51 protein-coding genes and 1 pseudogene (1 of these 52 only partly in view) are annotated in these 56,564 nt (G+C 58.9%); 26 read left to right on the top strand and 26 right to left on the bottom strand.

Translation table 11 applies throughout. The annotated features are described in order from the left end of the window. On the bottom strand, positions 1–992 hold the 5' end (the start) of the coding sequence (gene betT, locus ACOTXI_RS04010; protein ID WP_058653604.1) for a choline BCCT transporter BetT. 1,042 nt of this gene lie to the left of the window's left edge; only the first 992 of its 2,034 coding nucleotides appear in the window; it begins with the start codon at positions 990–992; its stop codon lies off the left edge, out of view. 128 nt (positions 993–1,120) lie between these two features. Between betT and betI the strand changes: the two genes are divergently transcribed. From betI to ACOTXI_RS04050, 8 genes are all read left to right on the top strand, one after another. Further along, positions 1,121–1,708, top strand: coding sequence for a transcriptional regulator BetI (gene betI, locus ACOTXI_RS04015; RefSeq protein WP_008500977.1), 588 nt, complete (start codon positions 1,121–1,123; stop codon positions 1,706–1,708). Positions 1,709–1,721: 13 nt separating this feature from the next. Next, the gene (gene betB, locus ACOTXI_RS04020) at positions 1,722–3,194 is read left to right on the top strand and encodes a betaine-aldehyde dehydrogenase (protein WP_008500976.1); all 1,473 of its coding nucleotides are present in this window, start codon (positions 1,722–1,724) and stop codon (positions 3,192–3,194) included. 13 nt (positions 3,195–3,207) lie between these two features. Then, positions 3,208–4,872: a choline dehydrogenase gene (gene betA / locus ACOTXI_RS04025; protein WP_008500974.1), complete on the top strand. Its 1,665-nt coding sequence runs from the start codon at positions 3,208–3,210 to the stop codon at positions 4,870–4,872. Positions 4,873–5,015: 143 nt separating this feature from the next. Next, positions 5,016–5,579, top strand: coding sequence for a fasciclin domain-containing protein (locus ACOTXI_RS04030; protein WP_023326865.1), 564 nt, complete (start codon positions 5,016–5,018; stop codon positions 5,577–5,579). A gap of 43 nt (positions 5,580–5,622) precedes the next feature. After that, positions 5,623–6,177, top strand: a complete 555-nt coding sequence (locus tag ACOTXI_RS04035) for an RNA polymerase sigma factor (protein WP_063618280.1) — start codon at positions 5,623–5,625, stop codon at positions 6,175–6,177. Next, positions 6,174–6,821: an anti-sigma factor gene (locus tag ACOTXI_RS04040; RefSeq protein ID WP_058653607.1), complete on the top strand. Its 648-nt coding sequence runs from the start codon at positions 6,174–6,176 to the stop codon at positions 6,819–6,821. Before ACOTXI_RS04035 ends, ACOTXI_RS04040 begins: the two co-directional genes overlap by 4 nt. 274 nt (positions 6,822–7,095) lie before the next feature. Further along, positions 7,096–7,836, top strand: coding sequence for an SDR family oxidoreductase (locus tag ACOTXI_RS04045; RefSeq protein WP_021242632.1), 741 nt, complete (start codon positions 7,096–7,098; stop codon positions 7,834–7,836). Positions 7,837–7,869: 33 nt separating this feature from the next. Continuing rightward, the gene (locus ACOTXI_RS04050) at positions 7,870–9,564 is read left to right on the top strand and encodes a thiamine pyrophosphate-binding protein (RefSeq protein WP_087855614.1); all 1,695 of its coding nucleotides are present in this window, start codon (positions 7,870–7,872) and stop codon (positions 9,562–9,564) included. 33 nt (positions 9,565–9,597) lie between these two features. On the opposite strand, the gene ACOTXI_RS04055 is transcribed toward ACOTXI_RS04050, so the two are convergent. Further along, positions 9,598–10,296, bottom strand: coding sequence for a GNAT family N-acetyltransferase (locus tag ACOTXI_RS04055; RefSeq protein WP_103786711.1), 699 nt, complete (start codon positions 10,294–10,296; stop codon positions 9,598–9,600). A 201-nt stretch (positions 10,297–10,497) separates the two neighbouring features. Here ACOTXI_RS04055 and ACOTXI_RS04060 point away from each other — a divergent pair, with 201 nt between their 5' ends. The 5 genes from ACOTXI_RS04060 to ACOTXI_RS04080 all read left to right on the top strand — a co-directional run bounded on the left by ACOTXI_RS04060 (position 10,498) and on the right by ACOTXI_RS04080 (position 15,531). Next, complete coding sequence (locus tag ACOTXI_RS04060; RefSeq protein WP_058654405.1) at positions 10,498–12,066, top strand: ABC transporter substrate-binding protein; 1,569 nt, start codon at positions 10,498–10,500, stop codon at positions 12,064–12,066. Positions 12,067–12,164: 98 nt separating this feature from the next. Continuing rightward, entirely contained in the window at positions 12,165–13,178 is a 1,014-nt protein-coding gene (locus ACOTXI_RS04065; RefSeq protein WP_058654406.1) for an ABC transporter permease, read from the top strand. Next, positions 13,178–14,011: an ABC transporter permease gene (locus ACOTXI_RS04070; RefSeq protein WP_058654407.1), complete on the top strand. Its 834-nt coding sequence runs from the start codon at positions 13,178–13,180 to the stop codon at positions 14,009–14,011. The genes ACOTXI_RS04065 and ACOTXI_RS04070 overlap by 1 nt, the downstream gene beginning before the upstream one ends. Next, complete coding sequence (locus ACOTXI_RS04075; protein WP_058654408.1) at positions 14,004–14,840, top strand: ABC transporter ATP-binding protein; 837 nt, start codon at positions 14,004–14,006, stop codon at positions 14,838–14,840. The genes ACOTXI_RS04070 and ACOTXI_RS04075 overlap by 8 nt, the downstream gene beginning before the upstream one ends. Continuing rightward, the gene (locus ACOTXI_RS04080; RefSeq protein ID WP_103786712.1) at positions 14,827–15,531 is read left to right on the top strand and encodes an ABC transporter ATP-binding protein; all 705 of its coding nucleotides are present in this window, start codon (positions 14,827–14,829) and stop codon (positions 15,529–15,531) included. The genes ACOTXI_RS04075 and ACOTXI_RS04080 overlap by 14 nt, the downstream gene beginning before the upstream one ends. Before the next feature lie 107 nt (positions 15,532–15,638). Here ACOTXI_RS04080 and ACOTXI_RS04085 read toward each other — a convergent pair whose 3' ends face one another. The 4 genes from ACOTXI_RS04085 to budA form a co-directional block, all read right to left on the bottom strand. Next, the gene (locus ACOTXI_RS04085; RefSeq protein ID WP_008499407.1) at positions 15,639–16,112 is read right to left on the bottom strand and encodes a cold-shock protein; all 474 of its coding nucleotides are present in this window, start codon (positions 16,110–16,112) and stop codon (positions 15,639–15,641) included. 131 nt (positions 16,113–16,243) lie between these two features. Continuing rightward, complete coding sequence (locus ACOTXI_RS04090; protein WP_008499406.1) at positions 16,244–17,014, bottom strand: (S)-acetoin forming diacetyl reductase; 771 nt, start codon at positions 17,012–17,014, stop codon at positions 16,244–16,246. A 20-nt stretch (positions 17,015–17,034) separates the two neighbouring features. Continuing rightward, complete coding sequence (gene alsS, locus ACOTXI_RS04095) at positions 17,035–18,714, bottom strand: acetolactate synthase AlsS (RefSeq protein WP_021242638.1); 1,680 nt, start codon at positions 18,712–18,714, stop codon at positions 17,035–17,037. Between the two features lie 13 nt (positions 18,715–18,727). Then, on the bottom strand, positions 18,728–19,507 hold the full coding sequence (gene budA / locus ACOTXI_RS04100; RefSeq protein ID WP_031275271.1) for an acetolactate decarboxylase: 780 nt from the start codon (positions 19,505–19,507) through the stop codon (positions 18,728–18,730). Positions 19,508–19,612: 105 nt separating this feature from the next. On the opposite strand from budA, the gene ACOTXI_RS04105 reads away from it, so the two are divergent. The 5 genes from ACOTXI_RS04105 to ACOTXI_RS04125 all read left to right on the top strand — a co-directional run bounded on the left by ACOTXI_RS04105 (position 19,613) and on the right by ACOTXI_RS04125 (position 23,225). Continuing rightward, a complete protein-coding gene (locus tag ACOTXI_RS04105; protein ID WP_058654410.1) occupies positions 19,613–20,494 on the top strand; it encodes a LysR family transcriptional regulator in 882 nt (293 codons plus the stop codon). 229 nt (positions 20,495–20,723) lie between these two features. Further along, entirely contained in the window at positions 20,724–21,179 is a 456-nt protein-coding gene (locus ACOTXI_RS04110) for a hypothetical protein (protein ID WP_058654411.1), read from the top strand. A gap of 139 nt (positions 21,180–21,318) precedes the next feature. Next, positions 21,319–21,909, top strand: a complete 591-nt coding sequence (locus ACOTXI_RS04115; RefSeq protein WP_032656095.1) for a hypothetical protein — start codon at positions 21,319–21,321, stop codon at positions 21,907–21,909. Positions 21,910–22,191: 282 nt separating this feature from the next. Next, positions 22,192–22,695: a DUF2569 family protein gene (locus ACOTXI_RS04120; RefSeq protein ID WP_045352658.1), complete on the top strand. Its 504-nt coding sequence runs from the start codon at positions 22,192–22,194 to the stop codon at positions 22,693–22,695. A gap of 230 nt (positions 22,696–22,925) precedes the next feature. Next, positions 22,926–23,225, top strand: coding sequence for a hypothetical protein (locus ACOTXI_RS04125; RefSeq protein WP_126287360.1), 300 nt, complete (start codon positions 22,926–22,928; stop codon positions 23,223–23,225). 115 nt (positions 23,226–23,340) lie between these two features. Here ACOTXI_RS04125 and ACOTXI_RS04130 read toward each other — a convergent pair whose 3' ends face one another. Then, positions 23,341–23,655 carry a DUF6678 family protein gene (locus tag ACOTXI_RS04130; RefSeq protein ID WP_008499398.1) on the bottom strand — a complete coding sequence of 105 codons (315 nt, stop codon included), beginning with the start codon at positions 23,653–23,655 and terminating at the stop codon, positions 23,341–23,343. Positions 23,656–23,774: 119 nt separating this feature from the next. Between ACOTXI_RS04130 and ACOTXI_RS04135 the strand changes: the two are divergent. Continuing rightward, positions 23,775–23,882 (top strand): annotated as a pseudogene (locus ACOTXI_RS04135) (AraC family transcriptional regulator); the annotation flags it as partial. Here the strand turns inward: ACOTXI_RS04135 and ACOTXI_RS04140 are convergent. Then, positions 23,879–24,769 (bottom strand): oxidoreductase, encoded by an 891-nt coding sequence (locus ACOTXI_RS04140; RefSeq protein WP_032656089.1) that lies wholly within the window; start codon positions 24,767–24,769, stop codon positions 23,879–23,881. The pseudogene ACOTXI_RS04135 and the gene ACOTXI_RS04140 overlap by 4 nt on opposite strands. 104 nt (positions 24,770–24,873) lie before the next feature. Between ACOTXI_RS04140 and ACOTXI_RS04145 the strand changes: the two genes are divergently transcribed. After that, the gene (locus ACOTXI_RS04145) at positions 24,874–25,995 is read left to right on the top strand and encodes a YbdK family carboxylate-amine ligase (RefSeq protein ID WP_021242649.1); all 1,122 of its coding nucleotides are present in this window, start codon (positions 24,874–24,876) and stop codon (positions 25,993–25,995) included. Here ACOTXI_RS04145 and ACOTXI_RS04150 read toward each other — a convergent pair. The 3 genes from ACOTXI_RS04150 to ACOTXI_RS04160 all read right to left on the bottom strand — a co-directional run bounded on the left by ACOTXI_RS04150 (position 25,925) and on the right by ACOTXI_RS04160 (position 32,965). Beyond that, entirely contained in the window at positions 25,925–29,080 is a 3,156-nt protein-coding gene (locus ACOTXI_RS04150; RefSeq protein WP_058654412.1) for an efflux RND transporter permease subunit, read from the bottom strand. The two genes, ACOTXI_RS04145 and ACOTXI_RS04150, sit on opposite strands and share 71 nt — an antisense overlap. 9 nt (positions 29,081–29,089) lie before the next feature. Continuing rightward, positions 29,090–30,151: an efflux RND transporter periplasmic adaptor subunit gene (locus tag ACOTXI_RS04155; protein ID WP_058654413.1), complete on the bottom strand. Its 1,062-nt coding sequence runs from the start codon at positions 30,149–30,151 to the stop codon at positions 29,090–29,092. Between the two features lie 105 nt (positions 30,152–30,256). Further along, entirely contained in the window at positions 30,257–32,965 is a 2,709-nt protein-coding gene (locus tag ACOTXI_RS04160) for a cation-transporting P-type ATPase (RefSeq protein ID WP_087855610.1), read from the bottom strand. A 488-nt stretch (positions 32,966–33,453) separates the two neighbouring features. On the opposite strand from ACOTXI_RS04160, the gene ACOTXI_RS04165 reads away from it, so the two are divergent. Then, complete coding sequence (locus ACOTXI_RS04165) at positions 33,454–33,702, top strand: DUF1158 domain-containing protein (protein ID WP_013097677.1); 249 nt, start codon at positions 33,454–33,456, stop codon at positions 33,700–33,702. 54 nt (positions 33,703–33,756) lie between these two features. On the opposite strand, the gene ACOTXI_RS04170 is transcribed toward ACOTXI_RS04165, so the two are convergent. Further along, positions 33,757–34,098, bottom strand: coding sequence for a RamA family antibiotic efflux transcriptional regulator (locus tag ACOTXI_RS04170; protein ID WP_010428317.1), 342 nt, complete (start codon positions 34,096–34,098; stop codon positions 33,757–33,759). Between the two features lie 32 nt (positions 34,099–34,130). Continuing rightward, positions 34,131–35,234 (bottom strand): MBL fold metallo-hydrolase, encoded by a 1,104-nt coding sequence (locus ACOTXI_RS04175; RefSeq protein ID WP_021241583.1) that lies wholly within the window; start codon positions 35,232–35,234, stop codon positions 34,131–34,133. A gap of 190 nt (positions 35,235–35,424) precedes the next feature. Here ACOTXI_RS04175 and ACOTXI_RS04180 point away from each other — a divergent pair, with 190 nt between their 5' ends. The 3 genes from ACOTXI_RS04180 to nfsB all read left to right on the top strand — a co-directional run bounded on the left by ACOTXI_RS04180 (position 35,425) and on the right by nfsB (position 37,147). Then, positions 35,425–36,015 (top strand): TetR/AcrR family transcriptional regulator, encoded by a 591-nt coding sequence (locus ACOTXI_RS04180; protein ID WP_087855609.1) that lies wholly within the window; start codon positions 35,425–35,427, stop codon positions 36,013–36,015. Beyond that, the gene (locus tag ACOTXI_RS04185; RefSeq protein WP_023293103.1) at positions 36,005–36,373 is read left to right on the top strand and encodes an MmcQ/YjbR family DNA-binding protein; all 369 of its coding nucleotides are present in this window, start codon (positions 36,005–36,007) and stop codon (positions 36,371–36,373) included. The genes ACOTXI_RS04180 and ACOTXI_RS04185 overlap by 11 nt, the downstream gene beginning before the upstream one ends. A 120-nt stretch (positions 36,374–36,493) precedes the next feature. Next, positions 36,494–37,147 (top strand): oxygen-insensitive NAD(P)H nitroreductase, encoded by a 654-nt coding sequence (gene nfsB, locus ACOTXI_RS04190; protein WP_021241586.1) that lies wholly within the window; start codon positions 36,494–36,496, stop codon positions 37,145–37,147. A 27-nt stretch (positions 37,148–37,174) separates the two neighbouring features. On the opposite strand, the gene ACOTXI_RS04195 is transcribed toward nfsB, so the two are convergent. Continuing rightward, positions 37,175–37,777 carry a hypothetical protein gene (locus tag ACOTXI_RS04195; RefSeq protein WP_058654312.1) on the bottom strand — a complete coding sequence of 201 codons (603 nt, stop codon included), beginning with the start codon at positions 37,775–37,777 and terminating at the stop codon, positions 37,175–37,177. 149 nt (positions 37,778–37,926) lie between these two features. Continuing rightward, entirely contained in the window at positions 37,927–38,796 is an 870-nt protein-coding gene (locus tag ACOTXI_RS04200) for a helix-turn-helix transcriptional regulator (RefSeq protein ID WP_008499383.1), read from the bottom strand. 107 nt (positions 38,797–38,903) lie between these two features. On the opposite strand from ACOTXI_RS04200, the gene ACOTXI_RS04205 reads away from it, so the two are divergent. After that, the gene (locus ACOTXI_RS04205) at positions 38,904–40,340 is read left to right on the top strand and encodes an MFS transporter (RefSeq protein WP_058654313.1); all 1,437 of its coding nucleotides are present in this window, start codon (positions 38,904–38,906) and stop codon (positions 40,338–40,340) included. A 65-nt stretch (positions 40,341–40,405) separates the two neighbouring features. Then, positions 40,406–41,650 carry a mechanosensitive ion channel family protein gene (locus tag ACOTXI_RS04210; protein ID WP_021241588.1) on the top strand — a complete coding sequence of 415 codons (1,245 nt, stop codon included), beginning with the start codon at positions 40,406–40,408 and terminating at the stop codon, positions 41,648–41,650. On the opposite strand, the gene ACOTXI_RS04215 is transcribed toward ACOTXI_RS04210, so the two are convergent. From ACOTXI_RS04215 to ACOTXI_RS04265, 11 genes are all read right to left on the bottom strand, one after another. Beyond that, positions 41,651–42,622: a LacI family DNA-binding transcriptional regulator gene (locus ACOTXI_RS04215; protein ID WP_021241589.1), complete on the bottom strand. Its 972-nt coding sequence runs from the start codon at positions 42,620–42,622 to the stop codon at positions 41,651–41,653. A 75-nt stretch (positions 42,623–42,697) separates the two neighbouring features. Then, complete coding sequence (locus tag ACOTXI_RS04220; RefSeq protein ID WP_058654314.1) at positions 42,698–43,840, bottom strand: Gfo/Idh/MocA family protein; 1,143 nt, start codon at positions 43,838–43,840, stop codon at positions 42,698–42,700. Next, positions 43,833–44,858, bottom strand: a complete 1,026-nt coding sequence (locus ACOTXI_RS04225; RefSeq protein ID WP_058654315.1) for a sugar phosphate isomerase/epimerase family protein — start codon at positions 44,856–44,858, stop codon at positions 43,833–43,835. Before ACOTXI_RS04225 ends, ACOTXI_RS04220 begins: the two co-directional genes overlap by 8 nt. A gap of 15 nt (positions 44,859–44,873) precedes the next feature. Then, on the bottom strand, positions 44,874–46,109 hold the full coding sequence (locus ACOTXI_RS04230; protein WP_058654316.1) for an MFS transporter: 1,236 nt from the start codon (positions 46,107–46,109) through the stop codon (positions 44,874–44,876). Between the two features lie 244 nt (positions 46,110–46,353). Further along, positions 46,354–47,742 carry a phenylalanine transporter gene (pheP, locus tag ACOTXI_RS04235; protein ID WP_058654317.1) on the bottom strand — a complete coding sequence of 463 codons (1,389 nt, stop codon included), beginning with the start codon at positions 47,740–47,742 and terminating at the stop codon, positions 46,354–46,356. Between the two features lie 103 nt (positions 47,743–47,845). Next, entirely contained in the window at positions 47,846–49,819 is a 1,974-nt protein-coding gene (locus tag ACOTXI_RS04240; protein ID WP_058654318.1) for a PhoX family protein, read from the bottom strand. Between the two features lie 126 nt (positions 49,820–49,945). Further along, positions 49,946–52,129, bottom strand: a complete 2,184-nt coding sequence (locus ACOTXI_RS04245; protein WP_058654319.1) for a TonB-dependent receptor — start codon at positions 52,127–52,129, stop codon at positions 49,946–49,948. A gap of 185 nt (positions 52,130–52,314) precedes the next feature. Further along, entirely contained in the window at positions 52,315–52,590 is a 276-nt protein-coding gene (yahO, locus tag ACOTXI_RS04250; RefSeq protein WP_021241596.1) for a DUF1471 family periplasmic protein YahO, read from the bottom strand. Between the two features lie 149 nt (positions 52,591–52,739). Further along, positions 52,740–53,771 carry an ABC transporter ATP-binding protein gene (locus ACOTXI_RS04255; RefSeq protein WP_058654320.1) on the bottom strand — a complete coding sequence of 344 codons (1,032 nt, stop codon included), beginning with the start codon at positions 53,769–53,771 and terminating at the stop codon, positions 52,740–52,742. A 1-nt stretch (position 53,772) separates the two neighbouring features. Next, positions 53,773–55,347, bottom strand: coding sequence for an ABC transporter permease (locus ACOTXI_RS04260; protein ID WP_021241598.1), 1,575 nt, complete (start codon positions 55,345–55,347; stop codon positions 53,773–53,775). A 24-nt stretch (positions 55,348–55,371) separates the two neighbouring features. Beyond that, the gene (locus tag ACOTXI_RS04265; RefSeq protein WP_045335421.1) at positions 55,372–56,388 is read right to left on the bottom strand and encodes an iron ABC transporter substrate-binding protein; all 1,017 of its coding nucleotides are present in this window, start codon (positions 56,386–56,388) and stop codon (positions 55,372–55,374) included. Between the last annotated feature and the right edge of the window lie 176 nt (positions 56,389–56,564).

The raw sequence follows: 56,564 nt of genomic DNA on the forward strand, positions 1-56,564 counted from the left end.
GACCATGCGACCCACCACGCCCAGAAGAACAGGGTCCAGCTGTTCATCCACTCCACCGGGCGGTCAAAGGCGAAGCTGTTCAGCGTCATGCCCATAAAGCGGTTCACGTAGTCGCCCACGTTGAGCACTAACGCATTGAGCAGGAACGAGGTATCGCCCATAAACAGCACGAACAGGATGAGGCCCAGCGCCAGCGCCACGTTCAGTTCGGAGAGCACGCGGATGCCTTTATCGACGCCTGACGTCACCGAAATGGTGGCAATAATGACGGAGAGCGCAATCAGCGCCGCTTTCGCCGCCATCGAATCCGGAATATCAAACAGCACGCTCAGCCCGTAGTTGAGCTGCACCACGCCAATCCCGAGCGTTGTCGCGATACCGAAGATGGTGCCGATCACCGCCGCAATGTCGACGCTGTGGCCAATCGGGCCGTTGATCTTTTTACCGAAAATCGGGTACAGAGCGGAGCGGATGGTGAGGGGCAAATTATAACGATAGCTAAAGTATCCCAGCGCCATCCCCATCAGGGCGTACATTGACCAGCCGGTCAGGCCGTAGTGGAATAGCGTCCAGACCATCGCCTGGCGCGCGGCCTCCATTGTCTGCCCTGCCCCTTCCGGGGGCTGCATATACTGCGTGACCGGTTCGGCCACGGAGAAGAACATCAGGTCGATGCCGATGCCCGCGGCAAACAGCATCGCGGCCCAGCTCAGCAGGCTGAACTCGGGCTTGGACTGCTCGGGACCGAGCTTAACGGAGCCGAAGCGCGAGCAGGCAATGCAGACCACAAAGACGATATAGAGCGTCGCCGCCAGCAGGTAGTACCAGCCGAAGGTCTTTGACACCCAGTTCAGGGTGCGCCCAATCCACTCGGCAGAAAAATCGCGAAAGAAGATCGTTGTCAGGGAAAACAACAAAATCAGCCCGGCGGACGTATAAAAAACGACCGGGTTGATTTTGTCTTTTTCTCTGTCCTGTGAAAGGTCTGTCATCCAGTATCCTCACTGTTTTTGTAACTATTAAAATCCAAATCCGCAACAATTAAGACACATTTTATATTGAACGTCCAATCAAAAACCGCTTTAATGGTTAACCAACGCTGATGAATGGAGTGGCAATAATGCCCAAAGTGGGGATGCAGCCGATCCGGCGCAGGCAGCTTATCGACGCCACGCTGGAAGCAATAAATGAAGTGGGAATGCATGACGCGACGATCGCGCAGATCGCCCGTCGGGCGGGCGTTTCCACGGGGATCATCAGTCACTATTTCAAAGACAAAAATGGTCTGCTGGAAGCGACCATGCGCGACATCACCGGCCAGCTGCGCGATGCGGTATTAAGCCGCCTGCACGCCCTGCCGAACGGCAGCGCGGAGCAGCGTCTGCAGGCGATTGTCGGCGGTAACTTTGATGAAACCCAGGTGAGCAGCGCGGCGATGAAGGCCTGGCTGGCCTTCTGGGCAAGCAGCATGCATCAGCCCATGCTCTACCGCCTGCAGCAGGTGAGTAGCCGCCGCCTGCTGTCGAACCTGGTGTACGAGTTCCGCCGCGAGCTTCCGCGCGAGCAGGCCCAGGAGGCGGGCTACGGGCTGGCGGCGCTGATCGACGGGCTGTGGCTGCGCGCCGCGCTGAGCGGCAAGCCGCTGGATAAGACCCTGGCGCAGTCGCTCACCAGCCACTTTATCAGCCAGCATTTACCGACCGACTAACCGAGGAGAATTTATGTCCCGAATGGCAGAACAGCAGCTTTATATCAATGGTGGTTATACATCGGCCACCAGCGGTCGCACCTTCGAGACCATCAACCCGGCCAACGGTGACGTTCTGGCGACCGTACAGGCCGCCGGGCGTGAAGACGTCGACCGCGCCGTGGAAAGCGCAAAACGCGGGCAAAAAATCTGGGCGGCGATGACCGCCATGGAGCGCTCCCGCGTTCTGCGTCGCGCCGTCGACATCCTGCGCGAGCGCAACGACGAGCTGGCAAAGCTGGAAACCCTCGACACCGGTAAAGCGTATTCCGAAACCTCAACCGTGGATATCGTCACCGGTGCGGACGTGCTGGAGTACTACGCGGGGCTGATCCCGGCGCTGGAAGGCAGCCAGATCCCGCTGCGTGAGACCTCATTCGTCTACACCCGCCGCGAGCCGCTGGGCGTGGTGGCGGGCATCGGCGCGTGGAACTACCCGATCCAGATCGCCCTGTGGAAATCGGCCCCGGCGCTGGCGGCGGGCAACGCGATGATCTTCAAGCCGAGCGAAGTGACGCCGCTTACCGCCCTGAAGCTTGCCGAGATCTACACCGAAGCGGGCCTGCCGGACGGCGTGTTTAACGTCCTGCCGGGCGTGGGCGCGGAGACCGGCCAGTACCTGACCGAGCATCCGGGCATCGCCAAAGTCTCCTTTACCGGCGGCGTCGCCAGCGGCAAAAAAGTGATGGCCAACTCGGCGGCCTCGTCCCTGAAAGAGGTGACGATGGAGCTGGGCGGTAAATCGCCGCTGATTATTTTCGACGATGCGGATCTGGATCTCGCGGCGGACATCGCCATGATGGCCAACTTCTTCAGCTCCGGCCAGGTGTGCACCAACGGCACCCGCGTGTTCGTGCCCGCGAAATTTAAAGCAGCGTTTGAGCAGAAAATCGTCGAGCGCGTGGGCCGCATCCGCGCGGGCGATCTGTTCGATGAAAGCACCAACTTTGGCCCGATGGTCAGCTTCCCGCACCGCGACAGCGTGATGCGCTACATCGCCAAAGGCAAAGAGGAAGGCGCGCGCGTGCTGTGCGGCGGCGACGTGCTGAAGGGCGAAGGCTTCGATAACGGCGCGTGGGTGGCCCCAACCGTGTTCACCGACTGCACTGACGAAATGGCCATCGTGCGCGAAGAGATCTTCGGCCCGGTGATGTCCATCCTCACCTATGAGTCCATTGAGGAAGCGATTCGCCGCGCCAACGACACCGACTACGGGCTGGCGGCAGGCATCGTCACGGCCGACCTGAACCGCGCCCACGGCGCCATTCATCAGCTCGAAGCGGGCATCTGCTGGATCAACACCTGGGGTGAATCCGCCGCAGAGATGCCGGTCGGCGGCTACAAGCACTCCGGCATTGGCCGCGAGAACGGCGTGATGACGCTGCAGAGCTACACCCAGGTGAAGTCCATCCAGGTTGAGATGGGTAAATTCCAGTCCATATTTTAACCGGGAGGTTTATTTGCAATTTGACTACATCATTATCGGGGCCGGCTCAGCCGGCAACGTGCTGGCTACACGACTGACTGAAGATCCGAACACCACCGTCCTGCTGCTTGAAGCAGGCGGACCGGATTACCGATTTGACTTCCGCACCCAGATGCCCGCCGCGCTGGCGTTCCCGCTGCAGGGCAAGCGCTACAACTGGGCGTACGAAACCGAGCCAGAACCCTTCATGAACAACCGCCGCATGGAGTGCGGACGCGGCAAAGGGCTGGGCGGCTCGTCATTGATCAACGGCATGTGCTACATCCGCGGTAACGCGATGGACCTCGACCACTGGGCGAAAGAGCCGGGCCTGGAGCACTGGAGCTACCTCAACTGCCTGCCCTACTACCGCAAGGCAGAGACGCGCGACGTGGGGCCGAACGACTACCACGGCGGCGACGGCCCGGTGAGCGTTACCACCTCGAAACCGGGCGTGAACCCGCTGTTCGAGGCGATGGTGGAGGCGGGCGTACAGGCGGGCTATCCGCGCACCGACGATCTTAACGGCTATCAGCAGGAGGGCTTCGGCCCGATGGACCGCACGGTCACGCCGCAGGGCCGACGCGCCAGCACCGCGCGCGGCTATCTGGATCAGGCGAAACCGCGTCCGAACCTGACCATTCGCACCCACGCCATGACCGATCGCATCCTCTTTGAGGGCAAACGCGCGGTGGGCGTCGAGTGGCTGGAGGGTGAAAGCACCATCCCATCCAAAGCGACGGCAAAAAAAGAAGTGCTGCTGAGCGCCGGGGCGATTGCCTCTCCGCAGATCCTCCAGCGTTCCGGCGTGGGCAACGCTGACCTGCTGAAGCAGTTCGATATCCCGCTGGTACACGATCTGCCCGGCGTGGGGGAAAACCTGCAGGATCACCTGGAGATGTACCTCCAGTACGAATGTAAAGAGCCGGTCTCCCTCTACCCTGCCCTGCAGTGGTGGAACCAGCCGAAGATTGGCGCGGAGTGGCTGTTTGGCGGCACCGGCGTGGGCGCGAGCAACCACTTCGAAGCGGGCGGGTTTATCCGCAGCCGCGAGGAGTTTGAGTGGCCAAACATTCAGTACCACTTCCTGCCGGTGGCGATTAACTACAACGGCTCGAACGCGGTGAAAGAACACGGCTTCCAGTGCCACGTCGGCTCCATGCGCTCCCCGAGCCGTGGACACGTGCGCATCCAGTCGCGCGATCCGCACCAGCATCCGGCGATCCTGTTCAACTATATGTCCCACGAGCAGGACTGGCAGGAGTTTCGCGACGCGATCCGCATCACCCGCGAGATCATGCACCAGCCCGCGCTGGACAAGTACCGCGGCCGTGAAATCAGTCCGGGTATTGACTGCCAGACCGACGAGCAGCTGGACGAGTTCGTGCGCAACCACGCGGAAACCGCCTTCCACCCGTGCGGCACCTGCAAGATGGGCTATGACGAGATGGCGGTGGTTGACGGTGAAGGCCGCGTTCACGGGCTGGAAGGGCTGCGCGTGGTGGATGCGTCGATTATGCCGCAGATCATCACCGGCAACCTGAACGCCACCACCATTATGATTGGCGAGAAGATTGCCGATGCAATCCGCGGTCGCGAGCCGCTGGCGAAGAGCACGGCGGCGTATTATGTGGCGAACGGGGCACCGGTGAGACGCTAAGTCATTTGCCCTCTCCCCACCGGGGAGAGGGGATTCACTTCCCCGCCACAAATTTATTTTCATTTCCCTGCATCCAGTTTCCCCCCGCCCCTCGTATATGAGTATGTGAGCAACGCCTTTGCTCCTTAATCCGAGGATAAATGATGAAAAAGCTACTCAGTGTTGCATTCGTATCCAGCGCGATACTCTTCTGTGCAGGCGCATCAGCAGCCATGACGTCAGACACCGTGATGGTGGGCGGAGCGGCGATGTTCCCGAGCAAAAATATCGTTGAAAACGCCGTGAACTCGAAAGATCACACTACGCTGGTGGCCGCCGTCAAAGCGGCCGGGCTGGTAGATACGCTTCAGAGCAAAGGGCCATTCACCGTGTTTGCCCCAACCAATGCGGCGTTTGCGAAATTGCCTGCCGGCACGGTCGAGAACCTGGTCAAACCCGAAAACAAAGCCACGCTCACCAGCATTCTGACCTATCACGTGGTCGCCGGTAATTACGATATGAAAGCGCTGGAGCAGAAAATTAAACAGGGCGGCGGTCACGCGGAGCTGAAGACCGTTAACGGTCAACCGCTGTGGATCATGAGTAACGGCCCGCACAATATTCAGCTCAAGGACGGTAAAGGTAACGTGGCGAACATCAGCACCTATGACGTCCATCAGAAAAATGGCGTGATCGATGTGATTGATACCGTCCTGATGCCTAAGTAGTTGTCTATACTTCGGAAGTGTGACGTTGCCTTCCGGGAAAAACATGGATAACGCGCTGGCTGAACAGCAGTTGAAATTAATGCAGGCGGTCGCTAACGGCGATCGCCGCGCATTTGAACAACTTTACCGACTCACATCGCCTCACCTGTTTGCCGTTGCGCTGCGCATGCTGCGCGACCGCGCCTGGGCAGAAGAGATCCTGCACGACTGTTTTGTCACCGTCTGGAGTAAAGCCGAAACCTACAACGCTGCACTGAGCTCCCCGATGACCTGGCTTACGCATATTGTTCGCAACCGCTGTATTGACTGGCTGCGCAGCGGGCAAACCCGGGCTGCAGCCCGTGAAGAGTCGTATTCGGAAGATATTCTGCTAAGCGAAAGCGATGAGCAGAATAACTGGCACGACGATGCGCAGGCAGAACGGCTCAGGCATTGTCTCGAACATTTGAGCAGCGAGCAGCGTCAGAGCATTACGCTCGCCTACTATCAGGGAATGTCTCACAGCGACATTGCCGACTGGCTCCAGCAGCCTGTAGGCTCGGTGAAAAGCTGGATACGTCGGGCAATGGATCATCTTCGGGAGTGCGTGGGGCTATGAATGACGCAGAAAAACGCGACGACATGCTGGCTGCGGAATATGCCCTCGGCACCCTGCGCGGAGGGGCGCGGCTTCAGTTCCAGAAAAGGGTCCTCCGTGAACCCGCTCTGGCCGCCCGCCTGGCGTACTGGCAGGACATGTTCAGCACGCTGGATAGTCATCTTGTGCCCGTCCCTCCACCCGAGACGGTGTGGAAAAGAATCGCCCTCGACCTGCCGCCCAAAAAGCCTTTACGCCAAAGTCGGCCTTATGTCGGCTGGATGGTTGCGGCCTCCCTCGCCGCCCTGTCGGTCGTTGCCTGGTATGCCAGCCGTACACCGGAACTCGTTCCGCTGATCGTCCTCAACGATGCCCAACAGCACGGGGAATGGGTCGTCAGCGCGGATGCCAGCCGCCAGCACTTGAGCATTGCCCCTCTTCGGCCGACGGCCGTCGCGGCGCAACACAGCCTCCAGCTTTGGCTGATCCCAGGCGGGCAGGCGCCGGTCTCCATGGGGCTGCTGCATAACGACATGCCGACACGCGTCACCCTCAGGAACACAACGCTCCCTCCTGACGCCACGATAGCCATAAGCCTTGAACCAGCGGGCGGATCGCCCACTGGGCTCCCCACAGGCCCGGTGCTTTACAGTGGCAAATTGTAATTCTCAGGCCCTGTTCGCAGGGCCGCTATCGTGACCCCATTTCATTTATATACTGTTCTCGGTTACCTATAAGAATTAAATATTAAGCCTGTAATTAATTTAATTATTAAAAAACGACATTGACAGACTCTTGCGTACTCCATTAAGTTTTAAACGAAAATCATTTTATTCCCGATACACAATATATCAAAAAAGCGCATTAATGAATTTGTCATTATTCATTAATGCTTCTCTGCCTTTTATTTTTTGCATCACTCAATAGCGAGATAAGATCATGAATAATAGTGCAAACAAGGTTGTTGTCATTACCGGTGCCAGCAGCGGTATTGGTCAGGCGATTGCCCTCCATTTAGCGAATAACGCGTTTTCGCTGGTGCTGGTGGCGCGCCGTCTGGACAGAATTAATGCCCTGGTGGATCAGATTATTCAGCAAGGCGGCAAGGCGATAGCCGTGAAGGCCGACGTGACCCGTCAGGAAGAGGTTCAGCGCGCCATTGACGCTGCCGTTGCCGCCTACCAGCGCGTGGATGTGCTAATCAACAACGCGGGCTTTATGGCTATCGCCCCCTTGAGCGAGCTGAAAACCGACGAATGGGACAAGATGATTGACACCAATCTGAAAGGGGTGCTGTACGGCATCGCGGCCGCGTGGCCGGTGTTCCAGCGTCAGGGCAGCGGGCATTTTATTAACGTTGCCTCCGTCGCGGGCATCAAGGTGCTGGCACCTGGCGGCGTGGTGTACAGCGCCACAAAATTCGCCGTCCGCGCGCTGAGTGAAGGCTTACGTCAGGAGGCGGGTAAAACTATCCGCACGACGCTTATTTCGCCCGGCGCCGTCGAAAGCGAACTGCAATTCGGCAGCTCTGACGAAGAGAGTAAAAAATTTCTCCATGAATTTTATAAGCAGGCTATTCCGGCTGACGCAATTGCCCGCGCGGTTTTATTTGCCATAGAACAGCCTGGCGACGTTGATATTAATGAAATTGTTGTGCGTCCAACGCAGGAAGAATTTTAGCCTGCGTTAAATAATGCTGAATGAGGTGTCAGTATGATTAAATCATTAACGTCCTTATCAGATCTCAATATGCGAACGGGTGCCGATATTCTTCTTGAAGTGCTGGAGAGTGAAGGCGTGGAATATATTTTTGGCAACCCCGGCACCACCGAGCTTCCTCTGATTGATGCCCTGCTTCGCCATGAAAATATTCACTATATTCTGGCGCTTCAGGAGAGCACCGTGGTGGCGATTGCCGACGGCTACGCGAAAGCCTCCGGCAAAACGGGCTTTATCAATTTGCATACCGCGAGCGGCCTGGGGCACGGCATGGGGAATCTCATTAATTCGCGGATCATGAAAACCCCGCTGGTGGTGACCGTTGGACAGCAGGATACGCGGCACTACGTCCGCGACCCGCTGCTGTATGATGATATTGTTTCCATTGGCTCCCCGGTCATGAAATGGGCGCAGGAGGTCACCAGCGCCGACCAGCTCCCGGTGCTGGTGCGCCGCGCGTTTCACGCTGCCAGCTATCCTCCGGCCGGTCCGGTACTGCTCTCCCTGCCGATGAACGTGATGGAAGAGCTGAGCGATGCCGGGATACAGACGCCGTCGAGAGTGAACTACCACACCGTGGCGGGCTCGCTGGACGAGCTGGCGGAGGCGCTCAGCGAGATCGCGCCGGGCAGGATCATGATTGTGGCGGGCGATGAGGTGCACTCCAGCGGCTCGACGCAGGAGATTGTCGAGCTGGCGGAAGCGCTCAGCGCCCACGTCTACGGCTCCTCCTGGCCGCTGAATTTGCCTTTTCCCACTCAGCACGCGCTCTGGCGGGGCAATATGCCCACCACCGCCAGCGAAATCGCCAGCATCATCAATGCCTACGATGCCGTATTCATCATCGGCGGCAGAAGCCTGATCACCATTTTGTACAGCGAGGGCGAGGCTATTCCGGCGACCTGCGCGGTGTACCAGCTCTCGGCGGATATGCACGAGCTTGGCCGCACCTATGCCACTCGCCTTTCGGTGATGGGGGATATCAAACTGTCCCTGCACGAACTGCTGCCAAAGCTTAAGCAGCGCCTGATCGCCAGCACGCTGGCCCACCAGCAGCTGCTGGTGGCGGCCCGCGACGAACGAGAGAAGGAGTGGCAGCAGCAGGAGGAACGTCTGGCCGTCGAGCGGCTACGCCCGGCCCTTTCGCCGATGGTCGCAGCCTGGGAAGTCATCCGATCCATTCCGGCGGGTACCACCATCGTGGATGAGGCGATAGCGACCGCCAGGCATGTCCGCCGGTTCATCTCTGACCAGCAGCACCAGCGCTACTACTTTATGCGCGGCGGCGGACTGGGCTGGGGGATGCCCGCAGCAGTAGGTCACTCGCTGGGGCTGGGCCGCGAGCCGGTAGTGTGTTTAGTTGGAGACGGAGCCTCCCTCTACTCGCCGCAGGCGCTCTGGACGGCGGCACACGAAAATCTGCCGGTCACCTTTATCGTCATGAATAACAGGGAGTACAACATCCTGAAAAACTTTATGAAGAGCCAGGCTGACTACAGCTCAACGCGGCTGGGGCGTTTTATCGGGATGGACCTGGTGAACCCGCATATCGATTTTCAGTCGCTGGCCACCGCCATGGGCGTCCACTGCTGCCGGGTGACCGAGGCTGCGGATATCGCCGAAGCGGTAACGCGCGGCCTGCAGTCAGGAAAAACCAACCTGATTGAAATCGCGATTTCCGCGGATTAACCGCGCGTTTACGCTGTACCCTACATAAAAAACTTATAACCGAAACGCCTCAAGCCGCTTTATCTGCCGCCCTTCCTCGTCAAAATTCTCCGCCGCCAGCCAGGCGCGCAGCTCCGCGTCTCTTTGCGGCCATTCGCCGTCAATAATAGAAAGCATATCGCTGTCGCGGTTGCGCCCTTTACGCACCAGCTTCTGGCGCAGGCGTCCTTCCCAGACAAACCCCTGCCGCTCCGCCGCCCTGCGCGACGCCACGTTCATGGAATCGCACTTCCACTCGAGGCGCCGGTAGCCGTGCTCAAACGCATTTTTCAGCAGCAGCCACACCGTTTCGGTGCCGATGCGGGAACCTTTCATTTTGCGCGACCAGGTGACGTGACCAATTTCCACCGAGCCCAACAGCCGCTCGTTAGCCATATAGCTCACCAGCCCCACCGCCCGTTCGTTGCGTAAGTCAATGACGGCAAACGGCACCAGCTCATCGTCCATGACCTTCGCCATGATCCAGTGCGCGGTGGCTTCCACGCTCGTGGGCTGCGTGCTGGCAAGCCACGTCCAGTCGCTGTCGTCACCCAGCGCGTAGGCCTCAAAGAGATCGGCCGCGTGGCGATCGGCGTCCAGCGGCTCCAGGCGACAATACTGGCCGAACAGCGGCGTGCGGGTTAACGCGCGCGCGCCTTTCCAGTCGGGAACGATATCGTTAACGGTTTGACCATGTTGATTGATTTCGGGCACGGCGGTGACTCCCTGAAAGGTAAGGCATTTGTTATAGCAGGTTAAAAAGCAGGCGAAAAGCCGCGTGTTTTAATAGCCCGAGCGCATGCGATATTCCCGGAAGGCATAAGTAAAGCTGAATTTCGACTTTGTGGAATGTCACAGTCGCCCTAACGTAGCGGAGCATAAAACAATCACAATATATTCTTCTCAGGGATCGCTATGACAAAAAAACTGTTGCCGTTACTGGTGCTGGCTGCGCTCTCAGGCGCCGCTCACGCCGCTACGCCGCCCAACACGCTGGTGGTTGCCCAGGGGCTTGATGACATCGTGAGCCTCGACCCGGCCGAAGCCAACGAGCTCTCCAGCATCCAGACCGTGCCGAGCCTGTACCAGCGTCTGGTGCAGCCGGACCGCGATAATCCGGAAAAAATCACGCCGATTCTGGCAGAAAGCTGGGACGCGGACGCGGCAGCAAAAACCCTGACCATCAAGCTTAAACCCGATGCGAAATTCGCCTCCGGCAACCCGCTGCGCCCGGAAGACGTGATCTTCTCTTATACCCGCGCCGTGACGCTGAACAAATCCCCGGCCTTTATCCTCAACGTGCTGGGCTGGGACGCGAGCAACATCGCCAGCCAGCTGAAAAAGGTGGACGATCATACCCTCCAGCTTCACTGGACGGCGGACGTCAGCCCGTCGGTGGCGCTGAATATTCTCTCCACGCCGATTGCCTCTATCGTCGATGAAAAAGAGGTCGCCGCGAACGTCAAGGATAATGACTTCGGTAACGCGTGGCTGAAAATGCACTCGGCGGGCAGCGGCGCGTTCAAAATGCGCGTCTATCAGCCGCATCAGGCCATCGTGCTGGAAGCCAACAATTCCGCCCCCGGCGGCGCGCCGAAGCTCAAAAGCATCATCATTAAAAACGTTCCCGATCCGGCTTCACGCCGCCTGCTGATCCAGCAGGGGGATGCGGACGTGGCGCGCGATCTGGGTGCAGATCAGATAAGCGCCCTGGACGGCAAGCCGGGCGTGAAGGTGCTGAGCATTCCGTCCGCCGAGCAGAATTACCTGGTGTTTAACACCGGCAACAGCGCCAATCCGCTGCTGAACAACCCGGCGTTCTGGGAAGCGTCGCGCTGGCTGGTCGACTATGACGGCATCACGAAGAACCTGCTGAAAGGCCAGTATTTTGTTCACCAGAGCTTCCTGCCGGTCGGCCTGCCGGGCGCGCTGGAAGACAATCCGTTTAAATTTGACCCGGCAAAAGCGAAGGCAATCCTCGCCAAAGCGGGCATTAAGGACGCGCACTTCACGCTGGACGTGGAGAACAAGCCGCCGTTTATCACCATCGCCCAGTCGATGCAGGCGAGCTTTGCGCAGGGTGGCGTGAAGGTGGATCTGCTGCCTGCCGCCGGGAGCCAGGTCTATGCCCGCGTGCGCGCGAAGCAGCATCAGGCGGCGATCCGTCTGTGGATCCCGGACTACTTCGACGCGCACTCTAACGCCAGCGCCTTCGCGTGGAACGACGGGAAGTCCAGCACCGTGGCCGGACTGAACGGCTGGAAAATCCCGGAGCTGAACAAGGCCACGCTGGCGGCGGTAGCCGAGCCGGATCCGGCGAAACGTCTGGATCTGTACAAGAAGATGCAGGAACAGCTGCAGCAGAGCTCGCCGTACGTCTTCGTCGATCAGGGCAAAACCCAGATCGTGGTGCGCGATAACGTGAAGGGGTATCAGCAGGGGCTGAACGCGGATATGGTCTGGTACGATCGCGTCACGAAGTAGCCCTTGTTGCCGGGTGGCGCTGCGCTTACCCGGCCTGTGTTCTCGGTTTTTGTAGGCCGGGTAAGGCGAAGCCGCCACCCGGCATAAAGAGATTTTCCATGCCACATCTTTCCACCCGCGTGCTTCAGGGCCTGCTGACCCTGCTGCTCACGCTCTTCGGGCTGCTGCTCGTCACGTTTGCGCTCTCGGCGTTTTCACCGGTCGATCGCGTGCTGCAGATCGTCGGCGATCACGCCAGCCAGTCCACGTACGATCAGGTTCGCCACCAGCTCGGGCTGGATCGACCGCTGCCCGTGCAGTTCTGGCACTATCTGCAAAATCTCGCCCACGGGGATTTAGGCACCGCCAGCGCCACCGGGCAGCCGGTGCTGCAGGATCTGCTGCACGCCTTCCCCGCCACGCTGGAGCTGGCAACGCTGGCGCTAATTATCGGCACGATACTCGGCGTGATTGCGGGTGTGCTGTGCGCCCGCTACGCCGGTTCGCCAGTGGACTTAGCGATCAGAACGCTCACCCTGCTCGGCAACTCGGTGCCGATTTTCTGGCTTGGCCTGCTGATGCTGGCCCTGTTCTACGCGAAGCTGCAGTGGAGCGCGGGCCCCGGCAGGCTGGACGACATCTGGCAGTTCACCGTCGAGCCGCGCACTGGCTTTGCGCTGATAGATACCTGGCTTTCCGGCGATCGCGAGGCGTTTCGCAACGCCATCAGCCACCTGGTGCTGCCGGTGCTGCTGCTGGCGTACTACTCGCTGGCGAGCATTACCCGTCTGACCCGCTCCGCCTGCCTCAGCGAAATGGACAAGGAGTACATCCTGCTTGCCCGCGCCAAGGGTGCCGGGGAGATGACCATTCTGCTGCGCCACGTGCTGCCGAACATTCGCAGCACCCTGCTGACGGTGATCGCCCTGGCCTATACCAGCATGCTGGAAGGTGCGGTATTAACAGAGACCGTGTTCTCGTGGCCGGGCATCGGACGCTATCTCACCACCGCCCTGTTCGCCGGAGACACTACCGCGGTCATGGGCGGCACGCTGCTGATTGGCGTCTGCTTTGTGCTGATCAATAACCTTACCGACCTGCTTGTGCGGGCGACCGATCCCAGGATGCGCTGATGCCGTTTTATCTCTTCTTACGCCGCCTGCGCCGCTCCCCTGCCGCCGTTTGCGGGCTGATTGCCCTCGCGCTGCTGGTGTTTATTGCCCTGTTCGCGCCCTGGCTGGTACCGGTTGATCCGAACTGGCAGGACGCCGCCGCGCGCCTGCAGGCACCGAACGGCCTGCACTGGCTGGGCACCGACAGCTACGGGCGCGATCTGCTCTCGCGCCTGATTTACGGCACCCGTCCGGCGCTCGGGCTGGTGGCATTAGTCACCGTTATCACCCTGCCCGCCGGGCTGCTGGTGGGGATCCTGTCCGGCTACTACGGCGGCTGGCTGGAGCGAGTCCTGATGCGCTTTACCGACGTGGTGATGTCGATGCCGCGCCTGATCCTCGCCTTCGCGTTTGTAGCGATGCTCGGCCCGGGGCTGGTCAACGGCGCGCTGGCGCTGGCCTTAACCACCTGGCCCGCCTACGCACGGCAGGCGCGGAGCGAGATTCAGCGTCTGCGCCACAGCGATTATCTGGCCGCCGCCGAGATGATGGGGATCCGCGGCCTGCGCCTGCTGGTCGGCCATATTCTGCCCCTGTGCCTGCCCTCCGCGATTGTGCGGCTGGCGCTGGATCTGGCGGGGATTATTCTGGCCGCCGCCGGTCTCGGCTTCCTCGGCCTTGGCGCACGTCCGCCCATGGCCGAATGGGGGGCGATGATTGCCGACGGCATGCAGGTGATTTTCGACCAGTGGTGGATTGCCGCTATTCCGGGCGGAGCGATTCTGTTTGCCAGCCTGGCGTTTAACCTGTTAGGCGATGGCCTGCGCGACGTACTGGAGCCACAGCATGACTGAACACCGCGTCATCGTCGATGCGCTGAATATCGACTACCCCGCCTCACGCGTGGTCAACAACCTGAGCTTTACGCTTGGCAACGAGCGGCTGGCGCTGGTGGGGGAATCCGGCTCCGGCAAGTCCATGTCCGCCCGCGCCCTGATGGGTCTGGTGCGTAAACCCGGTATCGTAAGCGCCAACCGGCTTAACGTGCTGGGCAACGATCTGCTGACCCTGAACGCCCGTCGCTGGCAGGCGCTGCACGGCAACGGGATTGCGATGGTCCTGCAGGACCCGCGCTACGCCCTTAACCCTGTGAAAAGCGTCGCCGCCCAGCTTGATGAGGCGCTGACCCTGCATCAACGCCTGCCGCGTCCGGAGCGTGCGGCGCGTATTCACGACATCCTCCGCGCCGTCGGGCTGAGCGAGAACGTGCTGTCACGCTATCCCGGCGAACTTTCCGGAGGCATGGGCCAGCGGGTGATGATTGCGATGGCGCTGATCAACAACCCGCAGGTGCTGATTGCCGACGAACCGACCTCCGCGCTGGACGCCCGCCTGCGCAACCAGATCCTCGAGCTGCTCGTGCAGCAGTGCGAAGAACGCCAGATGGCGATGCTGCTCATCAGCCACGATCTGCCGCTGGTGGCGGAGCACTGCGATCGCGTGCTGGTGATGTATCAGGGCGAAAAGGTCGATGAGATGGCGGCAAGCCGGCTCCCGCAGGCGACGCATCCGTACACGCGCACCCTGTGGACCTGTCGTCCAGACGCCCATACCTATGGGCAGATGCTGCCGACGCTCGACCGTTCACAGCCGTGGAAGGAGGCCAACGATGGCGATCGTTGAGGTTAACCAGGTGCAGGTCGCCTTCGGGGAAAAAACGGCGGTCTCTGCCGCCAGCTTTAGCATAGAGAGAGGCGAGACGTTCAGCCTGATCGGTGAATCCGGCTGCGGGAAATCGACTATTCTGCGCGTGCTGGCGGGGCTGCAGCGCGAGTGGCGCGGAAGTATTGCGCTACAGGGAGAAGCGTTAACGCCAGGGCGACGCTTTGAAGGCGAGCTTCGCCGCAACGTGCAGATGGTGTTTCAGGATCCGTGGGCGTCGCTGCATCCCAACCACACGATTTCTCGCACGCTGTCGGAGCCGTTGAACATTCGCGGCGAGACGCAGGTCGCGGAGAAGGTGGCCAATGCGCTGCACGAGGTGGGGCTCTCCGCCGACGCGGGCAGGCGCTATCCGCACCAGCTTTCCGGCGGCCAGCGTCAGCGCGTTGCCATTGCCCGCGCGCTGCTGCTGCGCCCGCAGCTACTGCTGCTGGACGAGCCGACCTCGGCGCTGGATATGTCGGTGCAGGCGGAAATCCTGAATCTGCTTAATCGCCTGAAGGCCGAGCATGAGATGACCTATCTGCTGGTGAGTCACGACGCGGACGTGATTGCCCATATGTCCGACCGGGCGGCATTGATGGCGCACGGGAAGATCCAGAAGGTGTTTGACCGTGAGGCGATGTTACGGGGCGAGCACAGGATGGGTTAAGTGCGTGCGGCGGTGCCCGGTGGCGCTGCGCTTACCGGGCCTACGTTTCGTGCCGCGTTGATGGTTTTTCGTAGGCCGGGTAAGGCGTGCCGCCACCCGGCAAACAATTACTTCAGCAGCTTCACCGTGGCATCGATGTCGATCTCATCTTCGGTGAAGATCAGCGTCGTATTCTGGAAGGTGGTGATCGCCAGCTTCTTCACCGTGCGCATTTCGCCCGGCTTTTTATCGGATTTTGGCTTGATGCTGTTCATCAGCAGGCCCACCGACAGCACCGCGTTCTCTTTGTCGATTTTGGTATCAACGGGCTCTTCTTCGCTGAACACCACGAAGGATTTGATCGAGGTGAGCTTTACGCGCTCGCCTGCGATATAGAGATGTTTGCTTTCGGGGATCACCTTCACCGCATAGGCGGAAAGGCCTTTGTTGTTGGTGGTAGGCTCGAAGGTCACCGCGGCATCTTTCTTAATCAGATCGGGGTTCGCGACCTTAATCACATGAAAATAGCGGTTGTCGCCGTTTTCATCTTTGATAAATCCAAAGCCTTTATCTTTAAACCACGTTGTGATTGTACCGTTCATCGCTGTTACCGCCTGTCAGATCGTAATGACTAAAGTTTTGCAGCGCGCAGTGTAATGCACAATGACGGAGGAGACAAAAAAAAGCCCCTGCACGGGGGCAGGGGAAAACTCATGTCAGAGCTTATTAGAATTTAGTTGAACACCATCCCACCATCGATGAGCAGAGACTGGCCTGTCATGTAGTCAGAGTCCGGTCCTGCCAGGTATGAGACGCAGGCGGCGACATCTTCCGGCTCGGACAGGCGGCCAAGCGTAATGCGTTTGGCAAAAGTCTCGGTTCCGTAGCCGAGCGGTTTACCCGCCGCCTCGGAGACCTGACGGTCGATTTCCGCCCACATCGGCGTTTTCACGATGCCAGGGCAGTAGGCGTTAACGGTGATCCCCAGCGGCGCGAGATCCCGTGCCGCGGTCTGGGTTAAGCCGCGCACCGCGAACTTGCTGGAACTGTAGACCGCCAGTTCAGGGTTGCCGGTGTGGCCCGCCTGGGAGCAGGCGTTGATGATTTTCCCGCCGTGCCCTTCTTTACGAAACGCGTCAATCGCGGCCTGGATCCCCCAGATCACCCCTTTCACGTTGATGTTGTAGACCTTATCGACAATCTCCGGCGTGATGGATTCGATTGGCGTGGACGGCGCAACCCCGGCGTTATTGACGATCACGTGGAAACCGCCCAGCGCGGTGCGGGCTTTCTCTACCGCCGCAAATACCTGCTCGCGGTCAGAGACGTCCACCTTCACGGCGACGGCGTTACCGCCGTTGCGGATAATTTCATCGGCCACGGCTCTGGCCGTTTCCGCGTTATAGTCGGCGATGGCGACGGCAAAGCCATCCTTCACCAGGCGAAGCGCAATCGCTTTACCAATCCCCTGGCCTGAGCCTGTTACGAGAGCAACTTTTTGCATTTCTCTGTCCTTATGTTGAGTCACAAAATCTGGCTGAGATGGAGCTGGCCCATCAGAAGCGGGTTATCGCTGTAGTCGACGGGAATGGCCACCACGGCCGGGCCATCCACATCCATCGCCGCGCGCAGCGTGGGTTCGAGCGCGTCGGCGCTCTCCACGGCAAAGCCTTTCGCGCCAAAGGCGTCGGCATAGACTTTGAAATCGACCGGGCCGAACTCGACGCCGGAAAGACGCTGGTATTTTTTCTCTTCCTGAATGGCAACCATGTTGTAGCCGTTATCCACCCAGATGATGTGCAGCACGTTAGCGTTGAGGCGCACCGCGGTTTCCAGTTCCATGCTCGACTGCAGGAAGCCGCCGTCACCGGAGACCGACACCACCTTGCGGCCCGGGTTGACCAGCCACGCGCCAATGGCCCACGGCAGCGCGACACCCATGGTCTGCTGGCCGTTGGAGATCATCACCTGACGCGCCCGGAAGCTGTAGAGGTAGCGGGCGATCCAGATGTGGAAGCTGCCCATGTCGACGGTCAGGGTCACGTCGTTATTCACGATGTCCTGCATGGCCCGCACGATACGCAGCGGATGCAGGGCGAACTGATTAAGCGAGGCGCCGCGGCGATCGAGCAGATCGCGCTGATGCTGGCGGTCGACCAGAATTTCGGAGGCCCGCTGGCTCAGCTCAAGCTTATGGTCGATACGGTTCGCGAGCTGATTCAGCGTTTCGGCGATGTCCCCCACCAGCTCCAGATCCGGCACGTAGTTACGTTCTTCATAGGCAGGCAGCACGTCGATGTGCACCAGCGTGGCGTCGCCGCTGTTCCACATGGACGGCTCGTACTCCACCGGGCTGTAGCCGATGCAGATAATCAGGTCCGCCAGATGGAGCAGCCTGTCGCCCGCCTGGTTATTGAACAGACCGACGCGTCCGGCGAAGCGGGTGAAGTGCTCCTGATTCACCGCCCCGGCGGCCTGATAGGTGCTGGTGACCGGAATACGGCTTTTCTCCAGCAGCGTGCGCAGCGCCGCGCTGTTGGCGGGCTGGCTCGCCATCAGCCCCAGCAGGATGACCGGGTTTTTGGCCTTTTCGATAAGCTTCGCCACGTCGTTGATAGCGGATTCCGGTGCCGGGCCCATCAGCGCGGGACCGCTGGCGGGTAAAATCGCCCCCGTGGCGGGCTGGTCGACAATATCCTGCGGCAGGCTGACGAACGCGCCCCCCGGCCTGCCGTGCTCGGCGGCGCGAAACGCATTCGATACCACCTCGGCAATCGCGTCCGGCGCACTCACCTCCACGGCGTATTTGGTGACCGGGCTGAACATGGCGACGGTGTCCATGCTCTGGTGCACCAGCTTGGCTTTATCCGCCCGCTTCACCGCCCCGCCCAGCGCCACCACCGGGTCGCCTTCGCTGTTGGCGGTAGCAATGCCGGTGATCAGGTTCGAGCAGCCCGGCCCGGAAGTGACCAGCGCCACCCCGGCCTTGCCGGTCAACCGCCCTACCGCCGCCGCCATAAACGCCGCGTTCGCCTCGTGGCGCACCGGGATGATCTCAATGGAGGAGTCCAGCAGAGAGTCAAAGACCTTGTCGATTTTCGCCCCCGGGATCCCGAACACCTGCTTCACGCCCTGCGCTTCCAGCTGGCCGACAACCAAATCGGCGCCGTGCGCCCACTGACGTGACTGTTTCTCACTGTTCACGGTAGTTCTCCTGTTAGTTTTCGACGGCACGGATCGCCGCATCCAAATTGCTGGGGTGAAGGTTGGCCTGTAAAAAGGCGCTGTCGGCGGGCAGGTCAATCATCAGCTTGTGAATTTCACCGAAGGTGAGCACGCCGCTCTCCAGCTGGTAGTCAAGCAGATGGCCCCCGCCCTGACGGTCGTCGGTGATGAAGTGTTCGTGGTAACCCGCCACGTTGATCCCCTGCATGTGCTGCGGCGTGCGGAACCCGACCAGCACCCCTTCGCGCTGGTTAAAGCGGAACACCGGCTGGTCGTCCAGCACGTCGGTCATCGCGCGGTACGGCGGCGTCTGGCGCGGTACGGTGCGGGTGTGGGCATGGCGGAAGTTGCCGTCAATGCGCAGCGCGCAGAACAGGTTATCGGAGGGGATCTGCTGGTCGATGACGTCGTGGATCTGCTGACGGCTGACCGGCGCGTCGAAGGTTTTACGGTACTGCGGCTGGAACCAGGTCATCACCGCGAACGGCGTTTTCTGCTCCGGCTTCGCGGCCCGGGCGCTGCCGTCGGCGCGCAGTTGGTACACCTGGCTGCTGAAGGCAATCATTTCGCCGTCCAGCTCGTTGAAGGTGCCCAGACCAAAATCACCGTGTGCCAGCAGATCGGCGATGGTGGTCTCTCCTTCATACACGCCGCTTAGCAGGGCGCTCATTAGCGATGTCTGATAGATCACGCTGTCAGGATGCTGGGCGGAGAACCCACGCAGGGTCTCGCACAGGCTGGCTTCACAGTCGCAGGCAGATGAATGCACCATCATGCTCGTCCTCTTCAACTTTATTTAGAAAGGTTAAATAAATGTTGACCCGATTCAGCAGAGAGTTCCAATATAGAAACCATGCTGGTTTGAGACGTTTTAGATATGGAACTTCGTTATCTGCGGTATTTTGTCGCGGTAGCACGCGAGCGACACTTCACCAGGGCGGCCGAAGCGCTGGGTATTTCACAGCCTCCTCTGAGTCAGCAGATCAAACGGCTCGAAGAGGAAGTGGGCACGCCGCTGTTCAGGCGCCTGACGCGGGGCGTGGAGCTGACCGAAGCGGGAGAAGCCTTCTACGAGGACGCCTGCAAGATCCTGGCGCTGAGCGACGCCGCGCAGGAGAAAGCCCGCGGCATCGCGCGCGGGCTGAACGGTAACCTGTCGATTGGCATCACCAGCTCCGATGCTTTTCATCCCAAAATTTTCGCGCTGATTCGCCAGTTTCAGGTGCAGAACATGGCGGTGCAGGTTCACCAGGTGGAAGCCAATATGTCGTCGCTGACGACGATGCTGGCGGAGGGCGAACTGGATATCGCCTTCGTGCGCCTGCCGTGCGAGAGCAGCAAGGCGTTCGAGTTAACAATCCTCGATCGGGAGCCGATGGTGGTGGCGCTGCATCGCGACCATCCGCTGGCGGCGTGCGATTCGCTGGCGTTAGAGCAGCTTCGGGATACGCCGGTGGTGTTGTTCCCGCAGGAGGTCGCGCCCGGCCTGTACGACCGGGTTCACGGCTGCTGCGAGCGGGCCGGGATCGACGTGCAGCACGCGCTGCAGTCGTCACAGCTTTCATCCTCCCTGAGCATGGTTTCCGCCGGCGGCGGGTTTGCGCTGGTGCCGAAATCCATGGCGGCCATTTCTCCGCCAAATGTCACCTACCACGCGCTGAGCTCGCCGGAGCTTTATACCGATATCGCGCTCTGCTGGCGGCGCTTTGAACGCTCGCGGACGGTGAAGCGGTTTCTGGCGATGATGAGCGAGGGGTAGCGGCCGGTTTGGTTGGTGGTTTTTGTAGGCCGGGTAAGGCGTAGCCGCCACCCGGCAATGCCCTTCTGGAAGCCGCCTCGCAAACCTGCAAGCAACCTTATGTAATTCAGGGTTATCCCCTTTCCATCCTTTTTTCACCGCCGTAAAGTGCCTGCGTTGCTGCCCATCCGTAACCGGGCGTAGGAACCCGTTAGCATAACGTGACATTTTTACCTAAAGAGGATGCTAAATGGCTACTGTCCCTGAGTTTTCTTATGCGCTCTCTGAAGAAAGCGCCGTTCACCACCTCATCAATCTTCAACTTTGCGATTCCGCAGATCTCTTCGAACTGGCTGACACCTGCGCCGCCTGTGTGAGCGTGCTGGTTGAAACTGACGATCCCGTGACGTTTTCTATACTTTGCGAGCGCTTGCTGGAACTGCTTAAACGCCTGCGTGAATGTTGCGATACAGAACTTCCCCCGCATCTGGTTGAACGGCTCATCGCAGGAGAAAAGATCGTTTCCTGCGTGCCAGACTGCTGGCAGGAGACGGCGTTGCAGGTGGATTATGCCGTGGCGTTAACGCTGGCGGTGATGGGCGGGACACTGCCTGCAAGCGTGGCGAAAGAACTCACCGGGTTGCTGCACGATATGGTCTGGCTGCTGGCGGAGTTTGTGAAGGAGCCGTATATCGCAGCGCACTGAGACGGGTGATGGAAGGCCGGAATTCTGCTGCTGCGGATGGGGGAGCATTTCGGTCAGATACCCCTCTCTTTTCCTGGTAATTGCTTGCGGAACGCCATCTGATACTCTGGCTGCACTCAAGGGATGACAAGGAAGAGAAATGCTGAATCCTGGATTCGTAACCCGCAAAGCGCTTGCTCAGTGGCAGGATGTCCCCGCTTTTTTACCTCAGTTCCAGTTTCATGAAAAACACCGAACGGTCATACATACTGCGCATCCCGAACATATTCTGCCATTGATTGCCAACTTTGACGTCCGGCAAGATGTCGTCATTCGGCGGCTGATGTTTTTACGGCAATTACCGCAGAAATTTCTGCGTAATCAGCAGGCTAACTCCATCGGCAACTTTGGCCTGCACAGTTTTACCCTTTTGAAAAACTCAGCATCTGAGCTCTGCTATGGCTTGCGAGGACAGTTCTGGCGTTCAGATTTTGGTCTGGAAAAAGTACCGGATGTCAGCGCTTTTCAGACGTCAGTGACGCCGGGCAGCGCGACATTGTTGCTGCGCTATCAGGTAACGGAATTGGCGCCAGGCCAGCATGAACTCAGTACAGAAACGTTCGTCGATTGCCCGGACAGAAGCACCCGGCTCAGGATGGCGGCTTACTGGCTGATAATCCGGGCGGGCAGCGGCTGGATCCGCAGGAGAACGCTGAAAGCGGTTAGGTTGAATATCGAGAAGCTGGACTGAAGTGCAACAGATAACCTTATGGCGTTCAGCGTTAGCACTTCGCTTTAAATATCCGTTTCCGGACGAGAACTGCCGGGAAGAAATGTTTGAGGAGCGGTTATTAGCAAAAAGCGGTACCGATCAACCGCCTTTAAAATGAATACCTGCGCGGCGGATATTCACCCTTAACACAAATTTACGCGGAAAATTACCTGTACAGTACACTTATTTATCGGTCAGTTGCGTTTGTAATAGACTTCGTTTAATCTATTGTAAATTATAAAATACTTCAAAGGTCCATATATGGAATGGGGATGCATAAAGTGTGGGGTCGAAATACCTCAGGACAGAGAGTTTTGCGACAGTTGCGAAGATAAAAACTTCAGGAAAATTGGAGGCTTTCTTTTTCTCCCTCTTATAGGATTAGTGGTCACTGCTGCTTCCTATCTTTTTGCAATGACAGATGCATTTAAATTTACGATAGAAAACTATTCGCATTTGAATGCAAATGCAAAAATCTTCTTCATGCTTTCCCTGGTTATTTATATAGGCGAATTTCTTTTTACAGTCACCGTTCTTTCATTTTTCCTAAAAAAGAAGAAATCGCTACCAAAGCTTTATATTTTGTTTTTAATATCAATCGTGACGACAATGTCATTTAATACCTACTTGCTTTACATATTAATTCCTGGCGCTGAAATTGGCTATAATGAACTTGTGCCTGTTTTTAGAAACGTAATTACGGCTTTAATTTGGATTCCCTATTTCATAACCTCTGTTCGCGTAAAAAGAACGTTTATCCGATAAAAGCACGAGTGGCTTCATCATTTTGATGACAGAAGATGCATGGCTATACTAATGCACATACAGTCATCAACACTGAGCGGACGCTATCACCGTCCGCTCATTATACGGAAAGGGCAGAAAAGTGGGTAAGGTCCGCACTGAGTTAAGAACGGACACTCTTGTAGAAAGCATGGCGTCGGATTATAGTGAGAGCATTGATTGATAAGTGAGTAGAATCAGAACAGTAGCCAATGAAACAAAAACTTCGCAAACGTAACCAGGACTGGATATCAAGGCAATTACAACGTGCGCGCAAAGAGAAAATGCCGTTAAGTTTCTTTATTAATTTTCCTTCAATACGAGCAACTGCGTGTAATGGTCAGCGCCTTAAACGGCGTGGTCGTCTCAAGCCTGACTGGAGTCGCGCATTGTTTCATCCGGGGTGGGGAGAAGTGCCGATTATTGGACCGCAAGGCTCAGTGTATTGGTTTGAGGGGTTTGATAAGGAACAATTACCTGCAGAATTGATGCCGCTATGGGACGATGTTTGATTGTATTGACTTTGAATTAATAACTTTCAGTGTAACGCTTAGACAGTGAGGAGTAGAGGCCAATTCTACTCAAAGACTAACGTATTCCTGTTAGCCATTAACCGATTTTATCTAGTTAAAGATAATCTACATAGCTGACCGAATCTGCGTATCCCCAAATTCTATAACCGGTTGATACCTCGATTCCTGGGAGATGAATAGCGCGAAGAATAGTACCTACCATGGTATGTTGTTCAACTGAGTTTGTCATAATATCAAGATACTTGATATCCAAATAGCCACCTTCACAGAAATGGTAAAACCACTCGCCATCAACTGCAGATTCATAGCCATTGAGAAAAGTGATTTTCCATAAGGGGGAAGATTCAATGCTAACCATTGCCATGCGGATCTCATTCCATTTTGTATTATTCATGCAGCTATAAAGCATTTGAACCTCCCGGGATCTGCTCCCGACAGATTAACACGCTACCAGGATAACAACGTAAAATTATGGCACAAAGCTGAACTTCATATTCACTTGTCTTCCCCCCTCTCTATCGCCCCACCGCCACTCTCAGGTACGAATCCGTGAACGCGTTTATCACCATGTTCATAAAAGTGATGGGCAGCACGGCCGCCCATTACTTTGCCGAACGGAAAAACAGTAACCGTTAACCCGGCCCCTCGCTCCCCGCCGCCAGCAGCGGCACCACCACGTCGCTGATGGGCACCGCAATGCCATGTTTGCGGCCGTAGCGCTGGATCACGCCGTTGCGGATGTCCCACTCCATAGGGCGATCCGCCTGACGGTCAGCGAGAATCGACGTGCCGAGGTCCTCAGGCGCGCGCTGAAAGTTCGCCAGAATCTCCTGCGCCACGTCATCGGCCAGCTTCGCCCCCTCGGCGCGGGCGACAGTAAGCCCTTCCCGCAGATAGGCCAGCGAAAGTTCGCTGATATCCTCGCGCCTGAACATCCCGGCGCGGCGGTTAGCGAGCACCATCAGCCCGGCTACAGCATTTTGCAGCAGCTTGCGCCAGGCGACGGTGGGGAAATCAGCCGAGAGTTCAACTTCACAGCGCGTACCGCGAAGCGCCTCGACCACCCGCTGCGCCTGCGGCACGTCCGGCAGCGTCAGGCGCGGTTTGGCCCGCAGCCAGACGGAGGCATCCGGCTCGCGCTGCGCCGGGAACCAGACCACCGACGGCAGCACCGTTGCGCCACTGACCAAAGGCTCAAGCTGCGCCTTCTGCTCTACGCCATTTTGCAGCGCGCAGACCACGGTATTTTCATCGCAAAGGGCGCGCAGCCACCCGGCGCTGTCGGCATTTTGCGTCGTTTTTACCGCGATAAACACGAGGTCAACGGGGCGCGTGATGGCCGCTGGATCGGTTAATACCGGACCGGGCACCACCGTTTCACCCTCATCGTGACGCAGGCGTAATTCCGGATGCGCGGTGCGTCCGCAGAGCAGCGGCGTGCGGCCCGCGTCATGCAACACCGCGGCAATGGTGGTCCCAATCGCACCGGGACCAATCAGCGCAATGGTTGGATAGTCAGACATGTGTCACTCCCCTTTTGCTAAGCCTGCTATCAGTTATACCACCCTGAGACGAGCGCGCCACACCCGTTGTCTATACTCAACATTCACAGACAACGGAGTGCGCCATGCCTTTACCCGATTTTAAATCCTCTGAACCGTTCACCCTTGGCATCGAGCTCGAACTGCAGGTGGTTAACCCGCCGGGATACGACCTCAGCCAGGACTCCTCCGCGCTCATCGCCGCCGTCAAAGACGACATCAAAGGCGGAGAGGTCAAACACGACATTACCGAAAGCATGCTCGAAATCGCCACTGGCGTGTGTCAGACCATCGACCAGGCGGCGGCGCAGTTCTCGGTGATGCAGCAGAGCATCCTGCGCGCCGCGGCGGAGCAGCACATCCAGATCTGCGGCGGCGGGACGCATCCGTTCCAGAAGTGGCAGCGCCAGGAGGTGTGCGACGACGAGCGCTATAACGTCACGCTGGAGCGCTTTGGCTATCTGATTTTGCAGGCGACGGTATTCGGCCAGCACGTTCACGTCGGCTGCCGGACCGGAGATGACGCCATTTACCTGCTGCACGGCCTGTCGCGCTTTGTACCGCACTTTATCGCCCTGGCGGCCGCCTCGCCGTACATGCAGGGCACGGACACGAAGTTCTCCTCGTCGCGGCTCAACATCTTCTCCGGGTTCCCGGATAACGGCCAGATGCCGTGGGTCAACAGCTGGCAGGAGTTCGAAGGGCTGTTCCGCCGCCTGAGCGCCACCAGCATGATCGACAGCATCAAAGATCTGCACTGGGATATTCGCCCCAGCCCGCATTTTGGCACCGTGGAGGTGCGGGTGATGGATACGCCGCTGACGCTCGGCCACGCGATAAACATCGCCGGGCTGATTCAGGCCACGTCGCACTGGCTGCTGACCACGCGGCCGTATAAGCATCAGGAACGGGATTTTCTGCTCTACCGTTTTAACCGTTTTCAGGCGTGTCGCTACGGGCTGGAGGGGATCCTGACGGACGTGCACACCGGCGAGCACAAAACCGTGGCGGAAGATATCGCCTGGCTGCTGGAGCAGGTGGCGCCGTCGGCCGAGAAGCTCGGCGCGACAAGCGCAATCAATGAAATTGCCCTGCTGTTAAAGCAGGGCAAGAGCGAGGCGCAGCGCATGCGGGACTTTATCGCCGACGGCGGCTCGCTGATTTCTCTGGTGCAGAAGCACTGCGAGCTGTGGGCGACGAGTCCGTAAGGCCGTGGCCCCACTCCCGCAGGCGCTGGAACAGCACGAACAGCGCGGGGATGAACAGAATCCCCACCACGGTCGCCACCAGCATGCCGCTGAAGACCGTGGTGCCGATGATGCGGCGGCTCTGGGCGCCTGCGCCGGTCGCCAGCATCATCGGCAAAACGCCGATAATGAACGACACGGCGGTCATCATCACCGCCCGGAAGCGGCGCGAGGCCCCTTCCCGCGCGGCATCGACAATCGCCATTCCGTCCATACGCCGCGCGCGGGCGAACTCGACGATAAGAATCGCGTTCTTGGCCGCTAACGCGATCAGCAATACCAGACCAATCTGCACGTACACGTCGTTGGCGTAGCCCGCCAGCCACAGCCAGACCAGCGCCCCACCGAGAGCGAACAGCACCGAGAGCATCACGCTTGCCGGGAGCGTCCAGCTCTCGTACTGGGCGACGAGGAACAGCCACGCCATCACCACCGCCGCCAGCACGATCCAGATCGCCTGATTGCCGGTCTGCTGCTCCTGATACGACATGCCGCTCCAGGCGTAGTCGTAGCCGGCCGGCAGGCTCTGCGCCAGGATCTCGCCCATCGCCGCCATGGCGGTGCTGCTGCTCACCCCAGCGGCTGCCGAGCCGCTCACCGACACGGACGGGAACTGGTTGTACTGCTGCAGGAACGGCGCGCCGACGGTCGGCGTGATGGTGACGAGGTTGCTCAGGCGCACCCGCTCGCCGCTGTTGCTGCGCACGAACAGCTCGCCGATCTGCTCGGCGCGCTCGCGCCACTGCATCTCGTTCTGCATCACCACGTGGTAGACGCGGTTGTTGATGCTGAAATCCCCGGCGCGGGTGCCGCCAAAAGCGGTTTGCAGGCTGCTGAAGATGCGCGATACCGGCACGTCGAGGCGGGCGGCGCGCTCGCGGTCAACGGTCAGCGTCAGCTGCGGCACGTTGCTGCTCCAGGTGGTGAACACGCGGCTCAGCTGCGGGTGCTGGTTGGCTTTCATCAGCACCTCGCGGGTGACGCGCTCCAGCTCCGCCGGGCTCTGCCCCGCCTGAGACTGGATACGCAGGTCGAAGCCCGAAGCGTTACCCAGCCCCGGCAGCGTCGGCGGCGCGAAGGTCATGATGGTCGCCTCCGGCAGGGCCAGCAGCTGGCGCTGAAGGGTACCCATCACCTCATCCAGCGGCGGACGCTCGCTCCAGTCTTTGAGCATGATGGAGATAAACCCGCCGTTGGAGGCGCTGGTGCCGTTGAGGATGTTAAACCCGGAGACCTGAATCACGTCTTTCACCGCCGGATTTTGGGCGATCAGCTCTCGCGCGGTGGTCATCACCGCTTCGGTGCGCTCCAGCGAAGCCGCTTCCGGCAGCTGAACGCTGGCGAAGAAGTAGCCCTGGTCCTCCTGCGGCAGGAAGCCTTTTGGCATCGACGTAAAGCTGAACAGCACGACGGCCGCCGCGCCCGCGGTGGCCAGCAGCGCCAGCCACGGACGCAGGTTTAAGACATGCACGAGGCGGGTGTACAAACCGCGCGTGGCGTCCAGCCCGCGGTTGAAGACGCGATAAACGGCCGCCGGTTTCTCCGGGCGCGGACGCAGCAGCATCGCGCACAGCGCGGGCGTCAGGGTCAGCGCCACCAGGCTTGAGAGCGTCACGGCCGTCGAGAGCGTCACCGCGAACTGGCGGTACAGCTCGCCGACAATCCCCGGCAGCAGCGCCACCGGCACAAACACCGCCAGCAGCACCAGCGTGGTGGCAATCACCGGCCCGGCAATCTGGCGCAGCGCCAGCGCGGTCGCCGCCGTGCGGCTCTGCCCTTCCGCCATCAGCGTTTCGACGCTTTCCACCACCACGATGGCGTCATCCACCACCATGGTCAGCGCCAGAATGATGGCGAACAGGCTCAGCGTATTGGCGGAGTAGCCGAGCGCGTAGAGCACCGCAAAGGTGCCCACCAGCGACACCGGAATGGCAAGCGCGACAATCAGCGTCGCGCGCCAGCTTTGCAGGAACAGGGAAACGACCACCACCACCGCCAGCATCGTGAGCGCCAGCGAGGCGCCGATCTCTTTAATGGTGGCGGCGACAAAGGTGGTGGTGTCGAATTTCACCTCATAGACCAGGTCGTCCGGGAATCGCGTCGAGAGGCGCTCCAGCTCCCCGCGCACCGCGTCGGCCACGCGCAGGGCGTTGGCGGACGGCGTCGGGTAGATACCCAAATAGGCGGAGTCGTGCCCGTTCAGCTGCGCGCCGGAGCTGTAGCTGCGCGAGCCGAGCTCGATGGTGGCGACGTCCTTCAGGCGCACCAGCTGGCCCATCTCCCCGGCGCGAATAATGATGTCGGCAAACTCGTCGGCCTGGCTTAAGCGCCCCAGCCCGTTGATGGTCAGGGTCTGCTGCTGGCCGTTAAACACCGGCGGGGTGCCCACCTGGCCTGCCGCGCCCTGTACGTTCTGCTCGCGCAGCGCCTGCGCCACGTCATCGGTGGTGACGTTCAGGGCGTTCATGCGGTCCGGGCGCAGCCAGATGCGCATGCTGTAGTCGCGCGCGCCAAACATCTGCACCTGCCCGACGCCCGGCAGACGCGACAGCGCCTCGCGCACCTGGGTGCTGGCGTAGTTGCTGACGAACAGCGGCGTGTGGGTGTTATTCGGTGAGTAAAGACTTACCCCCATCATCAGGTTGGTGGCCCGCTTGCGCACCTGCACGCCGTTTTGCTGCGCCTCGGTGGGCAGCTGCGCCACGGCCTGCGCCACGCGGTTTTGCACGTCGATGGCGGCGAGATCCGGCTCGGTCCCCGCCGCAAAGGTGATGTTCAGGCTGTAAGTGCCTTCGTCCGAGCTGGTGGACTCCATGTAGAGCATATGGTCCACGCCGTTCAGCTGCGTCTCCAGCGGCGTGGCGATGGCCTCCGCCACGTCGGCCGAGCTGGCGCCCGGCCAGCTGGCAGAGACGTTCACCACCGGCGGCGCGATCTGCGGGTACTGCTCCACCGGGTTAATCCTCAGCGCGATGGCCCCCAGCAGGGTGATGACCAGCGCAATCACCATCGCGAAGCGCGGGCGTTTGATGAAAAACGTCAGCATGATGGCTCCTTAATTGAGTATCTGGACGGCAGCGCCGGGCTGCACGCGCTGCGCGCCGTCAGTAATCGCTCGCTCACCGGGCTTCACGCCGGAGGCAATCTGAAACTGCTGGCCGATCTGCCCGGCCACGTTCAGCAGGCGCATTTCGGCGTTGCCGTCGGCATTAACCACCCAGGCAAAGAAGCCGTCGCCGTTCTGCTGGACCGCTGCGGCAGGCAGGGTCAGCACCGGCTGCTCGCTTGCCGGGCGCAAAAACACATTCACATTGCCGCCGGGCAGCAGCTGATGGCGCGGATTGGCAAACTCGGCGCGCAGCATCACGCTGGCGGTGCGCGGGTCAACGCGGTTATCCACTGACGTCAGCTCGCCGCTGACGCGCTGGCCGTTGCTGTCGATCAGCGCCTGCCAGGCACGCTTCATGGCGTTGATATCCGCATGCTGTCCGGCTTTGGCGGCAAACGCCCCCTCTTCCAGCGCAAAGGCGATGCGGATCGGGTCAAGCTGCACCACCTCCACCAAAACGCCGCTCGCCGGGTTGACCAGGCTACCCACGTGGAAGCTGCTGTGCCCCACGCGGCCGTCAATCGGCGAGGTGATGCGGGTGTAGCTCAGGGTGACGCGGCGGGCGTCGAGCCGGGCCTTCGCCTGCTCGAGAGCGGCGCTGGCGACGTCGCGCTGCATGCGGGCGTTGTCCACGTCGTGACGGCTGATGGCGTTGCTGCTGCCGAGGCTTTCAAAGCGGGAAAGCTGCTGCTGCGCCTGGCGCAGCGTGGCTTCGGCGCTTTTCACTTCGGCCTGCGCCAGGCGCAGGGCGGCGCGCGGCTCGGCGTCGTCCAGCTCAAACAGCACGTCGCCTTTTTTCACGTACTGCCCGTCGCGGAAGTGGATTTTGGCGATCGTGCCCTCCGTGCGCGCCCGTAGCTCAACGGTGTGAATGGCTTCGATGCGGCCCGGGATTTGGCGCTCGGCGGCGTGGGCGGTTTGCTCCACGGTGGCGACGCGAACGGGAATGGCGGCGAATGCGGGTTGCAGGGTACTGACAAGAAGTGCTAACAGGACCGGGAATTTCATGGGAGTACCTCAGGATTGTTGCCCTCACCCCGGCCCTCTCCCACAGGGAGAGGGCGGTCAGAGTCCCCTCTCCCCGTGGGAGAGGGTTAGGGTGAGGGCAAAAGGTTATGCAGCCTTACGGAACCTGCGGGTCAGCCGCTTCTCGATTTCGACGACGAAGAACATCACGCCTGCAACGGCCAGGGTCACAAACCAGTAGCGCAGCGGCAGCGCTTCGGTACCGAACAGCATCTGCATAAACGGCAGGTAGATAATCGCCGCCTGGAGCAGGAACAGCACGCCCGTCACCAGCCAGATCCCTTTGTTCGCCAGCAGGCCGCGGTTGAGGGAGAACCCTTCGGTGTTGCGGCAGTTAATCATGTACACCCACTGGGCGCAGACCAGCATCTGCAGCAGCACGGTGCGGATGAACTCCGCGCTGTGGCCGCGCGGAGCCAGCCAGGCTTCCAGCGCAAAGGCGGCGATGGCAATCATGGTGCCGACGAAGGCCACGCGCCAGACGGCGTAGGCGTCCATCACGTGCTGGCCGGTCTGGCGCGGCGGACGGCGCATGATGTTGCGCTCGGCGGCCTCAAAGGCCAGGCCGAAGGAGAGCGTGGCGGAGGTCGCCATGTTCATCCACAGGATCAGCACCGGCGTCAGCGGAATGATGTTCCCCGCCAGCAGCGCAATCACAATCAGCAGCCCCTGCGCCAGGTTGGTCGGCATGATGAACAGGATGGTCTTCTTCAGGTTGTCGTAAACGCGACGCCCCTCTTTCACCGCGCTGGCGATGGTGGCGAAGTTATCGTCCGTCAGGACCATGTCCGCCGCCTCTTTGGTCACTTCCGTGCCCTTAATGCCCATTGCAATGCCCACGTCCGCCTGACGCAGCGCAGGGGCGTCGTTCACGCCGTCACCGGTCATGCCGACAATTTCACCTTTGTCCTGCAGCGCTTTCACCAGGCGCAGCTTATGCTCCGGGCTGGTACGGGCGAAGATGTCATACTTCACCGCGGCTTCCGCCAGCGCGGCGTCGTCCATCTTCTCCAGCTCATAGCCGGTGACCGCCTGCTCGCTGTTGCTGATCCCCAGCATCTGCCCGATGCTCATTGCCGTCTGCGGGTGATCGCCGGTGATCATCTTCACGCGGATCCCCGCCTGCTGGCAGGCGTTAATCGCGTCAATCGCTTCCGGGCGCGGCGGATCCATCATCCCGGCGATGCCGAGGAAGATCAGGCCGTGGCTCAGGTCATCGTGCGTCAGTTCCTGCTCGCCGTTCGCCGGCTTGAACGCCGCGGCGACCATGCGCAGCCCCTGACGCGCATAGCGCTCCATCTCACTTTCCCAGTACGCGCGGTTGAAGGCTTCCGCACCGTTGCGGGTCTGCTGCTCGGCGCACAGGGCGAAAATGACGTCCGGCGCGCCGGTGATCAAAATCTGCTCCTCACCGCCAATCTGGTAGTGGGTGCTCATGTACTTGTACTGCGAGTCGAACGGGATTTTGTTAACCAGCGTGGTCGTGACCGGCTCAAGGTTGGCCTTCGCCGCCAGCACCTTCAGCGCGCCCTCGGTCGGCCCACCGGTAATGCCCCACAGCCCGCGCTCGTCCTGAATCAGCTGGCTGTCGTTACACAGGTCGATGGTGCGCAGGTACTGCTCCAGCACGGTGCCCGGCTGGATGTGGACCGGCTCGTCGCTGCCTTCCAGGTAGAGGTTACCCACCGGCTCGTAGCTGTTGCCGTCCACGCGGTAGCAGGCGTCGGCGGTGATGATGGCTTTGACCGTCATCTCGTTCATGGTCAGGGTGCCGGTTTTATCCGAGCAGACCACGGTCATCGCGCCAAGCGTTTCCACCGTCGGCAGCTTGCGGATGATGGCCCGCTTGCGCGCCATCGCCTGCACGCCCAGGGAGAGGATGATGGAGATAATCGCCGGCAGACCTTCCGGTACGGAAGCCACCGCCAGGCTAATCAGGGAGAGCAGGAGCTCGCCCATCGGGATCTCGCGGAACGCCAGGCTGAAAACAAACAGCGCGGCCATCATCGCCAGAATAATCGCAAAGATCGCCTTACCCAGCTTGTCCATCTGCACCAGCAGCGGCGTACGGTGCTTCTCGATCCCCGCCATCATCTGGTTGATGTGGCCGAGTTCCGTATCCTGACCGGTGGCGGTGACCACGCCGACGCCGCCGCCCGCGCTGACGGTCGTTCCGGAGAAGACCATGTTGGTGCGATCGCCCAGCGGTAATTCGCCGCTCAGCGGATGAGTGTGTTTATCCACCACGGTGGATTCACCGGTCAGAATCGCCTCTTCCACGCGTAAATTATGCGCTTCAATTAAACGCATATCCGCCGGAATACGATCTCCCGCGCGTAATACAATAATATCGCCCGGGACTATTTCAGTTGTGGGAATTGTTTCATGGTTGCCGTTACGAATAACGCGCGCCTCGCTGGCGAGCATATTACGAATACTCTTCAGGGATTTTTCCGCGTTGCTTTCCTGAATATGACCAATTAAGGCATTGATTACCGCAACGCCCAAAATAACCAGCGTATCAACCCAGTGGCCCATTACTGCCGTTAATACGGCGGCGGCCAGCAGGACATAAATCAGGACATCATTAAAATGGGCCAGGAAACGCAGCCAGGCGGGTTTCCCTTTTTTCTCCGGCAGCGCGTTCGGCCCTGTTTTTTGCAGACGCACCTGCGCCTCTGCACGGTCCAGACCGCTGGCCTGGCTCTGCGCGTGAGCAAGCACCTGCTCTACGGTCTGCTGGTATGCCAGCCCGCCGGAAGGCGGCACGTTCGGAATCACTTTTTTTTCAGTCATCGTATTTTTCCTTCAATTTCCGGTGAACAGAAGCCTGAATTCCTTTCGGGCTTAAATAAATTCATTTTAAAGTCTTGCGGGTAAAATTGATCTACCGCAATATAATGACTTCTCGGTTATTCAAAACTGATTAAAACTATTTCGATGATCTGATTTTTACAAAATACTTCTAAACCAAAACTAAACGAGGGGGAACCATGTGGGGTATTTATCGCGGGCGCAGACTGGTGTTATACGTTATCGCGGCCATTGTTATTGCCACGTTAATTGGTTATAGCACCTATACATTTGTAAAATTATTTTCCTGAGACGGACGTTTATTTACACTACGCGATAATTATTTAATCGCGTCTGGGATATTTATCTTTTTCTGTTACTTATTCACAGAATAGCGCATTCGTTTTATCCGTAAACGTGCGCCGGGTTTATATTGCTTTACGTTCCGGGATGCCGGACAATGACATTTTTAACTGACGATTAACATTACGATGAAACACCCGCTAGAATCGCTGCTCACCGCAGGCGGCATTTTATTGCTGGCACTGCTTTCATGCCTGCTGCTCCCTGCGCCTTCGCTTGGGCTGGTACTGGCGCAGAAGCTGGTTCAGACCTTTCACATGGTCGATCTTAACCAGCTCTATACCATTCTGTTCTGCGTGTGGTTTTTACTGCTCGGGGCGATTGAATTCTTCGTGCTGCGTTTCGTCTGGCGACGCTGGTTTTCACTGGCGTCGTGAGCCCATAAAAAGGCCGGGTGGCGGCTACGCCTTACCCGGCCTACACGCGACAGGTTAATGTGTCTGGCTATGGTTCTCTTTACGGTACGCGCCAGGCGGCTGGTTGAACGTGCGGGTAAAGATGCGGGTAAACGTCTGCTGCGAGTCAAACCCGTAACGCAGGCAGATGTCGTACACCCGGGCGTCGGATTCACGCAGATCGCGCGCCGCCAGCAGCAGCTTGCGTTCACGGATATAGCGCCCCAGACTCTCCCCTTTGTACTGCATAAACAACCGCTGCAGGTGCCACTTCGAGTAACCCGCGTGGCGGGCAATCTCTTCTATTCGTAATGGCTGGTGCAGATTGTCGTCGATCCATTCGACGATAGTGTCGATGACTTGAGCGGAAATGGTCATACTGCTGTCCCCCTCTGCTTCTCGCTTAAACATTATTCCCACCACGCACGAAAGGTTTGCGCGGTGTCGCTTACCCGGACGGGCTCGCCCAGTTCCGGCGTCAGCAACCGATAATTTTTATCCTGGCTGGCTTTTGCCAGCTGGATCAGCGGATCGTTCCAGGCGTGTTTCGCCAGCACGAAGCGTCCGTTATGCCCGGGCACCACGGCTTTCGCGTTCAGATCCGCCGAGGCCTGCGCCGTTTCCTCCGGCAGCATGTGGATGTACTTCCAGTCCTGGTCGTACTGGCCGTTTTCCATGATGGCGACGTCCACTTCGCCAAACTGTTCACCGATGGCCCTGAAGTGCGGGCCGTAACCGGAATCCCCGCTGTAGTAAACCTTCTGCTCTGGCGTGACGAACATGAAGCTGCCCCACAAGGTGCGATCGCGTTTGATGCCGCGGCCGGAGAAGTGACGTGCCGGCAGAACGTGCACCGTCAACGCATCGCTGATGCGCACCGACTGGTTCCAGTCGCGTTCGTCAATAATCTCGGGCTTCATCCCCCAGTAACGCAGGTGGGAGCCGACGCCCAGCGGCGTCACCACCCGCTTCACCTTCGGCAGTAGCGCCCTGATGGTGGCGTAATCCAGATGATCGTAGTGATCGTGCGAGATAATCAGCAGGTCGATCGCCGGCATGATTTCAGCCCGCCACGGATACTCGCCGGCAAAGGCCTTATTGAGGAACGAGAACGGCGCGGCATAGTTGCCAAGAACCGGGTCAATGAGGATCCGTTTACCCGCGAGCTGCAGATACCACGAGGAGTGACCGAGCCACACCAGGGTGTCCTGCTCCAGCGGCAGGCTCGCAAGATCGGTTTTCACCAGCGGCAGCGGCTGGGCCGGGCGAGCGTTTTCGGTTTTTTTGGTCAGAAACTCCCACATCGCGACCAGCATATTTTTGTCACCGTTATAACCCGGCGTCGGCAGCGTATTGTGGAATTTCCCCTCGCGATACTGTGGAGAGGCCTCCACTTCAGTAAGCCGTTCACCCTGCGGCGGCTGGCCGAATCCGGCATTCAGAACAAACGGTAAACTCGCGGCTGAAGCAATAATCATGATTAACACCACGCAGATGAAGAGAGGTTTTTTCATATCCTGACCCGAAAACGCGCCCCATCCGATAGCGTGCGCAGGGTAAACTTGATTATGAGTGAGTAAGCACTCATTATAGATATGATGATAAAGTCGTCAAGACGTTTTCGATCTTTGACATTCCGCGTTGCAGCGTGTCAAAGCACGTGTTTCAATCAGGGTTTTTATAATTGACAGGAGGAAAAATTTAGTGGCACGTCCGAAGAGTGAAGATAAAAAACAGGCCTTACTGGACGCCGCAACCACGGCGTTTGCACAGTCAGGTATTGCCGCCTCAACGGCGCTCATTGCCCGTAAGGCGGGCGTCGCCGAAGGCACCCTGTTCCGCTACTTTGCTACGAAAGACGATCTGCTGAATGCCCTCTATCTGCACCTGAAGCAGGATCTCTGCCAGACCATGCTGGCGAACCTCGATCGCACCATTACGCTGCCCAAAGAACATACCCGCAATATCTGGAACAGCTATGTAGACTGGGGTATTCGTAACCCCGTTGCCCATGCGGCGATCCGCCAGATTGGCGTCAGTGAAAAGCTGAGCGCCGAAACGGAACAGGCGGTGAAAGAGATGTTCCCGGAGCTGCATGAGCTCTGCCGCCGCTCGGTGCGTCATGTGTTTATGTCTGATGAGTTTAAAACGTTTGGCGATGCGCTTTTCTTATCGCTGGCCGAAAGCACGATGGAATTTGCCACCCGCGATCCGTCCCGCGCCGTTGAATTTAAAGCGCTCGGCTTTGAGGTAATGTGGCGCGGGCTTGCCCAGGAAGAGAGCGATGGACAGTAAAACGTTGCAGGAACACGCAAAACGCGTGGCGCTGGAACTGCCGTTCACCGAACACTGCTGGCCGTTTGGGCCGGAGTTTGACGTGTTTAAAGTGGGCGGGAAAATTTTCATGATTGTGGCCGTCGCGCACGGGCGGCCGCACGTTAGCCTGAAGTCAGACCCGGAAAAATCGCTGTTAAATCAGCAGATTTATCGCGGCGTTGAACCGGGCTATCACCTCAACAAAAAGCACTGGATTTCCCTTTACGGTACGGACGACGTGACGCCGGAACTGGTTACCGATCTCATCAATGATTCCTGGCATCTGGTGGTGGATAAACTGCCGAAAAAAGACCAGAAGTGGATCCGGCCGGTCTGATTGTTCGTCTGAGACGAACAGATTAAGCGCTCGAATTGCCCTTATCTTTTTCCGCGTCCCGCTGTAATCTGCTCACCTTTCGCGCCCGCACGCGGGCGAATTTCATCATCAGGAGTTGTTATGGATATCATTTCTGTTGCGCTGAAACGCCACTCCACCAAGGCGTTCGACGCAAGCAAAAAACTGACCGCTGAAGAAGCGGAAAAAATCAAAACCCTGCTGCAGTACAGCCCGTCCAGCACCAACTCCCAGCCGTGGCACTTTATTGTCGCCAGCACCGAGGAAGGAAAAGCGCGCGTGGCGAAGTCCGCGGCGGGCACCTATGTGTTCAACGAACGCAAAATGCTGGATGCTTCTCACGTGGTGGTGTTCTGCGCGAAAACCGCGATGGACGACGCCTGGCTGGAGCGCGTTGTCGATCAGGAAGAGGCCGATGGTCGCTTTAATACCCCGGAAGCGAAAGCGGCAAACCATAAGGGCCGTACCTACTTTGCCGACATGCACCGCGTGGATCTGAAAGATGACGACCAGTGGATGGCGAAGCAGGTTTACCTGAACGTCGGTAACTTCCTGCTGGGCGTGGCTGCGCTGGGCCTGGACGCGGTACCGATTGAAGGTTTCGACGCCGCGATCCTCGACGAAGAGTTTGGCCTGAAAGAGAAAGGCTTCACCAGCCTGGTGGTGGTGCCGGTTGGGCATCACAGCGTGGAAGATTTCAACGCCACGCTGCCGAAATCTCGCCTGCCGCTGAGCACGATTGTGACCGAGTGCTAATCAACACGGGCCGCTCTGTGCGGCCCGTTACGCTTTACTGATGACTAACCTGCGATGTGGGTGCACATCACGATCGTGTCCCCAGGCAAACGCAATCCAGCGCTCTTCCAGCTCGGCATATGAGCTCACCGGCGTTAAGTGCCACTCTTCTCCTACCGTACCGTCAGCCACGTTTATCCGATAATTCATGCTGAACGCCCAGTCTATCATGCGTAACCAAAACCGCTGTCCGTCGCCGGTTTGTTCGCTGTCAGACACAACAATGTCGTATTCGCTTAGCACCCATTGAAAGAAGGATTGTGGTAAACCACTTATAACCCGCTGATGGACAGCGCGTGGCGTACGCCACACCATGACCTGTGTCGCAGCACCGTGGGGGAACGTAATTTCTTTATGAAACGTCAGCTTGACCGCATACGCCGTATAGGGTTTTCCGTCCTCGGTGGTCACGAGACGGTATTCATCGCCGTAGCGCGATTTTAACAAGCGATATCCCACAGGCAGCATAAATCCGGGCAGATGAAAATCCACCGTACCCCGCGCAAGAAACGCTTCGGTATGTTCGACGTTTCGGGAGATAAAGCCTAATTTTTGGCTGAAATCTGCGGAATCAATCATCAGTGGCAACATGGTGGTTTCTCATGGCGTGAGTATAGACGACTTAACACCCCGTCGAAATGATGTCGATTCAGTGATGGGTTTAAGTTAACCCCCACATTACGCCAGTCTTCTCCACTTAGCAGAGACGGATCTTATTCCCTGAAAGCCCCTCGCAAAAATTATTTCCCCTGCGCCGCCAGCCACGCCATCGCCCGCTCTCCCGCCTCATCCACCGGCAGATACACCAGCAGCCGCGATCCGTTTCGCGGCGCGGAATACCAGTACATCTGCTGCAGCGTAAAATCCCCCAGCTCGGGATGAGTAAACAGCTTGAGCTGGTTCTCCACGCCGCGCACGTCGTTGCGCTGGTGCCACAGGGTTTTAAACTCTTCGGACACTGCAAAGAAGCGCGCCAGCTTGGCCTCCCAAAGCGGATCGCCCCGGTGTTCGGCCATCGCCGCGCGGAAATAGGAGACAAAGATGGGCAGCACGTCGTCGCGTCTGCCGAGGCGCGCGCGCCACGCCGGATGCGTGAGGAACAGATAAATACAGTTGCGATCTTCGGGAGGGATGTCATTGAAATCGACGCCCATCAGATGCCCGAAGCTGTCGTTCCACGCCACGATATCGAAGTTCGGTTTCTGAATGCTGGCGGGTTTCGGCATCAGCGTATCCAGCAGGCGTCGGGTGCCTTCGCTAATGCCCTCGCAGCAGACCGCCTGCGGCGCTTCACCCGGCGGTAAACCTGCTAACACAAACAGGTGCCGGGCCTCGGTCGGGGTACATTGCAGCGCTTTTGCCACGGCCGCCATCACCGCGCTGGACGGATTGACGTCCCTGCCCTGCTCAAGCCAGGTGTACCAGGTGACGCCCACATCAGCGAGCATCGCCACCTCTTCCCGGCGCAGGCCCGGCGTGCGACGGCGACCGCTGCGCGGCAAACCTAAGCGCTGCGGATCGAGACTTTCCCGCCGGGCGCGTAAAAATGCCCCAAGCTGTTTTCGGGTGTCATCCTGACGTGAAACGACCGGTTCAGACATCAGCGCCATAAATCCCCCTGCATGGTAGTGCCAGTACCAGTATAAGTAAGAACTGGTACCCGTTTATCTGATGGTAGATGCTACGACCATCTGTTGAATGACGCAATGGAGTTACCATGAATACGTCAGTTGTTTCACCGGGCCGCGCAGGCCTGATACTGCTGTTGACCGGCCAGATGCTGCCCATGATTGATACCTCAATCACCAATGTGGCGCTGGACGCTATCACCCATTCACTGCAGGCTACCGCCACCGAACTGGAGCTCATCGTCGCCCTCTACGGCGTGGCCTTTGCCGTCTGCCTCGCGCTCGGCAGCAAGCTGGGGGATAACTTTGGCCGTCGTCGTCTGTTCATGTGGGGTGTGGCGAGCTTTGGCCTGGCCTCGCTGCTGTGCGGAATGGCGGGGAACATTGAACAGCTGCTCGCCGCGCGCATCGTTCAGGGCGCGGGGGCCGCACTGATCGTGCCGCAAATTCTTGCCACGCTGCACGTCACGCTGAAAGGCACCGCCCACGCCAAAGCCATCAGCCTGTTCGGCGGCATCGGCGGGATTGCGTTTATCGTCGGGCAGATGGGCGGCGGCTGGCTGGTATCGGCGGACATCGCCGGGCTGGGCTGGCGTAACGCCTTCTTTATCAACGTGCCGATTTGTCTGGTGGTGCTGGCGCTGAGCCGCCGCTTCGTACCGGAAACCCGTCGCGAGACGCCGTCACGCATCGACTGGCCGGGTACCGCGCTGCTGGCGGTCATGCTTTGCTGCCTGCTGTTCCCGATGGCGCTCGGCCCCCAGTGGCACTGGTCGTGGCCGCTGAAGACGATGCTGCTCGCCCTTGTCCCGCTGGCCTGGCTGATGGCGCTGAACGCGCGCAAAAAAGAGCGTGAGAATGCCCACCCGCTGATCCCGCCGCGCCTGCTTGCGCTTCGTAGCGTGCGCTTTGGCGTCCTGATTGTGATGCTCTTTTTCAGCGCCTGGTCCGGGTTTATGTTCTGTATGGCGCTGACCATGCAAACCGGTCTGGGGATGGCGCCGTGGCAGTCCGGGAACAGTTTTATCGCCCTTGGCGTGACCTACTTTGTTTCGGCCTGGTTCGCGCCGCGGCTGATTGCCCGCTACAGCACCAGCACAATCCTGCTGACGGGGCTGGCGATCCAGATTACCGGCCTGCTGGCGCTGATCGCCACGTTCCGCGTTTGGGGCATGGAGAATACCACCCTGACGCTGGCACCCGCCACCGGACTGGTGGGCTACGGGCAGGCGCTGATCGTGAACAGTTTCTACCGCATCGGGATGCGCGACATTCAGCCTGACGACGCGGGGGCCGCGAGCGCCATTTTGAGCACCCTGCAGCAGGCCGCGCTGGGCCTTGGCCCGGCCATTTTTGGCGCCATTTTGCTGCACGCGCTTCAAAACCATCACGGGGATTACACCCAGGCGGTGAACGTCTTCCTGATGGTAGAAACAGCTATGATGGTGGTACTTGCTCTGGCGACGCTGCGTATCCGCCATAGCCTGTGCCCGCCGGTGGCGAAGATCTGTCAGGCCGCCAAATAAGTTCGTGAATTTGCATAATAGATCCGCAGCCGCCATTATGGGGCTGCAAAAATACAGGAGACGTTATGCAGGAATTGATTGCTCAGGTTGAAGAGTTAGGCATTGAAATTAATCACACCACCTCTTTAGTGATTATCTTTGGTATTATTTTTCTTACCGCCATCATCGTTCATTTTATTCTGCACAAAGGGGTACTTCGCGCATTCGAAAAGCGCGCGCAGGCCAGCAGCCATTTATGGCTGCAGATCATCACCCAGAATAAATTATTTCACCGTCTGGCCTTTACCCTGCAGGGGATAATCGTCAACGTCCAGGCGGTACTGTGGCTGCAAAAAGGCAGCGAAGCGGCGGAAATACTCACCACCTGCGCGAAGCTGTGGGTGATGGTCTATGCCCTGCTCTCCTTCTTCTCGCTGCTGGACGTGATTTTCAATCTGTCGCAGAAAATGGCCACCGCGTCGCAGCTGCCGCTGAAGGGGATTTTCCAGGGCATCAAGCTGGTGAGCGCCATCCTGGTGGGGATATTGATTATCTCCCTGCTGATTGGCCAGTCCCCGGCGATTCTGATAAGCGGTCTGGGCGCCATGGCCGCCGTGCTGATGCTGGTGTTTAAAGACCCGATACTTGGACTTGTAGCGGGTATCCAGCTTTCCGCCAACGATATGCTCAAGCTCGGCGACTGGCTGGAGATGCCGAAATACGGTGCCAACGGCACGGTGACGGATATCGGCCTGACCACCGTGAAAGTGCGCAATTTCGATAATACGATTACGACCATTCCGACGTGGGCGCTGGTCTCCGACGCCTTTATCAACTGGAGCGGCATGTCGGCCTCCGGCGGACGACGCATTAAGCGCAGCCTGAACATTGATACCACCAGCATTCATTTTCTCGACGAGCAGGAGCAGCAGAAACTCATTCAGGCGAAGCTGCTGAAGCCTTATTTGGCCGCACGCCATGAGGAAATTAGCCTCTGGAATCAGAAAAACGGTGAAGGGGAATCGGTATTAAACCTGCGCAAGATGACCAATATCGGCACTTTCCGCGCCTACCTGAACGAATATCTGCGCAACCACCCGCGCATTCGTAAAGATATGACGCTGATGGTGCGTCAGCTCGCGCCTGACGCGAATGGCTTGCCGATTGAAATATATGCCTTCACCAACACGGTGGTCTGGGCAGAATATGAGGAGATTCAGGCCGACATCTTCGACCATATTTTCGCGGTGGTGGATGAATTTGGTCTGCGCATTCACCAGTCGCCAACCGGGAACGATATTCGCTCCCTGGCTGGCGTCATCGCGCAATAATCAGGTGCTGGCGCGGGAAATAAAGCGCCAGTCCATCATCACCCTTTCCGTGGGCGCGTCCGGGTTGTCGATCTTATTTAAGAGCAGATCGACCGCCTTGCGCCCGATATCCCGCGACGGCTGTTCGATGGTGGTGAGCGAAATCATGTCCGCCAGCTCCGTACCGTCAAAGCCGACCACGGCAATATCCTCTGGCACCCGAAGACCTGCCTGCTGAATGGCGCGCAGCGCGCCCGCCGCCAGCGTATCGGAAACGGCAAATACCGCATCCGGCGGATTATCTTTTAACAGGTTTTGCATCGCCGCCATGCCCGCCCCGGAGCTGAGATCGCTGGCATACTCCACCGCCTGATAGTCCAGATCCCGCAGGTGGATCACGCTCTTGTAGCCGCGTTCGCGCAGGCGGGCATATTTGTAGCTGAGATCGTGGTTGATCATCGCGATACGCTTGCGGCCGCCGTCGGCCAACTGGCTGACGGCATGCTGTGAAGCGTCCACATCATTGATGCCGACGCAGGAGACCGCACCCGCATCGGCATATTCGGCGCACTGCACCCACGGTGCAGAACCAATCAGCGCGGCAAGTTCCGGCAGCTTCGAGAAGGCGTCCATGGTGATAATGCCGTCGACGATTTTGCCGGAGAGCAGGCTTAAGCCCGAGCGGGAGCGCTCGATGTCCGAGCCGGAGTTGCACAGCAGAATGCGGTAGCCGTTTTTCTCCGCCTCGGCTTCGATGCCCTTCACCACTTCGGCGCAGAACGGGTTGGCAATGTTGGACACCATCACCAGGATCATATAGCTGCGGGCGGTGCGCAGCTGACGGGCGAGCAGGTTTGGCTGGTAGTTGCTCTCCTGAATCGCCCGCAGAACGCGCTCGCGGTTTTTCGCCTTCACGGTGTCGCTGTTATTCAGCACGCGGGAGACCGTCGCCACGGAGACCCCGGCCAGCTGAGCGATTTTCTGAATTGACATAGCGACGACACATCCTGCGGTTAGCGTTTTGTGCAGGCTACCATAAATTTATTGCCCGGCGAACCGGGCAACGCGTTATTGTTCCACGCGCACCCAGCGCTGCTGCTGATGGCTTTTCACAATGGCATCAATGATATACATCACGTTTGCGCCATCGTGAAACGTCGCAAACTGCGGCGTATCCGGCATCGCGCCCGCCTGCACGGCGCGGTAGAACTGCGCCATCATATTTTTGAAGGCGTCCGGCCAGCCTTCGATATGTCCGCCGGGGAAGTGGGCGCTGTCGGCCACGTCAGGGTTCATCAGCCCCGGATCGTCGGTTAGCGTCTGGTTGGCCTGCGCGCGATGGCCGATCCACAGCTGCTGTGGCACCTCCTGGTCCCATGCCAGCGAGCGCTCGCTGCCGTTGATCTCAAACGTCAGGCGGTTTTTACGCCCGGCGCTCACCTGCGAGATGCTAAAGCAGCCCTTGCTGCCGTCGTCAAAGCGGAACAGCACCGAGCCGAAGTCTTCGGTCGTGACCGGTTTGTCTACATACTCCACCTGCTCGTCGTGGGAGAAGGTTTGATTCCCGACCTTGCTGGCCCTGCGCGTCGGCCAGACGATGGATAAATCAGCCATCACCTCGGTAATGCGCCGCCCGGTAACGAACTGCACCGTGTCGCACCAGTGGGAGCCGATATCCGCCACCGCGCGTGATGCGCCGCCCAGCGCGGCATCTACCCGCCAGTTGTAGTCGGTTTCCAGCAGCATCCAGTCCTGCAGATAGCTGCCGTGCGAGGCAAACAGCCGCCCGACGCTGCCCGCACGCATCATGCTTGCCGCCTGGCGCACCATCGCAAACTGGCGATAGACAAAGCTCACGCCATGCACCACGCCCGTCTGCTCCGCCAGCGCCACCAGCTCGCGCGCCTCCTCAGGGATCATGCACAGCGGCTTTTCGGAAAACACGTGCTTGCCCGCGCGCAGGATCTGGCGGTTAATCTGTGCATGCAGGTGGTTCGGCGTGCAGTTGTGCACCACGTGCAAATCAGGGTGCGCGAGCAGCTCCTCAACGCTACCGTACACGTGCGGTACGTTTAGCAGGCGCGCCTTTTCCTGCGCCTTAACGAGCGAGCCGTCGCACAGCGCGACCACCTGAACAAACCCAAGGCGCCTGAGCGCCTCGATATGTGCCGGGCCAATAAACCCGCTGCCGACGATCCCGACGTTAATCATGGCTGCCCCCTGCGGCGAAATCGTCAAACGCGCGCCCGGCAACCGGAATGATGTGGCGGCGGATAAATTCGCTGCCTTCACTCGCCCCGGTATCGCCATCCTTCAGGCAGCACTCCCACTCCAGCACCGCCCAGCCGTCGTAGTCGTACTGGGTCAGCTTGCTGAAAATGCCCTTAAAGTCGATCTGCCCGTCGCCGGGCGACCGGAAGCGTCCGGCGCGGTTGATCCACGGCTGGTAACCACCGTAGACGCCGCTGCGCCCGCTGGGGCGAAACTCGGCATCCTTCACGTGGAACGCTTTAATACGCGCATGGAAGATATCGATAAAGGCCAGATAGTCCATCTGCTGGAGCAGCATATGGCTTGGATCGTAGAGAATGTTGCAGCGCGGATGGTTGTCCACCAGCGCAAGAAAACGCTCGAAGGTGACGCCGTCGTGCAGATCTTCCCCCGGATGCAGCTCAAAGCAGACGTCCACGCCCTGCTCGTCGAAGGTATCCAGAATCGGCCGCCAGCGGGTCGCCAGCGCCTGGAACGCCTCCTGAAAGCGCTGCTCGTTATGCGGCGGCCACGGATAGAAAAACGGCCACGCCAGCGAGCCGGAGAAGGTGGCGTGTGCTTTCAGACCTAATCTTGCCGAGGCGACCGCCCCCTGCTTCAGCTTCTCCGTGGCCCACGCCCGGCGCGCCGCATCGTTACCGCGCACGGAAGCGGGCGCAAAGTGGTCAAACGCGTCGCTGTAGGCAGGGTTCACCGCCACGAGCTGCCCTTCCAGATGGGTCGACAGTTCGCTGATAACCAGCCCGTGCGCGGCCAGCTTAGCGGCGATGTCGTCGCAGTAGGTCTGGCTCTCCGCCGCTTTCTCGACGTCAAAGATGTGCGGATGGTTGCATGGGATCTGCACCGCCTTATAACCTTTACCTGCCGCCCATTCAGCCAGCCCGTCGAGCGAATTAAACGGCGCTTCTGCGCCAATAAACTGCGACAGAAAAATGCCGGGTCCTTTCATCGTCCTCATACCACCTCCTGAACGTTACGCCTTGTCATCGTCATACTTAAACGTGAGAAGGAAAATCAGTGCGATCGCCGCGGCCGCTACCGCCGGGATCCACCAGAATGTCACCCACGCCTGCGGCACGGTCTGCCCTGCCACCAGGCGGTTATAGAGCGCGCCGGAAATCTGCGAGCCGAGCAGCATGCCGATGCCGTAGGTGAACATCACGATCATGCTCTGGGCCTGGCCTTTCACCTTTTCCCCCGCCACGCGGTCGGTGTAGATAAAGCCGACGACAAAGAAGAAATCGTAGCAGACGCCGTGCAGCAGGATGCCGAGATACAGCAGAATGCGCCCCTCCTCGCTGACGCCCAGTGCGAACATGGCGTAACGCACAAACCACGCCAGCATGCCGATCAGCAGCATGACCTTCACGCCCAGACGGCGGAACAGCAGCGGAATAACCAGCATGAAGACGATCTCGGACATCTGCCCGAAGGACATGGCGGTGCTGACGTCGGCAATTCCCGCATCCGCCAGATACGAGGCGGTGTAGGCATAATAGGTGCCGAGCGGGACGGAGATCAGCATCGCGCAGACGGAGAAGACGAAAAAGTGGCGGGTTTTGAGCAGCGCAAAGGCATCCGCGCAGAAAAGATCGCGCACCTTCACCGGCAGGCCTTTCGCCGGAGCAGGCGTGTGCGGCAGCGTCAGGCTGTAAAGCGCCAGCAGCACGGAGCTGGCCGCCGCCACCTGAAAGATGGTAACGCTTGCCGCCACGCCGGTGACGCCGATGAAAATGCCCGCCACGATCCAGCCGATGGTGCCGAACACGCGCACCACCGGGAAGGTTTTATCCACGTTTGCCAGGCTGTTAAACGCGATATTGTTGGTCAGCGCCAGCGTCGGCATGTAGCAGAGCGTGTAGCCAAACAGCAGGCCAATCAGCAGCGCGCCGTTCTCGGCAATCAGCGCCCCCGGCACGAACCAGAGGATCGCCGCGCCCGCCAGGTGCATCACCGCCATCACCTTCTGCGAGGCGAAGAAGCGGTCCACCAGCATGCCGAGCACGAACGGCGAGAGAATGGAGGCGATAGGCCCGGCGGAGAACGCATCGCCAATCAGCAGAGACATGTTGTGCTGGGTCATCACCAGGCCGAGCGTAACCGACCAGCTACCCCAGATAAAAAACTGCAGAAACATCATCAGCGACAGCCGCGGCACCAGCAGCCGATGCTGCGCTATCGCCTTTTCACTACTTTCAGTTGACACCATAATAAGCCTCACCCGGAAAAAGTAATCGATTACAAAACAATTCAAATGAAAAGTAATCGATTACAAAATAAAGATCCTGTGGATCGTAGAAGATTTGGGAGGGGGGTCACGATAAAGATGAAGCAGTGTTTTGTAGGCCCGGTAAGCGCAGCGCCACCGGGCGTGAAGGCAGGTGCGGTCTGGTTTGGTGCGGTCTGTTGCCCTCACCCCGGCCCTCTCCCACAGGGAGAGGGAGAAAAACGGGCTACTTTTTGCGTGAGAGCTTAAACGCGATAAACAGGAACACCACCCATACCGGCAGCAGCATTGCTGAAAGTCGCATCTCATCCATGGTGCACATCAGCATCAGAATCAACGCCAGGAACGCGATACAGAGGTAGTTCCCCGCCGGATAGAGCAGCGCTTTGAACTGCGTTTCGCGCCCCTTGCGGCGCATCGCGGCGCGGAATCGCAGGTGCGCGAGGCAGATCATGATCCAGTTCAGCAGCAGCGTAGCGACAACCAGCGCCATCAGCAGGCCGAAGGCCTCTTTCGGCAGCAGATAGTTGATCAGCACCACCAGCGAGGTAATCGCCCCGGAAAGGAACAGCGAGTTCACCGGCACGCCGCGGCGGCTGACGCGGGTGAGGAATTTCGGCGCGTTACCCTGCACGGAGAGACCAAACAGCATGCGGCTGTTGGAGTAAACCCCGCTGTTATAGACCGACAGCGACGCCACCAGAATGACGAAGTTCAGCGCAGAAGCCACCACGTTGCTGTTGAGATCGTGGAAAATCATCACGAACGGGCTGCTGTCTGACTTCACTTCCACCCACGGGTAGAGCGCCAGCAGCACCACCAGCGAGCCGATATAGAACAGCAGGATACGGTACACCACCTGGTTAACCGCTTTCGGAATGCTTTTATGCGGGTCGCGCGCTTCCGCGGCGGTGATGCCAATCAGCTCCAGCCCGCCGAAGGAGAACATAATCACCGCCAACGAGAGGATGAGCCCTTTCCAGCCGGTCGCCAGGAAGCCGCCGTGCTGCCACAGGTTGTCGATAGTGGCCCGCTCGCCGCCGTGGCCGGAGAACAGCAGCCACAGGCCAAAGCCGATCATGCCGATAATTGCCAGCACCTTGATCAGCGCAAACCAGAACTCGGTTTCACCATACAGGCGCACGTTGACGAGGTTAACGGCGTTAATGATGATGAAGAAGGCCGCCGCCCAGATCCACGTCGGGACATCCGGCAGCCAGTACTGCATATAGATGCCTGCGGCGGTCAGCTCCGCCATCCCGACCAGCACGAACATCACCCAGTAGTTCCAGCCGGAGAGGAAGCCTGCGAACGGACCCCAGTATTTATAGGCAAAATGCGCGAAGGAGCCTGACACCGGCTCTTCAACGACCATCTCGCCAAGCTGGCGCATGATCAGGAAGGCGATAATCCCGGCGATACCGTAACCCAGCAGCACCGCCGGACCGGCCATCTGAATAGCGGGGCCGATGCCGAGAAAGAGCCCGGTACCGATTGCGCCGCCAAGGGCAATTAACTGAATATGTCGATTTTGCAAACCACGTTGCAGCGTCGGATTCTGATCCGACGAGGCTTCAGCGCTACCATGGCCTGAAGCGGATGACGCGTCTTTCACGTCCTACCCCTGTCTCTTTTTTAGAAGGGGCACGTTTTAACACTTCATGCTGGCGGTAGCAAGTTTAACGCCGGGAGCACGGCATGCCCCCGGCGATGCAAGGTTATGAGCCGATGATCCCGCCGTCCGCTTTGACGATGACCACCGTTGAGGAACGCGGGCGTCCGTTCGGGTTCACGTCTGGCCAGTTGGAAACAGCGCGAGGGTTAGCAGGGTCGGTGATATCATCCCCGCCCTCCCCCGGATGCTGAATGTTGATGAACAGCGTCCGGTTATCCGGCGTAAACGCAATCCCGGTGATTTCACACCCGCGCGGTCCGGTCAGGAAACGACGGTACTCGTTGGTGCCCGGAATGGTGGCCACCATCTGGTTATTGCCCATCCCCTCGTAGGCTTTCTTATTGATGGTGCTGGAAGAGACGTCGGTCTGGATCCACAGCACGCCCTGATGATCGAACGACAGGCCATCGGGGCTGCCGAAGGCCGCCCCCTGCATGGAACCTTTAGCCTTCGGATCGTCGCTGTCGGTCCGCCCGCCCATCACCAGAATATCCCACTTAAAGCGAGCGGCAGCAGGATCGGCCCCCTCTTCGTGCCAGTGCATAATATGACCAAACACATTATTAGCGCGCGGGTTGGCGGCATCAACCGGTGCCTTACCCTCCTTCCCGCGATCGCTGTTGTTGGTGAGCGTACAGTAGACGCTGCCGCTGGCGTGCGGGTCGACCGCTATCCACTCGGGGCGGTCCATCTTCGTTGCCCCCACCGCGTCTGCCGCCAGGCGGGTTTTAATCAGCAGATCGCCCTGGTTTTCAAACCCGTTGCTCTTATCCAGGCCATTTTGCCCGAAGATCAGCGGCAGCCAGTCGCCGCTCCCGTCTTCGTTGAAGTGGGCAACGTACAGCGTGCCGGACGTCAGCAGCTGCATATTGGCTTCACGGTTCGCGGGATCGTATTTTTTGTCCGAGACAAACTTATAGATGTACTCGAACTTCTGGTCGTCCCCCATATAGACCACCACGCGGTTATCGGCGGCAAGCGTGACGGCCGCCCCCTCATGCTTGAAGCGGCCCAGGGCGGTGTGCTTGCGCGGCGTGGAGGTCGGGTTGTAGGGATCGATCTCCACGACCCAGCCGAAGCGGTTAGGTTCGTTAGGGGTTTTATCAACGCTAAATCGCTCGTCCACCTCGTTCCAGCGGTAGGATTCATCGCTGTCGCTGATCCCGTAGCGTTTTTCCAGCGGGTTGAGATCGGTTTTTTTGACAAAAATATCCGACCAGTTCTCCTCGCAGGTGAGATAGGTGCCCCATGGCGTATGGCCGTTGGCGCAGTTCTGCATGGTGCCCAGCACGCGCTCCCCCTGCGGGTCGGCGGCGGTTTTCATTAAGTCCTGATGCCGCGCCGGGCCGGTAAGCTGCATCGGCGTATTGACGGTAATGCGGCGGGCATACGAAGATGGGCGAACCACCTGCCAGTCGCTGCCCGATTTTTTCACTTCCACCACCGACACGCCCATCGCGTTCTGCCCCTTGCGGGCCTTGTCGAGGCTCCAATTCGCCGTACCGTCGGTAAACAGCATCCCGTTGTCGATGTACTCATGGTTCATTGCCAGCAGGCCATGCTCCGGGTTTTGCTCCCCCTGCGGCAGGCTAAACCACGCCATGCCGTCATGATGCATGCCCGCCTGCGCAGCCTGTTCGTCCGCGGTGTTGCTGGCATCCGGTTTAAAGGCCGGCATGTTGTTTTTGATCCCCGTCGGGTCACCCCAGCGATAGAACGGGCGGGCAATATAGCCTTCCGGCACCCTCACCGTATCTTCCGTGGAGACATCGATGCTGGTAAAGCCCAGGGAAACCGCTTTTGCCAGCGCGAAAGGCTTTGATACCGCGGCAATCGCATTTTCGGGTTTGATCAGAAAGGGGAATGAAACGGCAGCGCCCGCCACGGCGCCCATCTGGAGAAAACGACGGCGGGAGAGGAACACCTCTGCAACCTCGGAGAATACCGGGTTCGCGCTGCGGTTAGCGATGTCGTCGCGATGTTCTTTTTTAAAAACGGATTTGAGGGGTCTGCCCATAGCGGCTTCCTGTCATTGGCCAAGAGGTAAGGAGTCGGCGACCAGTCTAAGAAGCTTTTATTACAATTTTATAACACAACGGCGGAGGTGTGGGGCGTCCCTGCCCCGGATAACGAGGTGGAACGCTTAGAACTCGTAGCCAACCGAGACCTTAAAGGTACGCGGTTCGCCCTGCGTGATGTAGGTGCCGGAATCGTCCACGCTGGCCCAGTAGTTTTCATTGGTCACGTTGTCGATGCCCGCGCGCACCGTCATCTGGTTTGCATTGTGGTTCACCGCGAAGCGATAGCGCATCCCCAGATCCAGCGTGGTGTAGCTGTCGATCTTTTTGGTGTTGGCAAGATCGGCGTACTGCGCGCCAGAGTGGTTGACGCGGGCGGTCGCCGTCAGGCCATCAATCGGCTTGATGTCATACTCTGCCCCCAGCACGGCGTAGAAGTTCGGGACACCAATGGCATCGTTGCCCTGATTTACGCCGTTTTTGGTTTTGGTCAGCTCCGCCTGCAGCCAGGTGGCGCTGGCGTTGAGGCGCATCCCGAGCATCGGCTCGCCGAAGACGTTCAGCTCCACGCCGCGGTTACGCTGCTCGGCGTCCAGGCCGTAGTGATTGTTAGCATCGAGGATCGCCGACGGCATTTTGATCTCAAACAGCGCCAGAGAGCCGCCCACGCGCCCGAAGTCCGCCTTCACGCCCACTTCGTTCTGCTTAGAGTGAACGATGCCGGTGCTCTGGCCGTAGTTGGTGGCGGTGTTAGGTGCGGTTTTGCCCGGCTGCAGCGCTTCGGTGTGGTTGGCGTAGAGGGAAATTTCCTCCCACGGTTTGTAGACCACGCCGTAGGTTGGCATCCAGCGGCTGCCGTCGAAACCGTCCGCGTCGTTCTCTGCGCCAGTAACTTTGTTATACCCGCGAACGACCACTTTCTGATGGCGCGCGCCTGCGGTGAACAGCAGTTTGTCGTCCAGCACGCCCAGGGTATCGCTCAACAGCCAGCCCTGGGTGCGGGTGCGCCCGCTGGTCAGCGGATCGCTGTACTTCCCGCCGGAGCCGTTGAGGTTGGTGCTGTCCGGCATAACGACGCCGGTGTTGTGGTAGATGTTGGTGGTCGGGTTATCCTTCGCCGCCGACATTTTCCACGCGATTTTTTCGTTTTTAGTCATCGCGGAGTACCCGACGTTGACCTTGTGCGAGACGAAGCCGGTATTGAAATTACCGCGAATGCCCGCCATGCCGCTGACGGAATCGCTGATGCGGTTGGTATCAAGGCGGCTGACCGTTGCTTTACCGCTTTTATCCAGCAGCTTCGGCGCGCTGTAGATCCCTTCCTCGTGCGCGTGCTGCGCGCCCAGGCCGGTATAGGCGGTCCAGCCGTCGGTGATGTCGTACTCGCTGCGCCACATCCCAAATTCGTTTTCGATGTTGCTGTAGGCCCACTTCTGCGAGAAGTTACGATCGTTTTTCGGCGGCTCGGGCACGAAATCCACCGCCGAAATATTGACGCTGGTCGGGCTGCCGTGGAAGGTTTTCTTCTGATAACCCAGATCCAGCGAGGTGCGGAAACGGTCGCCTTTGTAATCCAGACCGGTGGAGAGCAGCGTGGTGCGGCGGCGGTCGTTCGGTATGCCGGTTTCCCCTTCGCGGTGGACCAGGTTCACCCGCGCGCCAAACTGGTCGCTGTCGCCGTAGCGACGGCCCGCATCCAGCGTGGCGCCAATCTGAGAATCGGAGGTGTAGTCCAGGCCCACTTTCGCCTGCGGGAGTTCGCCCGCGTGTTTTGGCTCAAGGTTGATCATCCCGCCCACGCCCGAGCTCGCCGCGCCGTTCATCAGGGCGTTTGCCCCTTTGAAGATCTCAATGCGCTCAACCATCTGCGTATCCACCACCTGACGCGGCAGCACGCCGGACAGTCCGCCAAAGGTCATGTCGTCGCCGTCAAACTTCAGGCCACGGATGCGGTAGGTCTCCGCGCTGTTGCCGTACCCCTGAACGAATTGAACGCCCGCGTCGTTGGCGACCACATCAGCAATGGTTTTCGCCTGCTGATCTTCCACCAGCTTCGAGGTGTAGCTGATGATGTTGAACGGCACGTCCATGGCGTTCTGCTGACCGAGCATCCCCATACGCCCGCCGTTCGCCACCTGTCCGTCAAGGAAGGCCGGTACCAGCTGGTCGCCACCGGGTTTGAAATCGTTGACCGGTGCAGAGTGCACAACGAGGGTATCTTCTTTTTGATCGTCCGCCGCGAAGGCGGAATGCGTTACCGCGCCAACGGCGAGCGCCAGCAGCGTTTTGTGTATTCTGGTGTTGTTCATCGTTAACTCATTTGAAAGTGCGCGCAAAAATAGCCCGTTGTCAGGCCTTAGAATGTATCGATAGCAATGCAAATGAGAACTATACGCATTATCCATGCGTTAGCAAGCGTAACCGCGAACAACAGGAAGAGGTGGGGAGACAGGATGAGGAACAACCACCCCAAAATGGGGTGGCTGCAGTAACGTTATTTTTTCTTGTAGATATTAGCCGTACCGTGAATTTTATTGTTGGTGTTACCTGAGGTGAGCACCAGAACATCCGCGCCTTGCTTATCGGCTTTCTCAATCAGTTCTTTTTTTGCATCATCAACCGATACTTCATTTGAAGTGCTTACCGTACCGATTTTTTGATACTGAGACTCGACTTTCTTGAACTCATTTTTAGTCAGCAGTTGGGCAGCAAAAGCATTGGTCGTAAACAGTAACGCCGTTCCCAACAAAATAGCAGTCGTCTTTTTCATAACCTTTTTCCTTGAGATTAATCAGCAACTACGAAAAACCTCACGCATGATGGTGAGGTTTTATGAGCATGGTAGAGAATCTCAGGAAATGCCATATATTCTGGAAAATTCTTTTATAACAGTCCATTGCATGAAATTATTAATGAATATTAAGAATAGTCGAATACACGCGCGGTGCCAGCAATATCAATGCGAACCGCCGTGCCCGGGTTCCATCCTGGCTGGCTGACGGTCTTGAGGGTCACGGGCTGCGGCTGTCCGGTAAGCCCAAGGGTGAGCGTCGACAGGTGACCGGTAAAATCCACATCAAGAATGGAGATCGGGCTTTCATGTAAGGCGCATGCCGTCACGCTCAGCTGCTCCGGGCGCAGCATCACTCTGCCCTGCCCTGTCGCCAGCGGGTTGTCTGTGGGCACCTTACCCAGGGCGCAGAGGGCGTAGCCCGCGGTGAGCTGCGCAGGCAGGATCAGCGCATCACCAAGAAACAGCGCCGTCTCTTCGTCAACGGGACGGGTGTAAACCTCATAAGGCGTCCCGACCTGCGTGAAGCGTCCGGAACGCATGACGGCAACCTGCGTGGCAAAGGAGAGCGCTTCGTTCTGATCGTGGGTAACCAGAATCGAGGCCACGCCCGCTTCGGCCAGCAGATCGGCCGTGGCCTTTCGCGTCATGGCGCGCAGGCCAGTATCCAGCGCCGAGAACGGTTCATCCAGCAGCATCAGTGAAGGACGCTGGGCCAGCGCACGGGCAAGGGCCACGCGCTGCTGCTGTCCGCCGGAAATCTCGTGAGGCCAGTGCGTGGCGAGCTGCCTGTCCAGCGAAACCATCTCCATCAGCGCCTCAACGCGCTGGCGTTTTTCGTGGCGGGTCCCGTCCAGCCCCCAGGCAATGTTGTCTGCCACGTTGAGGTGCGGGAACAGCGCGCCCTCCTGCGGCACAAAACCGATCCCGCGCTGGTGGGCAGGGACAAAACGGTTTTCATCAAACAGGGTTCTCCCCTGCATAACAATACGACCGGTGTCGGGCGTCTCAAACCCGGCAAGAATACGCAGCAGCGTGGTTTTACCTGACCCCGACGGCCCGACAATAGCCGTTCTGCTCCCCGGCGCAACGCTCAGGTTTAAGCTGTCGAGCACCTGCACATCAGCAAACGATTTAGAAATGGCGGTTAATTCAAGCATGTCATAGCCCTGCAATTTTCTTCGACTGCATATAGAGAATGGCGGTCAGCGGGAGGGAAATCAGGATCATCAGCATCGCGTAAGGCGCGGCGGCGACATAGTCAATTTCGCTGGTCAGCGCCCAGAATCCGGTAGAGAGCGTGCGCGTGCCCAGGGGAGAGAGTAACAGCGTGGCGGTCAACTCGTTGCTGACGCCGAGGAACACCAGCGCGGCCCCCGCCGCCGCACCCGGCGCGGCCAGCCGCATCGTGACGCTCCAGAGCGCCTTCGCGGGCGTGCTGCCAAGGCTGCGCGCCACGTTTTCCAGCTCAACCGGCGCCTGCGCAATCCCCGCCCGCAGGTTGATGAGCGCACGGGGCATAAACATCAGCAGATAGGCAAGGAACAGGGTAATTTCCGTCTGGTAAATGGGACGGGCGTAATGAATGGTGACGGTGACCAGCGCCAGCGCCGTGACAATGCCCGGCAGCGAACTGGTGATATAGATGCACCCTTCCAGCATCCGGAAGATACGGTGCGGGTAGCGGATACCGAGCCACGCGATGGGGATCACGCACGTCGTCGTCAGCAGCGCGCCGCCCACGCCGAGCATCAGCGTCTGGCGCAGCGAGTGCCAGAGATCGGCGCTCATCCAGTTTTCCACCCCGCCGAGCCAAATCCAGCGACACAGAACAGCTAACGGCACGCCCAACGCCAGGACGATCAGCACCATGAAAAACAGCTGCCCCAGCGCGGCAGCCGCAGGCTTTAGCGGCCAGCGTTTCTGCTCGCGCGCAGCCCCGGCGCCAATGCGCGCGTAGCGTGCTTTTCCACGCGTCACGCCTTCCAGCACCAGGATAGCGAGGCAGCATAACGCCAGCACGCCCGCCAGCATGTTTGCTGCCGGGCCGCTGAAGGTAGACTGAAACTGGTCATAAATGGCCGTGGTGAAGGTATCAAAGCGGATCATCACGTACAGACCATATTCCGCCAGCAGGTGCAGCGCCACCAGCAGCGCGCCGCCGCAGATAGCCAGCTTGAGCTGGGGTAGCACCACGCGGAAAAAGACCTTCCACGGCGGGGTGCCGAGCGACGCGGCGACATCTTCGAGCGTCGGGTCAAGGCGGCGCAGCACCGCCGCAACCGGCATGTAGATAAACGGATAGTAGGCCAGAACGGAGAGAAACACGCCCGCGGAGAGCCCGTGCATCGACGGAACCACGCTCACCCAGGCATAGCTTTGCACAAACGCGGGAATGGCCAGCGGGGCGACCGCCAGCGCGGACCAAATGCCCCGTCCGGCAAGCTGGGTGCGCTCTGTGAGCCAGGCAATCGCCACGCCCGTCACGATACACAGCGGAACCGCCAGGGCCGTCAGCCACAGCGTATTACTGAGCAGCTCAGCCACACGCGGGCGAAACACCAGCGCCTTAATGGTTTCCCAGCCCGTCTCAATGCCAATGGCAATGATAAAACCCAAAGGCAGAAGCGCCAGTAATGAAAACAAGACAGCTAACGCAACCATCGGCAGTGCAGGACGCCTGCGGGCAGGCTCCTGCACTCTGTTTTTTCCGATGTCGAGACTCAGACCAGACATAAGACCTTCACTTCACTCTCAGGATCACAGCAGGCCAGCTTGCGTCATCAGCTCGATAACTTTTTTACTGTTGAGCGTTGAAGGTTCAACTTTCGGTGCATCAAGATCTTTCAGCGGGACCAGTTTCGGGTTTGAGGCCGCGTTCACGCCCACGGCGTATTCAAAGGCGTTGTTGGTACGCAGGCTTTCCTGACCTTCTTTGCCGGTAATGTATTTGATGAAGGCCTGCGCCTGCGCTTTGTGCTTGCTGGACGCCAGCACGCCACCGCCGGAGAGGCTCACAAACGCGCCCGGGTCCTGGTGCTTGAAGTAGTAGAGCTGGGTGTTTTTGCTGTTTTCACCGGTTTTGGACTGATCGACAAAGCGGTAGTAGTGGTAAATCACCCCGCCATCAATCTGACCGGCATTGACCGCTTTCATCACGGTGCTGTTGCCTTTATAGGCCACGAAGTTGGCTTTCATCGCCTTGAGCCATTCCAGGGTGGCCTTCTCGCCCTTCAGGGCCAGCATCGCGCTCACGATAGCCTGGAAATCCGCGCCTGACGGTGATGCCGCCCAGCGGCCTTTCCACTCGGGTTTCGCCAGATCCATCAGCGATTTAGGCAGCTGCTGTTCGCTCAGCTTCGCCGGGTTATAGACGAACACCGTGCTGCGGGCAGCAATGCCGATCCAGCGGCCATGCGCCGGACGATACTCTGCCGGTACCTGCTTCAGGGTGTCTGAATCCAGCGGGGCAAACAGGTTGGCGTTATCCACCAGCACCATGGACGGCGAGTTTTCCGTCAGGAACACGTCTGCCGGCGATGCGCTGCCTTCCTGCACCAGCTGGTTACCCAGCTCGCTGTCATCACCATTACGCAAAGTGACTTTAATCCCGGTTTCTTTGGTAAAACCGTCAACCCACGACTTCACCAGGTTTTCATGCTGCGCGTTATAAACAACGATACCGTCGTTGTTATCGGCGGCAACCGACTGTGTGGAAAGGAAAAGGGATGATGACAACAAGGCAAGCGAGAAGCAGGACAGCAGGCGAGAATTCATGAACATATCCTTAATAGACCAACGGGAGTAACCACTCATAGCTTTGTGGGACAGGATTAAAGCATACAACAACGCTAATGATAATTAGTATCAATCCAGTTTACGCGTAAAAGTGTAAAATTTCTTTTTAGCCGATTTTGTAATGATAAAAATCCAAATTTTAATGCGAGATAATT

It is taken from the genome of Enterobacter cloacae complex sp. BZL2005, from assembly GCF_049238885.1.
Lineage (GTDB): Bacteria > Pseudomonadota > Gammaproteobacteria > Enterobacterales > Enterobacteriaceae > Enterobacter > Enterobacter roggenkampii.

What these genes read in the sequence shown, in the direction of transcription:
- betI (WP_008500977.1), top strand. Translation starts at nt 1,121, where the DNA reads ATGCCCAAAGTGGGGATGCAGCCGATCCGGCGCAGGCAGCTTATCGAC.
- betB (WP_008500976.1), top strand. Translation starts at nt 1,722, where the DNA reads ATGTCCCGAATGGCAGAACAGCAGCTTTATATCAATGGTGGTTATACA.
- ACOTXI_RS04030 (WP_023326865.1), top strand. Translation starts at nt 5,016, where the DNA reads ATGAAAAAGCTACTCAGTGTTGCATTCGTATCCAGCGCGATACTCTTC.
- ACOTXI_RS04035 (WP_063618280.1), top strand. Translation starts at nt 5,623, where the DNA reads ATGGATAACGCGCTGGCTGAACAGCAGTTGAAATTAATGCAGGCGGTC.
- ACOTXI_RS04040 (WP_058653607.1), top strand. Translation starts at nt 6,174, where the DNA reads ATGAATGACGCAGAAAAACGCGACGACATGCTGGCTGCGGAATATGCC.
- ACOTXI_RS04045 (WP_021242632.1), top strand. Translation starts at nt 7,096, where the DNA reads ATGAATAATAGTGCAAACAAGGTTGTTGTCATTACCGGTGCCAGCAGC.
- ACOTXI_RS04050 (WP_087855614.1), top strand. Translation starts at nt 7,870, where the DNA reads ATGATTAAATCATTAACGTCCTTATCAGATCTCAATATGCGAACGGGT.
- ACOTXI_RS04060 (WP_058654405.1), top strand. Translation starts at nt 10,498, where the DNA reads ATGACAAAAAAACTGTTGCCGTTACTGGTGCTGGCTGCGCTCTCAGGC.
- ACOTXI_RS04065 (WP_058654406.1), top strand. Translation starts at nt 12,165, where the DNA reads ATGCCACATCTTTCCACCCGCGTGCTTCAGGGCCTGCTGACCCTGCTG.
- ACOTXI_RS04070 (WP_058654407.1), top strand. Translation starts at nt 13,178, where the DNA reads ATGCCGTTTTATCTCTTCTTACGCCGCCTGCGCCGCTCCCCTGCCGCC.
- ACOTXI_RS04075 (WP_058654408.1), top strand. Translation starts at nt 14,004, where the DNA reads ATGACTGAACACCGCGTCATCGTCGATGCGCTGAATATCGACTACCCC.
- ACOTXI_RS04080 (WP_103786712.1), top strand. Translation starts at nt 14,827, where the DNA reads ATGGCGATCGTTGAGGTTAACCAGGTGCAGGTCGCCTTCGGGGAAAAA.
- ACOTXI_RS04085 (WP_008499407.1), bottom strand. Translation starts at nt 16,112, where the DNA reads ATGAACGGTACAATCACAACGTGGTTTAAAGATAAAGGCTTTGGATTT.
- ACOTXI_RS04090 (WP_008499406.1), bottom strand. Translation starts at nt 17,014, where the DNA reads ATGCAAAAAGTTGCTCTCGTAACAGGCTCAGGCCAGGGGATTGGTAAA.
- budA (WP_031275271.1), bottom strand. Translation starts at nt 19,507, where the DNA reads ATGGTGCATTCATCTGCCTGCGACTGTGAAGCCAGCCTGTGCGAGACC.
- ACOTXI_RS04105 (WP_058654410.1), top strand. Translation starts at nt 19,613, where the DNA reads ATGGAACTTCGTTATCTGCGGTATTTTGTCGCGGTAGCACGCGAGCGA.
- ACOTXI_RS04110 (WP_058654411.1), top strand. Translation starts at nt 20,724, where the DNA reads ATGGCTACTGTCCCTGAGTTTTCTTATGCGCTCTCTGAAGAAAGCGCC.
- ACOTXI_RS04115 (WP_032656095.1), top strand. Translation starts at nt 21,319, where the DNA reads ATGCTGAATCCTGGATTCGTAACCCGCAAAGCGCTTGCTCAGTGGCAG.
- ACOTXI_RS04120 (WP_045352658.1), top strand. Translation starts at nt 22,192, where the DNA reads ATGGAATGGGGATGCATAAAGTGTGGGGTCGAAATACCTCAGGACAGA.
- ACOTXI_RS04125 (WP_126287360.1), top strand. Translation starts at nt 22,926, where the DNA reads ATGAAACAAAAACTTCGCAAACGTAACCAGGACTGGATATCAAGGCAA.
- ACOTXI_RS04130 (WP_008499398.1), bottom strand. Translation starts at nt 23,655, where the DNA reads ATGCTTTATAGCTGCATGAATAATACAAAATGGAATGAGATCCGCATG.
- ACOTXI_RS04140 (WP_032656089.1), bottom strand. Translation starts at nt 24,769, where the DNA reads ATGTCTGACTATCCAACCATTGCGCTGATTGGTCCCGGTGCGATTGGG.
- ACOTXI_RS04145 (WP_021242649.1), top strand. Translation starts at nt 24,874, where the DNA reads ATGCCTTTACCCGATTTTAAATCCTCTGAACCGTTCACCCTTGGCATC.
- ACOTXI_RS04150 (WP_058654412.1), bottom strand. Translation starts at nt 29,080, where the DNA reads ATGCTGACGTTTTTCATCAAACGCCCGCGCTTCGCGATGGTGATTGCG.
- ACOTXI_RS04155 (WP_058654413.1), bottom strand. Translation starts at nt 30,151, where the DNA reads ATGAAATTCCCGGTCCTGTTAGCACTTCTTGTCAGTACCCTGCAACCC.
- ACOTXI_RS04160 (WP_087855610.1), bottom strand. Translation starts at nt 32,965, where the DNA reads ATGACTGAAAAAAAAGTGATTCCGAACGTGCCGCCTTCCGGCGGGCTG.
- ACOTXI_RS04165 (WP_013097677.1), top strand. Translation starts at nt 33,454, where the DNA reads ATGAAACACCCGCTAGAATCGCTGCTCACCGCAGGCGGCATTTTATTG.
- ACOTXI_RS04170 (WP_010428317.1), bottom strand. Translation starts at nt 34,098, where the DNA reads ATGACCATTTCCGCTCAAGTCATCGACACTATCGTCGAATGGATCGAC.
- ACOTXI_RS04175 (WP_021241583.1), bottom strand. Translation starts at nt 35,234, where the DNA reads ATGAAAAAACCTCTCTTCATCTGCGTGGTGTTAATCATGATTATTGCT.
- ACOTXI_RS04185 (WP_023293103.1), top strand. Translation starts at nt 36,005, where the DNA reads ATGGACAGTAAAACGTTGCAGGAACACGCAAAACGCGTGGCGCTGGAA.
- nfsB (WP_021241586.1), top strand. Translation starts at nt 36,494, where the DNA reads ATGGATATCATTTCTGTTGCGCTGAAACGCCACTCCACCAAGGCGTTC.
- ACOTXI_RS04195 (WP_058654312.1), bottom strand. Translation starts at nt 37,777, where the DNA reads ATGTTGCCACTGATGATTGATTCCGCAGATTTCAGCCAAAAATTAGGC.
- ACOTXI_RS04200 (WP_008499383.1), bottom strand. Translation starts at nt 38,796, where the DNA reads ATGGCGCTGATGTCTGAACCGGTCGTTTCACGTCAGGATGACACCCGA.
- ACOTXI_RS04205 (WP_058654313.1), top strand. Translation starts at nt 38,904, where the DNA reads ATGAATACGTCAGTTGTTTCACCGGGCCGCGCAGGCCTGATACTGCTG.
- ACOTXI_RS04210 (WP_021241588.1), top strand. Translation starts at nt 40,406, where the DNA reads ATGCAGGAATTGATTGCTCAGGTTGAAGAGTTAGGCATTGAAATTAAT.
- ACOTXI_RS04215 (WP_021241589.1), bottom strand. Translation starts at nt 42,622, where the DNA reads ATGTCAATTCAGAAAATCGCTCAGCTGGCCGGGGTCTCCGTGGCGACG.
- ACOTXI_RS04220 (WP_058654314.1), bottom strand. Translation starts at nt 43,840, where the DNA reads ATGATTAACGTCGGGATCGTCGGCAGCGGGTTTATTGGCCCGGCACAT.
- ACOTXI_RS04225 (WP_058654315.1), bottom strand. Translation starts at nt 44,858, where the DNA reads ATGAGGACGATGAAAGGACCCGGCATTTTTCTGTCGCAGTTTATTGGC.
- ACOTXI_RS04230 (WP_058654316.1), bottom strand. Translation starts at nt 46,109, where the DNA reads ATGGTGTCAACTGAAAGTAGTGAAAAGGCGATAGCGCAGCATCGGCTG.
- ACOTXI_RS04240 (WP_058654318.1), bottom strand. Translation starts at nt 49,819, where the DNA reads ATGGGCAGACCCCTCAAATCCGTTTTTAAAAAAGAACATCGCGACGAC.
- ACOTXI_RS04245 (WP_058654319.1), bottom strand. Translation starts at nt 52,129, where the DNA reads ATGAACAACACCAGAATACACAAAACGCTGCTGGCGCTCGCCGTTGGC.
- yahO (WP_021241596.1), bottom strand. Translation starts at nt 52,590, where the DNA reads ATGAAAAAGACGACTGCTATTTTGTTGGGAACGGCGTTACTGTTTACG.
- ACOTXI_RS04255 (WP_058654320.1), bottom strand. Translation starts at nt 53,771, where the DNA reads ATGCTTGAATTAACCGCCATTTCTAAATCGTTTGCTGATGTGCAGGTG.
- ACOTXI_RS04260 (WP_021241598.1), bottom strand. Translation starts at nt 55,347, where the DNA reads ATGTCTGGTCTGAGTCTCGACATCGGAAAAAACAGAGTGCAGGAGCCT.
- ACOTXI_RS04265 (WP_045335421.1), bottom strand. Translation starts at nt 56,388, where the DNA reads ATGAATTCTCGCCTGCTGTCCTGCTTCTCGCTTGCCTTGTTGTCATCA.